This window comes from Paenirhodobacter ferrireducens, from assembly GCF_004022265.1.
In the GTDB taxonomy this organism is placed as follows: domain Bacteria; phylum Pseudomonadota; class Alphaproteobacteria; order Rhodobacterales; family Rhodobacteraceae; genus Rhodobacter; species Rhodobacter ferrireducens.
In genome coordinates this window covers 164,111-208,115 of the sequence record NZ_SAVB01000004.1, presented here as the reverse complement: position 1 = coordinate 208,115, position 44,005 = coordinate 164,111, and the positions used below count along the sequence as shown (strand labels likewise).

45 protein-coding genes (1 of these 45 only partly in view) are annotated in these 44,005 nt (G+C 68.2%); 22 read left to right on the top strand and 23 right to left on the bottom strand.

What is annotated here, in order from left to right; genetic code table 11:
- Positions 1-149 precede the first annotated feature (149 nt).
- Positions 150-2,048 (top strand): polysaccharide biosynthesis protein, encoded by a 1,899-nt coding sequence (locus tag EOW65_RS04815; protein WP_240664501.1) that lies wholly within the window; start codon positions 150-152, stop codon positions 2,046-2,048.
- A gap of 1 nt (position 2,049) precedes the next feature.
- On the opposite strand, the gene truA is transcribed toward EOW65_RS04815, so the two are convergent.
- Complete coding sequence (gene truA, locus EOW65_RS04810; RefSeq protein ID WP_128147857.1) at positions 2,050-2,817, bottom strand: tRNA pseudouridine(38-40) synthase TruA; 768 nt, start codon at positions 2,815-2,817, stop codon at positions 2,050-2,052.
- Between the two features lie 272 nt (positions 2,818-3,089).
- Here truA and EOW65_RS04805 point away from each other — a divergent pair, with 272 nt between their 5' ends.
- A complete protein-coding gene (locus EOW65_RS04805) occupies positions 3,090-4,493 on the top strand; it encodes a YcjX family GTP-binding protein (protein ID WP_240664499.1) in 1,404 nt (467 codons plus the stop codon).
- Positions 4,490-5,503, top strand: coding sequence for a YcjF family protein (locus EOW65_RS04800; protein ID WP_128147855.1), 1,014 nt, complete (start codon positions 4,490-4,492; stop codon positions 5,501-5,503). Before EOW65_RS04805 ends, EOW65_RS04800 begins: the two co-directional genes overlap by 4 nt.
- Positions 5,504-5,569: 66 nt before the next feature.
- Here EOW65_RS04800 and EOW65_RS04795 read toward each other — a convergent pair whose 3' ends face one another.
- The 4 genes from EOW65_RS04795 to ruvC all read right to left on the bottom strand — a co-directional run bounded on the left by EOW65_RS04795 (position 5,570) and on the right by ruvC (position 8,376).
- Positions 5,570-5,977 (bottom strand): group III truncated hemoglobin, encoded by a 408-nt coding sequence (locus EOW65_RS04795; protein WP_128147854.1) that lies wholly within the window; start codon positions 5,975-5,977, stop codon positions 5,570-5,572.
- Between the two features lie 61 nt (positions 5,978-6,038).
- On the bottom strand, positions 6,039-7,085 hold the full coding sequence (gene ruvB, locus EOW65_RS04790; RefSeq protein ID WP_128147853.1) for a Holliday junction branch migration DNA helicase RuvB: 1,047 nt from the start codon (positions 7,083-7,085) through the stop codon (positions 6,039-6,041).
- A gap of 74 nt (positions 7,086-7,159) precedes the next feature.
- The gene (gene ruvA, locus EOW65_RS04785) at positions 7,160-7,828 is read right to left on the bottom strand and encodes a Holliday junction branch migration protein RuvA (RefSeq protein WP_128147852.1); all 669 of its coding nucleotides are present in this window, start codon (positions 7,826-7,828) and stop codon (positions 7,160-7,162) included.
- Entirely contained in the window at positions 7,825-8,376 is a 552-nt protein-coding gene (gene ruvC / locus EOW65_RS04780; RefSeq protein WP_128147851.1) for a crossover junction endodeoxyribonuclease RuvC, read from the bottom strand. The genes ruvA and ruvC overlap by 4 nt, the downstream gene beginning before the upstream one ends.
- 333 nt (positions 8,377-8,709) lie before the next feature.
- Here ruvC and EOW65_RS04775 point away from each other — a divergent pair, with 333 nt between their 5' ends.
- Positions 8,710-8,898, top strand: a complete 189-nt coding sequence (locus EOW65_RS04775; RefSeq protein WP_128147850.1) for a DUF1127 domain-containing protein — start codon at positions 8,710-8,712, stop codon at positions 8,896-8,898.
- A gap of 95 nt (positions 8,899-8,993) precedes the next feature.
- Here EOW65_RS04775 and EOW65_RS04770 read toward each other — a convergent pair whose 3' ends face one another.
- A complete protein-coding gene (locus EOW65_RS04770) occupies positions 8,994-9,341 on the bottom strand; it encodes a hypothetical protein (RefSeq protein ID WP_128147849.1) in 348 nt (115 codons plus the stop codon).
- A 106-nt stretch (positions 9,342-9,447) separates the two neighbouring features.
- The gene (locus tag EOW65_RS04765; protein WP_128147848.1) at positions 9,448-10,317 is read right to left on the bottom strand and encodes a 50S ribosomal protein L11 methyltransferase; all 870 of its coding nucleotides are present in this window, start codon (positions 10,315-10,317) and stop codon (positions 9,448-9,450) included.
- Between the two features lie 283 nt (positions 10,318-10,600).
- Here EOW65_RS04765 and EOW65_RS04760 point away from each other — a divergent pair, with 283 nt between their 5' ends.
- The 3 genes from EOW65_RS04760 to EOW65_RS04750 all read left to right on the top strand — a co-directional run bounded on the left by EOW65_RS04760 (position 10,601) and on the right by EOW65_RS04750 (position 13,657).
- A complete protein-coding gene (locus EOW65_RS04760; protein ID WP_128147847.1) occupies positions 10,601-11,782 on the top strand; it encodes an aspartate aminotransferase family protein in 1,182 nt (393 codons plus the stop codon).
- Between the two features lie 67 nt (positions 11,783-11,849).
- A complete protein-coding gene (argF, locus tag EOW65_RS04755; RefSeq protein ID WP_128147846.1) occupies positions 11,850-12,776 on the top strand; it encodes an ornithine carbamoyltransferase in 927 nt (308 codons plus the stop codon).
- Positions 12,777-12,988: 212 nt separating this feature from the next.
- Complete coding sequence (locus tag EOW65_RS04750) at positions 12,989-13,657, top strand: hypothetical protein (protein ID WP_128147845.1); 669 nt, start codon at positions 12,989-12,991, stop codon at positions 13,655-13,657.
- A 6-nt stretch (positions 13,658-13,663) separates the two neighbouring features.
- Here EOW65_RS04750 and hrpB read toward each other — a convergent pair whose 3' ends face one another.
- Positions 13,664-16,102 (bottom strand): ATP-dependent helicase HrpB, encoded by a 2,439-nt coding sequence (gene hrpB / locus EOW65_RS04745; RefSeq protein ID WP_128147844.1) that lies wholly within the window; start codon positions 16,100-16,102, stop codon positions 13,664-13,666.
- Positions 16,103-16,109: 7 nt separating this feature from the next.
- Positions 16,110-16,865, bottom strand: a complete 756-nt coding sequence (locus EOW65_RS04740) for a DUF3108 domain-containing protein (protein ID WP_128147843.1) — start codon at positions 16,863-16,865, stop codon at positions 16,110-16,112.
- A gap of 123 nt (positions 16,866-16,988) precedes the next feature.
- Between EOW65_RS04740 and meaB the strand changes: the two genes are divergently transcribed.
- A complete protein-coding gene (meaB, locus tag EOW65_RS04735) occupies positions 16,989-18,017 on the top strand; it encodes a methylmalonyl Co-A mutase-associated GTPase MeaB (RefSeq protein WP_128147842.1) in 1,029 nt (342 codons plus the stop codon).
- 68 nt (positions 18,018-18,085) lie between these two features.
- On the opposite strand, the gene EOW65_RS04730 is transcribed toward meaB, so the two are convergent.
- The 4 genes from EOW65_RS04730 to EOW65_RS04715 form a co-directional block, all read right to left on the bottom strand.
- A complete protein-coding gene (locus EOW65_RS04730; protein ID WP_128147841.1) occupies positions 18,086-18,607 on the bottom strand; it encodes a copper chaperone PCu(A)C in 522 nt (173 codons plus the stop codon).
- Between the two features lie 44 nt (positions 18,608-18,651).
- Positions 18,652-19,005: a hypothetical protein gene (locus EOW65_RS04725; protein ID WP_128147840.1), complete on the bottom strand. Its 354-nt coding sequence runs from the start codon at positions 19,003-19,005 to the stop codon at positions 18,652-18,654.
- A gap of 121 nt (positions 19,006-19,126) precedes the next feature.
- The gene (gene rpmB / locus EOW65_RS04720; RefSeq protein ID WP_113899950.1) at positions 19,127-19,414 is read right to left on the bottom strand and encodes a 50S ribosomal protein L28; all 288 of its coding nucleotides are present in this window, start codon (positions 19,412-19,414) and stop codon (positions 19,127-19,129) included.
- A gap of 226 nt (positions 19,415-19,640) precedes the next feature.
- Complete coding sequence (locus tag EOW65_RS04715; RefSeq protein ID WP_128147839.1) at positions 19,641-20,330, bottom strand: NAD-dependent deacylase; 690 nt, start codon at positions 20,328-20,330, stop codon at positions 19,641-19,643.
- A 28-nt stretch (positions 20,331-20,358) separates the two neighbouring features.
- On the opposite strand from EOW65_RS04715, the gene EOW65_RS04710 reads away from it, so the two are divergent.
- Positions 20,359-20,808, top strand: a complete 450-nt coding sequence (locus tag EOW65_RS04710) for a low molecular weight protein-tyrosine-phosphatase (RefSeq protein ID WP_128147838.1) — start codon at positions 20,359-20,361, stop codon at positions 20,806-20,808.
- Here the strand turns inward: EOW65_RS04710 and EOW65_RS04705 are convergent.
- Complete coding sequence (locus EOW65_RS04705; protein ID WP_128147837.1) at positions 20,793-21,089, bottom strand: hypothetical protein; 297 nt, start codon at positions 21,087-21,089, stop codon at positions 20,793-20,795. The genes EOW65_RS04710 and EOW65_RS04705 overlap by 16 nt on opposite strands.
- Before the next feature lie 206 nt (positions 21,090-21,295).
- Positions 21,296-21,484, bottom strand: coding sequence for a heavy-metal-associated domain-containing protein (locus EOW65_RS04700; RefSeq protein WP_121533656.1), 189 nt, complete (start codon positions 21,482-21,484; stop codon positions 21,296-21,298).
- 153 nt (positions 21,485-21,637) lie between these two features.
- On the opposite strand from EOW65_RS04700, the gene EOW65_RS04695 reads away from it, so the two are divergent.
- From EOW65_RS04695 to EOW65_RS04670, 6 genes are all read left to right on the top strand, one after another.
- Positions 21,638-22,345 carry an energy-coupling factor ABC transporter ATP-binding protein gene (locus tag EOW65_RS04695; RefSeq protein WP_240664496.1) on the top strand — a complete coding sequence of 236 codons (708 nt, stop codon included), beginning with the start codon at positions 21,638-21,640 and terminating at the stop codon, positions 22,343-22,345.
- A complete protein-coding gene (locus EOW65_RS04690; protein ID WP_128147835.1) occupies positions 22,339-22,971 on the top strand; it encodes an energy-coupling factor transporter transmembrane component T family protein in 633 nt (210 codons plus the stop codon). Before EOW65_RS04695 ends, EOW65_RS04690 begins: the two co-directional genes overlap by 7 nt.
- 1 nt (position 22,972) lies before the next feature.
- Positions 22,973-23,521, top strand: coding sequence for a biotin transporter BioY (locus EOW65_RS04685; protein WP_128147834.1), 549 nt, complete (start codon positions 22,973-22,975; stop codon positions 23,519-23,521).
- Positions 23,522-23,609: 88 nt separating this feature from the next.
- The gene (lepA, locus tag EOW65_RS04680; protein WP_128147833.1) at positions 23,610-25,409 is read left to right on the top strand and encodes a translation elongation factor 4; all 1,800 of its coding nucleotides are present in this window, start codon (positions 23,610-23,612) and stop codon (positions 25,407-25,409) included.
- 214 nt (positions 25,410-25,623) lie between these two features.
- On the top strand, positions 25,624-26,607 hold the full coding sequence (locus EOW65_RS04675) for a response regulator (protein ID WP_164879991.1): 984 nt from the start codon (positions 25,624-25,626) through the stop codon (positions 26,605-26,607).
- Positions 26,608-26,633: 26 nt separating this feature from the next.
- The gene (locus EOW65_RS04670; protein WP_128147831.1) at positions 26,634-26,993 is read left to right on the top strand and encodes an Hpt domain-containing protein; all 360 of its coding nucleotides are present in this window, start codon (positions 26,634-26,636) and stop codon (positions 26,991-26,993) included.
- A gap of 85 nt (positions 26,994-27,078) precedes the next feature.
- Here EOW65_RS04670 and EOW65_RS04665 read toward each other — a convergent pair whose 3' ends face one another.
- From EOW65_RS04665 to EOW65_RS04645, 5 genes are all read right to left on the bottom strand, one after another.
- The gene (locus EOW65_RS04665; protein ID WP_164879990.1) at positions 27,079-28,518 is read right to left on the bottom strand and encodes a PAS domain-containing sensor histidine kinase; all 1,440 of its coding nucleotides are present in this window, start codon (positions 28,516-28,518) and stop codon (positions 27,079-27,081) included.
- Between the two features lie 306 nt (positions 28,519-28,824).
- Complete coding sequence (locus tag EOW65_RS04660) at positions 28,825-31,674, bottom strand: sensor histidine kinase (RefSeq protein WP_164879989.1); 2,850 nt, start codon at positions 31,672-31,674, stop codon at positions 28,825-28,827.
- 133 nt (positions 31,675-31,807) lie between these two features.
- Positions 31,808-32,932 carry an ABC transporter permease gene (locus EOW65_RS04655; protein ID WP_128147828.1) on the bottom strand — a complete coding sequence of 375 codons (1,125 nt, stop codon included), beginning with the start codon at positions 32,930-32,932 and terminating at the stop codon, positions 31,808-31,810.
- A 4-nt stretch (positions 32,933-32,936) separates the two neighbouring features.
- Entirely contained in the window at positions 32,937-35,645 is a 2,709-nt protein-coding gene (gene rbbA, locus EOW65_RS04650; RefSeq protein WP_128147827.1) for a ribosome-associated ATPase/putative transporter RbbA, read from the bottom strand.
- A gap of 7 nt (positions 35,646-35,652) precedes the next feature.
- On the bottom strand, positions 35,653-36,675 hold the full coding sequence (locus EOW65_RS04645) for an HlyD family secretion protein (RefSeq protein ID WP_128147826.1): 1,023 nt from the start codon (positions 36,673-36,675) through the stop codon (positions 35,653-35,655).
- A gap of 300 nt (positions 36,676-36,975) precedes the next feature.
- On the opposite strand from EOW65_RS04645, the gene EOW65_RS04640 reads away from it, so the two are divergent.
- Positions 36,976-38,061 (top strand): AI-2E family transporter, encoded by a 1,086-nt coding sequence (locus EOW65_RS04640; protein ID WP_128147825.1) that lies wholly within the window; start codon positions 36,976-36,978, stop codon positions 38,059-38,061.
- On the opposite strand, the gene EOW65_RS04635 is transcribed toward EOW65_RS04640, so the two are convergent.
- Both EOW65_RS04635 and EOW65_RS04630 read right to left on the bottom strand, forming a co-directional pair.
- Positions 38,033-38,479: a hypothetical protein gene (locus tag EOW65_RS04635; protein ID WP_128147824.1), complete on the bottom strand. Its 447-nt coding sequence runs from the start codon at positions 38,477-38,479 to the stop codon at positions 38,033-38,035. The two genes, EOW65_RS04640 and EOW65_RS04635, sit on opposite strands and share 29 nt — an antisense overlap.
- 11 nt (positions 38,480-38,490) lie before the next feature.
- On the bottom strand, positions 38,491-38,766 hold the full coding sequence (locus tag EOW65_RS04630; protein ID WP_128147823.1) for a hypothetical protein: 276 nt from the start codon (positions 38,764-38,766) through the stop codon (positions 38,491-38,493).
- Positions 38,767-38,961: 195 nt separating this feature from the next.
- Here EOW65_RS04630 and EOW65_RS04625 point away from each other — a divergent pair, with 195 nt between their 5' ends.
- From EOW65_RS04625 to EOW65_RS04600, 6 genes are all read left to right on the top strand, one after another.
- Positions 38,962-39,426, top strand: a complete 465-nt coding sequence (locus EOW65_RS04625) for an RrF2 family transcriptional regulator (protein ID WP_128147822.1) — start codon at positions 38,962-38,964, stop codon at positions 39,424-39,426.
- Positions 39,427-39,612: 186 nt separating this feature from the next.
- Positions 39,613-40,740, top strand: coding sequence for a sulfate ABC transporter substrate-binding protein (locus tag EOW65_RS04620; RefSeq protein WP_240664494.1), 1,128 nt, complete (start codon positions 39,613-39,615; stop codon positions 40,738-40,740).
- A 7-nt stretch (positions 40,741-40,747) separates the two neighbouring features.
- Positions 40,748-41,578: a sulfate ABC transporter permease subunit CysT gene (gene cysT, locus EOW65_RS04615; protein WP_128147821.1), complete on the top strand. Its 831-nt coding sequence runs from the start codon at positions 40,748-40,750 to the stop codon at positions 41,576-41,578.
- A complete protein-coding gene (cysW, locus tag EOW65_RS04610) occupies positions 41,571-42,455 on the top strand; it encodes a sulfate ABC transporter permease subunit CysW (protein WP_128147820.1) in 885 nt (294 codons plus the stop codon). Before cysT ends, cysW begins: the two co-directional genes overlap by 8 nt.
- A gap of 13 nt (positions 42,456-42,468) precedes the next feature.
- Positions 42,469-43,188, top strand: a complete 720-nt coding sequence (locus EOW65_RS04605; RefSeq protein WP_128147819.1) for a sulfate/molybdate ABC transporter ATP-binding protein — start codon at positions 42,469-42,471, stop codon at positions 43,186-43,188.
- A gap of 10 nt (positions 43,189-43,198) precedes the next feature.
- Positions 43,199-43,657, top strand: coding sequence for an Lrp/AsnC family transcriptional regulator (locus EOW65_RS04600; protein ID WP_128147818.1), 459 nt, complete (start codon positions 43,199-43,201; stop codon positions 43,655-43,657).
- Here the strand turns inward: EOW65_RS04600 and cobS are convergent.
- Positions 43,645-44,005, bottom strand: partial view of an adenosylcobinamide-GDP ribazoletransferase gene (gene cobS / locus EOW65_RS04595; RefSeq protein WP_128147817.1) — the final stretch only. 386 nt of this gene lie beyond the right edge of the window; 361 of the gene's 747 nt are visible here — the last part of the coding sequence; the start codon falls outside the window, past its right edge — the gene reads right to left on this strand; its stop codon occupies positions 43,645-43,647. The genes EOW65_RS04600 and cobS overlap by 13 nt on opposite strands.

Genomic DNA, 44,005 nt, shown 5'->3' with positions numbered 1-44,005 from the left:
GCGGTTGCTGACCGCATGAGGCCGAATGGTGGCGCCCAAGTACACCGAACCTCCGCAACGAACCTGCTTCGGCCAGCCTGCCAAGGGAAACCGTTCCACGCATCAGATTAATTCAGCAACCTGTTAAGAAAATCATCTCTCTAACCCGCGTGCAGAAGGCATTTATCCTTCTCGTGATCGACGTCTGCCTTGTTCCGCTCGCCCTGCTGGCGACGATGGCGCTCAAGGGCACGCGCGCCGAGGTGCTGTTCGACACGCTGCTGCTGCGGCACTGGCTGCTGCTGCCGGTGCTGATGGTCTCGGCGGGGGGGCTCTGCATCGCGCTCGGGATGAACCGGATCAAGCTGAAGGACTATTCGGGCGAGGCCGTCGGCCGCTCGATGCTGATGGCGGCGGCGCTCGGCATCATTTCGGCGATCTTCTCGCAGGCGACCGGCACCGGGATCTCCAGCGGCTTCCATGTCATCTTTGCGCTGGTCTATTTTGCCGCCTATTTCGGCTCGCGGCTGCTCATGGTGTGGCTGCTGACGCAGCTTTACCGCCGGTCGCGGATCTTCACCCGGGTCGCGATCTACGGCGCCGGTCGCACCGGCATGGCGCTTGCGCGCGAGCTGAGGGCGGTCGACGGGCTCGTCGTCTATGCCTTCCTCGACGACAACGCGACGCTGTCGGGGATGAACGTCAACGGGCTGCCGATCTTTTCGGGGGTGCATGCGGCGGCGCTGCGCGACCGCTACAAGATCAACCGGGTGATCCTCGCGATGCCCTCGGTGTCGGTCGACAAGCAGACCTTCATCTCGAAGCGCCTCGACAAGCTCGGGCTCGAGGTGCAGACCCTGCCGGCCTTCTCGCAGTTGCACGGCGGTGACGAGCTGATGAGCCGGTTGCTGCCCGCGGGGCCTGCGGCGCTGCTGATGCGCGACCCGCTGAACGAGGCGCTGGCCACCGGCTGCTCGGCCTATCGTGGCGCGAATGTGATGATCACCGGCGCCGGTGGCTCGATCGGGCTCGAACTCTGTCGCCAGGTGATCGGCTGCCGACCGGCGCGGCTGGTGCTGTTCGAGCTGTCCGAGATCGCGCTCTACAACGCCGAGGCGGAGATGCGGGTGCTGGCCGAGGCGCTTGGTGTCGAGATCGTCGCAGTGCTCGGCTCGGTATGCGACGGCATCCACGTCTCCCAGGTGATCGAGCGCAACGCGATCGCCGTGGTGCTGCATGCCGCGGCCTACAAGCACGTGCCGCTGGTCGAGATGAATCCGCGTGTCGGTCTGGCGAACAACACGCTCGGCACCGCGGTGCTGGCGAAGGCCGCGCGCGACGCCGGGGTGAAGCGCTTCGTGCTCGTCTCCTCCGACAAGGCGGTGCGGCCGGGCAACCTGATGGGCGCCTCGAAACGCTTCGCCGAGCTGGTGATCCAGGATCTGGCGGCGCGGGCGCCGAAGACGATCTTCTCGATCGTGCGCTTTGGCAATGTGCTCGGCTCCTCGGGCTCGGTGATCCCGTTGTTTCAGGAACAGATCGCCCGCGGCGGCCCGGTGACGCTCACCGACGAGCGGGTGACGCGCTATTTCATGACGATCCAGGAGGCCTCACGCCTCGTGCTGCTCGCGGGTTCCTTTGCCGAGGGCGGTGAGGTTTACGTGCTCGACATGGGCAAGCCGCAGCGCATCGGCGATCTGGCGCGGCGGATGATCGCGGCCTCGGGCTATACCGTGCGCGATGCCGAGACCCCGCATGGCGATATCGAGATCGTGGTCACCGGCCTGCGCCCGGGCGAGAAGCTGCACGAGGAGCTGATGGTGCGCAAGGGCGCCCAGGCCACGGCGCATCCGAAGATCATCCGGGTGCGCGAGGATCACCTGTCCGAGCTGGAAACCGCGGCGGCCCTGCGGGATCTGCGCGACGCGGTCGAGCATGGCAGCGATGCCGAGGTGATTTCGGTCGTGGCGCGGGCGGTGCGCGAATACAATCCGCAGAGCCTGCCGAAATCGGCGCTGCAATGCCGCATCGTCGAGGCGCAGCACGCCGCCGACGTGCCGGCCGAATGACTCAGCCGAACGGCTCCTGCGGATAGCTTACCCCGTTCAGGTAGAGCCCCTGCGGCGGGCAAACCGGCCCGCAGGCAGCGCGGTCACAGGCCTCGAGCGCCGTGCGCACCTGATCGGGCGCCCAGAAGCTGGCGCCGACCCGCTCGAGCGTGCCGACGATCGAGCGCACCTGATTGTGCAGGAAGCTGCGCGCGCGCAGATGAAAGCGGATCTCGCGGCCCGCGGGATAGTCGATCTCCTCGATCCGGATCTCGTCGAGCGTCTTCACCGGGCTTGCCGCCTGACACAGCGAGGAGCGGAAGGTGGTGAAGTCGTGCCGACCGAGCAGATGCGCCGCCCCCGCCCGCATCGCCGCGACATCGAGCGGGTTCTGCACCTGCCAGACGAGGCCGCGGTCATGCACCACCGGCGCGCGGCGGGCGACGAGACGGAAGAGATAGCGCCGCTCGAGCGCCGAGAAGCGGGCGTGGAAATCGTCGGCGACCCGCGCACAGGCGCTGATCGCCACCGGCGCGGGCTTCAGATGGAAGTTCAGCGCCTCGGACAGGCGGAACGGGTCCCAGTCCTTGGCGAGATCCGCATGCGCGACCTGCGCCGTCGCATGCACGCCCGCATCGGTGCGGCCCGCCGCGGCGATGGTGTGGGGCCCGGGCTCGAGCCGCGCCAGCGCCGCCTCGACCGCGCCTTGCACCGAGGGCTGGTCCGCCTGTCGCTGCCAGCCCGCGAAGGGGCCACCGTCATATTCGATCCTGAACGCATATCTGGGCATGCCCCGGCGATAGCCTGCCGCCGGCCCGCGCGCAATCCCCGAGCGAGCAGGGGCCCCGAGCGGGGCAGGGGGCGCTGCCCCCTCGGCCTCGCGGCCTCACCCCCGAGGTATTTCCGGCAAGGAGAAAGCAGGGGACGACCCGCTTCCAATTGCTTCAAATATCCCGGAGGTGAATGTGCCGCAGGCGCAGAGGGGGCAGCGCCCCCGCCTTTCCCCCTGTGAAACCGGCGGGCAGTTGCCTATCTAGGGAAGGCAAGACACGAGGCAGCGCTTTGGGCATTTCCGACATCGCCGACACGCTCACCCGCCAGGTCGAGGGGCTGGGCGCCACCGTCTCCGAGGCGCTGTTCGAGCCGGTGATCCGGCTGGGCGTCACCGGCCTGTCGCGGGCGGGCAAGACGGTGTTCATCACCTCGCTCGTCGCGAACCTGCTCGATCGCGGCCGGATGCCGGCGCTGACCGGGGGCGGCAACATCCGCGCGGCCTTCCTGCAGCCGCAGCCCGACGATACCGTGCCGCGCTTCGACTACGAGCGCCACCTTGCCGCGCTGACCGGTCCCGCGCCGCACTGGCCCGAGGGCACGCGTGCCGTCTCCGAGCTGCGGCTGAGCTTTCGCGTGGCGCCGACGGGGCTTCTGGGCGGGTTGCGGGGGCTGCGCACCGTGCATCTCGACATCGTCGACTATCCGGGCGAGTGGCTGCTGGATCTCGGTCTGCTCGACCGCAGCTTCGCGCAATGGTCCGAAGCGGTGTTGGCGCGTCTGCCCGGGCGTCCCGAAAGCGCGCCCTTCCTTGCCGCGCTCGCGTCGGCCGATCTTGCCGCGCCCTTCACCGAACCTGCGGCGCAGGCGCTGGCCGCGCCCTTCACCGCGCATCTGCAAGCCGCGCGCGCGGCGGGCTTTTCCGACTGTTCACCAGGCCGCTTCCTGCTGCCCGGTGAAATGGCGGGCTCGCCCGCGCTCACCTTCGCGCCGCTGCCGCCGGGCGAGTATCCCCGCGGCTCGCTTGGCCGCGAGATGGCGCGCCGCTTCGAGGCCTACAAGGACAAGGTGGTCAAACCCTTCTTCCGCGAGCATTTCGCCCGCATCGACCGGCAGGTAGTGCTGGTCGACGTGCTCGGCGCGATCCATGCCGGGCCCGCCGCGCTCGAGGATCTGCGGGCGGCGATGGCGGGGATCTTGGTCGCCTTCCGCCCGGGCAAGGCAGGGGTGCTGGCCTCGCTCCTTGGCGCGCGGCGGATCGAGCGCATTCTCTTTGCCGCGACCAAGGCCGATCACCTGCACCATTCGCAGCACGCCCGGCTGACCGCGATCACCGGCGCGCTTCTGCGCGAGGCGAAGGATCGCGCCGATTTCGCCGGTGCGCAGACGCTCGCGCTGTCGCTTGCCAGCCTGCGCACCACCACCGAGGACGTGATCCGCCACGAGGGCGAGGAACTGCCGGCGCTGCGCGGCCGGCTGGCCGACGGCCGCTCGGTCGCGCTCTTCCCGGGCGATCTGCCGGCCGATCCGGCACAGCTTCTGGCGCCCGCGCGCGAGGGCGCGACGCGCTGGCTCGATGCCGATTACACGCTGATGGACTTCGTCCCCGCCCCCGTCACCCTGCGCCCGGGCGAGGGGCCGCCGCATATCCGCCTCGACCGCGCCGCCGAATTCCTGATCGGAGACAAGCTGTGAAGAAACCCCTGCTGATCGAGATCGAGGAGGCCGCGCCCTCGCCGGCCGAGGCGCCGCCGGTCACCGATCTGGGCGACGTCCCCCCGCCCGAAGGCCGCGCGATGCAGATCGCGGCGCGCATCGCCGCGCGCCCGCCCTCGAAACTCGGCCGCTTCTTCTGGCGCGCTGCCGGGGCGCTTGTGACCTTCCTCGCCACGGTCGCGGCCTGGCGCTTCGTCGAGGGGCTGTTCGCGTCGAACCCGGTGCTCGGCTGGATCGCCACCGTGCTGTTTGCCGCCTTCGTGCTGGCGGCATTGCTGATCGCGGTGCGCGAGCTTGCGGCCTTCGCCCGGCTCGGCCGGCTCGACCGGGTGCATCGCGAGGTGCTCGAGGCGGCGCAGGCCGATGACCTCGGGCGGGCGCGCAAGGTCGTCACCCATGTCTCGGGGCTTTACGCGGCGCGCGCCGAGATGGACTGGCCGCGCCGGACGCTGGCCGAGCGCGGGCCAGAGCAGCTTGATACCGATACGCTGCTGCGGCTCGCCGAAACCGAGCTGATGGCGCCGCTTGATGCCGCCGCGCGGCTCGAGGTCGAGGCGGCGGCGCGCATGGTGGCGACGGTGACGGCGGTGGTGCCGCTGGCGCTCGCCGATGTCTTTGCCGCGCTCACCGCGAACCTGCGGATGATCCGCCGCGTCGCCGAGATCTATGGCGGCCGCGCCGGCACATTGGGGGCGATGCGGCTTGCGCGCACGGTGATGACCCATCTCGTCGCGACCGGCGCGGTCGCTGCGGGCGACGACCTGATCGAGACGGTGACCGGCGGGCATCTCTTCGCGAAACTCTCGCGCCGCTTCGGCGAGGGGGTGGTGAACGGCGCGCTCACCGCCCGTGTCGGTGTGGCGGCGATCGAGGTGTGCCGGCCGATGCCGTTTCGCGCCCTGCCAAAACCGCGGGTGACGAACCTGACCCGGCGCGCGTTGACCGGGCTCTTCGGTCGCGACAAGGCGCCCGAAGACCCAGCCCCCTGACGCTGTTCCGCCCCCGGGCTTTTTCCTGGCAAAAATACTCGAAACCTGCCTGCGGGGCCGGGGGCATCAGCGCAGGTTCGGCACCGCGCCCGGGGCGCGCCCCACATCCTCGACCCCCTGACGCAGGCCGAGCCCGATGCGATGGGTCAGCGCCGACCAGCCCGCCGCCGTCTCGGGCGCAAGGCTTTGCTTCAGCACCGCGTCGAAGGTGCCGAGCCAGTCGGGGAAGTGCCCGGGCGCGACGTTGCCGGCGCGGCGATGCGCCATCATCGGGCTGCCCTCGTAGCCGGGCGCATGCAAGATCGCCCCTTTCCAGAACCGCGCGATCTTCGCCTCATGCGCGGGCCAGTCGGTGACATGGGCGGCAAAGATCGGGGCAAGCTCGGGATGGGCGCGCACGCGCAGGTAGAAGCGCTGCACGACGAGGTCGATCTCGGCCTCGGTGATCTCGAAACGCGGCGGAATGGCGGTCATGCGGGTCTCCTTCCCGCCCGAGCTAGGGCACGGGGGCGGGCGCGTCCAGCGACAGGATGTCTCAGCGGTCCTCGAACAGCTCGCCCTGCGGCGGCGGCACGGTACCCGGAACAGGCGGTGCGTCCAGGCCAAGGTGGCGCCAGGCCCGTTGGCCGAGCATCCGCCCGCGCGGCGTGCGCTGCACCAGCCCCTGCTGCAGCAGGTAGGGCTCGATCACTTCCTCGATCGCGTCGCGGCTTTCCGACAGCGCCGCGGACAGCGTCTCCACGCCCACCGGGCCGCCGCCGTAATGCTCGGCCATCAGCATCATGTAGCGCCGGTCAGCGCCATCGAGGCCGAGATGGTCGACGCCGAGCCGGGTGAGCGCGCGGTCGGCGATGGCGCGGGTGAGCCGGCCGTCGCCCTCGACCAGCGCGAAATCGACGACCCGGCGCAGCAGGCGGCCGGCGATGCGCGGTGTGCCGCGGGCGCGCTTGGCGATCTCGCGGGTGCCGTCCGGGTCGGCCGGAATGCCCAGAAGCCGTGCGCCGCGCGCGACGATCAGGTCAAGCTCGTCCTCGGTGTAGAACTGCAGCCGTGTCGGGATGCCGAAGCGGTCGCGCAAGGGCGTCGTCAGTAGGCCGAGACGGGTCGTGGCGCCGACGAGGGTGAAGGGCTGCAGCTCGATCCGCACGGTGCGCGCGGCCGGGCCCTCGCCGATCACCAGATCGAGCTCGAAATCCTCCATCGCCGGATAGAGGACTTCCTCGACCGCCGGGTTCATCCGGTGGATCTCATCGATGAAGAGCACGTCGTTGCGCTCGAGATTGGTCAGGATCGCGGCCAGATCGCCCGCCTTCGCCAGCACCGGGCCCGAGGTCATCTTGAAATTGACGCCAAGCTCGCGCGCCATGATCTGCGCCAGCGTGGTCTTGCCAAGGCCGGGCGGGCCGTGGAACAGCGTGTGGTCCATCGCCTGACCGCGCATCTTCGCGCTTTCGATGAAGACGCGCAGGTTCGCCCGGGCCTCGGCCTGGCCCACGAACTCCTCGAGCGCCTGCGGCCGCAGCGCGCGGTCGGCATCCTCGGGCAGGCGGTCGGGGCGAAGGGTGGGGTCGGGCTCGGTCATCGGTCAGGGCCTTTGTGGCGAGGGCGGGGGCGCTGCCCCCGCGCCCCCGAGGTATTTTCGGCAAGATGAAGGGATCAGTCCTTCGGCGCAAGCAGGCGCAGCGCGGCGCGGATCAGTTTCGCGGTGTCGGTGGCCTCGGGGTTTTCCGCGGCCTGGGCAACGGCACTGGCCGCCTCGGACGGGTTGTAGCCGAGGTTGGTGAGGGCCGAGAGCGCCTCGGCGGTGAAGTTCACCTTCGGCGTCGCGGCGGGGGCGGGGCGGGTGCGGGGTTTCGGTGCCGCCTCGATCACCTCGTCGGAGGGGGCGGTGTCGACGGTCAGCGTGCCGCCCATGGCCATCACCGTGGGCGCCTTGTCCTTCAGCTCCATCACCACGCGCTGTGCAAGCTTCGGCCCGACGCCGGGGGCGGCCTTGATCGCCGACGCGTCGCCAAGCGCAAGCGCGCGGCCCACACCCTCGGGGCCGAGCGTGCCGAGAATGGCGAGCGAGGCCTTGGCGCCGATCCCCTGCACCGAGGTCAGCAGCCGGTGCCACTCCTTCTCGAGCAGCGTCGGGAAGCCGAAGAGCTGCAGCAGATCCTCGCGCACCAGAAGGTCGGTATAAAGCGCGCAGGCCTCGCCCACCGGCGGCAGGCTCGAGGCGGTGCGGGCCGAGACATGGACGATATAGCCCACGCCGCGCACGTCGATCAGCACGTGATCCATGGCGCGGTGCAGGATGGTGCCAGCGATGCGGCCGATCATTGCACCGCCCTCCGGATCCGGGCCTGACCGGCGGTGATCTCGATCGCGTCGCGGCCAAGCTGGGCGGCATTGGCGCGATGTGCCGATTGCAGGTGATGGGCGTGGCAGATCGCGATCGCCAGCGCATCGGCGGCGTCGGGCCCCTCGAAAGTGACGCCGGGCAGCTGATGGCGCACCATGTGCTGCACCTGGACCTTGTCGGCATGGCCGACGCCGACCACCGCCTTCTTGATCGCATTGGGGGCGTATTCGCCGACCGGAATGCCGGCCTGTGCCGGCACCAGCAACGCGATGCCGCGCGCCTGGCCGAGCTTCAGGGTCGCCACGGCATCCTTGTTGACGAAGGTCTGTTCGACCGCCGCCGCCTCGGGGGCGAAGCGGGCGACGACCTCGGTCAGGCCGGCGTGCAGGGTGACGAGACGCAGCGCAAGCTCTTCCCCGGCCGAGTGGATGATTCCGTTGCCGAGGTGGCGCAGGCGCGAGCCCTCCATCTCGATCACGCCCCAGCCGAGGTTTCGCAACCCCGGATCGATTCCGATCACCCGCATCCTGCTCGCCCTTCGCTGTGGCATTTTTTCAACGACTAGCACGAAAAGTGAACATCGCAAACAGGAAAGCCCCCGGGTCGGTTTGTGCGCGCCGGCGGAAAAAGCGGGCGGAATGCCCGATCCTCGCCTTTGCTGCACTGCAGAATGACCGATTTCTCCGACGTTCTGGCAGGTGCCGGCGCGCCGCTGTTTCGCCCCGCCACGGCATGCAGAAAACGCATGGCGGGACTGCCTGTGCCGCTGTTGTTTTTGCAAATGGCCCCCTCTATGTGCGTCCTCACAAGGGCATCGCCCACGAATTACGCAGTTTGAAAAAAACCAAGGAAACCCGAAATGTCCGCTATCGACACCAACCGTGTGCTCGGCCGCGCTGGCCGCACCGGCACCTTCTCGAAGCTCGTCGACGCCGTCATCGCCTGGAACGACGCGCGCGTGACTCGCAACGAACTGGCCAAGCTGAGCGACCGCGAGCTGACCGACATCGGCCTGACCCGCTACGACGCCGAGCACATGGGGCTCTGACGTGAGCGCCGCAATCGGAAGGGCCGCGCAGGCGTGACGCCGCGCGGCCCTTTCCGTTTTTGCCGACCCTGCCGGGCCGGCGCCCTCCCCCGAAATCAGTAGATCAGCCCGTGCAGCAGGTCTCCGATTCCCCGCGTGACGGGATCGGCATGCAGCACCCAGGCCCCGACCTGCTCCGGCAGCGTGCCCCGGGCCAGAGCCCCGACGCGGGCGTCATAGGTCTCGGCGCCGAGCTGCGCGAAGATCGCCCCCTTGAAGAGCAATGCGCCAACGAAGAACAGCGCGATCGCCTTGAATGGGATTGCCCGTCGCGCCCGCGGCCGCATCGAGTCGAAATAGGACCGCCCGAGCGCGCCCGTCGCCTCGAAGGCGCCGCCGGCCGCGTGGATCCGGTCGATCCGGGCCAGCCGCTTCTCGAAACTCTTCAGGCCATGGTCGCTCATCGTCGCCCCCCGGTCCACTCACCACGTCATCCGAATGACATGCCTAACAAGGCATTAACGGATTATGGCGCAAATGTGGCTGGGGTGCGACTGAACAATTGCGGCATTATTTCCGGCGCATCACCAATGTCGTCCAGTCGCCGTATTCGTTGCGCGAAACGAGGGTAAATCCTTGGGCTTCGTAGGCGGCGATCACCTCGTCGGCCTGTGCGTGCAGGATGCCCGACAGGATCACGTGCCCTGATTCGGCGCAGAACCGCCCCATGTCGGGGGCGAGCGAGATCAGCGGCGCCTTCAGGATATTGGCGAAGATCAGGTCGAAGGGCGCGGCCGCCTCGATCTGCGGATGGGCGAAACCCGCGGCCTCGAGGCAGATCACCCGGCCCGCAAGCCCGTTCGCCACGACATTCGCCGCCGCCGTCTCGACCGCCACCGGGTCGATGTCGGAGGCCAGCACCGTCTCGGGCCAGAGCTTCGCGGCCGCCATCGCCAGCACCGCGGTGCCGCAGCCGATGTCGGCGACGTTCTTCGCCCGCAGCCCCGCCCGTTCGAGCCGGTCGAGCGCGCTCAGACAGCCAAGCGTGGTGCCGTGATGGCCGGTGCCGAAGGCCATCGCCGCCTCGATCAGCAGCGGCACGGCATCGGCGGGCACCTTGTCGGCGTCGTGGCTGCCATAGACGAAGAAGCGGCCCGCGACGACCGGGGCAAGCTCGCGTTTCACATGCGCGACCCAATCGGTCTCGGGCAGTTCCGAGACCACGAAATGCGTCGCCCCATGCGCGGCGGCGAGCAGGTCGAGCACCACGCCATTGGGGGCGGACAGGAAATAGGATCCGACCTCCCAGCGGTCCGAGCCATCCTCGATCTCGAAGACGCCGACACCATAGGGCGCGGGATCGAGCTCTTCGATGTGTTCGGCCAGCGCCTCGGCGGCGTCGCGATCGTCGAGGGTGCAAAAGGCGGTGAAGGTCGGCATGGCGGCTCCTTTCGGGTTGTGTCCGCAATGGCGCGAAGCGCGCCACAGGTCAAGCCGGCGCGCATTTCCTTTGACAGAAGGGGGGGCGCGCGCTATCGGGCGGACATGATCGCACGGACCACCCATATCGCTCGTCCCCGACGTCGCCGCGCCAGCGCCTGACGTCCGATCACCCGTGGCCCATCGCCACATTTCCCTGCAAACCCGCCGAAATCCGGCCAAAGCCGTTGACAGCCCTCCGGGTGTCGGGCACGCCTTTGGCCTTCCTTTCTGGAGACTGACGATGATTTCTTCCGTCCTGCCCACCTATAATCGCGCGCCCCTCGCCTTCGTGAAGGGCGCGGGCTCCTGGCTCGAGACGGCGGACGGCACCCGATACCTCGACCTTGGCGCCGGGATCGCGGTGAACGCCCTCGGCCATGCCGCCCCGGTCCTTGTCGAGGCGCTGACGGAACAGGCGCACAAGGTCTGGCACGTGTCGAACCTCTACCAGATCCCCGAGCAGCAGAAGCTTGCCGATGCGCTGGTCGAGAAGACCTTCGCCGACACCGTGTTCTTCACCAACTCGGGCACCGAGGCCTGCGAACTCGCGGTGAAGATGGCGCGCAAGTACTGGTATGAGAAGGGCGCGCCCGAGCGGGTCGAGATCATCACCTTCCGCGGCGCCTTCCATGGCCGGTCCTCGGCGGCAATCGCCGCGGCGGGCTCGGAGAAGATGGTGAAGGGCTTCGGTCCGGTGCTGCCGGGCTTCGTCCATGTCGACTGGCTCGACCTCGAGGCGGTGAAGGCGGCGGTGTCGGAAAAGACCTGCGCGATCATGCTGGAACCGGTGCAGGGCGAGGGCGGCATCCGGCCCGCGCCCGATGCCTTCCTGACGGCGCTCAAGCAGATCTCGGACGAGACTGGCACGCTTCTGATCTTCGACGAGGTGCAATGCGGCATGGGGCGCACCGGACGGCTCTTTGCGCATGAATGGTCGGGTGTCACGCCCGACATCATGATGGTGGCGAAGGGCATCGGCGGCGGCTTCCCGCTCGGCGCGGTGCTCGCGACCGAGGCGGCTGCGGCGGGCATGACCGCGGGCACCCATGGCTCGACCTATGGCGGCAACCCGCTCGGCTGTGCGGTCGGCGCGAAGGTGATGGAGATCGTGGCCGAGCCCGAATTCCTCGCTGCGGTGAACGCCAAGGGCGGCTTCCTGCGCCAGCGCCTCGAGGGGCTCGTGGCCGCGCATCCCGAGATCTTCGAGGAAGTGCGTGGCGTCGGCCTGATGCTCGGACTGAAATGCCGCCTCGCGCCCGGCGAGCTGGTGGCGGCGGGCTATGCCGAACGTCTGCTGACCGTCGCCGCGGCCGACAACGTGCTGCGCATCCTGCCGGCGCTGACGATCACCGAGGAGGAGATGGCCGAGGCGGTTTCCCGCCTCGATGCCGCCGCCACCGCTCTCGAGACTCACCTGGCCTGATTTCCCGGCCGAAAGACTCCGCAGGTCCGGGGGATGCGCCCCCGGCCGCTGCCAGAAAGACGAACCGATGACCAACTTCCTTGACATCCACACCACCGACGCCACCGAACTGCGCAAGATCATCGACTCTGCCCGCGCGATGAAGGACGCCCGCGCCGGCCGCCCGAAGGGCGCGCCCGACGACGAGCAGCCGTTGGCGGGCTGCATGGTCGCGCTGATCTTCGAGAAACCCTCGACCCGCACCCGCGTCAGCTTCGACGTCGGCGTGCGCCAGATGGGCGGGCAGACGATGGTGCTCTCGGGCAAGGAGATGCAGCTCGGCCATGGCGAGACCATCGCCGACACCGCGCGGGTGCTGAGCCGTTATGTCGACATGATCATGATCCGCACCTTCGAGGAGGCGACGCTGCTCGAGATGGCGGAATACGCCTCGGTGCCGGTCATCAACGGGCTGACGAACCGCACCCACCCGTGTCAGATCATGGCCGACATCGTGACCTACGAAGAACACCGCGGCCCGATCGCCGGGCGCAAGGTGGTGTGGTCAGGCGACGGCAACAACGTTTGCGCCTCCTTCCTGCAGGCGGCGGGGCAGTTCGGCTTCGACCTCACCTTCACCGGGCCGCAGACCCTCGACCCCGAGCGCGAATGGATCGACTTCGCCCGCGCGAAAGGGGTGAAGGTCGAGATCGAGCGCGACCCGGCGAAGGCGGTCGAGGGCGCGGATCTGATCGTCACCGACACCTGGGTCTCGATGCACGATCCGGAATCGGCAAAGGAGCGGCGGCACAACCAGCTGCGCCCCTACCAGGTGAACGAGGCGCTGATGGCGAAGGCGAAGCCCGACGCGCTGTTCATGCATTGCCTGCCCGCGCATCGCAACGACGAGGCGACGAGTGCGGTGATGGACGGGCCGCATTCAGTGATCTTCGACGAGGCGGAAAACCGGCTGCACGCACAGAAGGCGGTGATGCGCTGGTGCCTCGGGAAATGACGTGATCGGGCGTTGCCCGCGATTGCCAGCCTGCGTCCGCTATGATTTTCTTTCTGCCGGGCGCAGTGTCGCGCCGGGTCAGAATGGTTTAGTTAAAGATGTCAGAGTTTTCAGTGAATGGTGCCCCCGCAGGCGGGACGACTGCTGCCGAGATGGCCGGGATGCGCCAAGGTAAGCCTCTTCCTGCTGCGACGCGCTATGGCCGCGGAGCCATGAACTTGACCGACCTTGCAGACCGCTTCGGTTCGGACAAGGGGGCGAGCAAGCACCGCTATGCCGAGCTCTATCAGATGCTGTTCCTGCCGCACCGCGGGCGGAAGCTCAATTTCCTGGAAATGGGCCTGCAGATCGGCGGACCCGAGCACGGCAACAGCGCCGACCGGCAGACCACGGATGCGCCGTCGGTGCGGATGTGGCTGGAGTATTTCCCGAAGGCGCGGATCTTTGGCCTCGACGTGTCGGATTTCAGCTGGTTCCAGGACCCGCGCTTCACCTTCCTGCGCTGCAACATGGATGAGCGCGAGAATATCCGGGCCGCGGCCGAGGTGCTGCCCGAACTCGATATCATCATCGACGATGCCTCGCACGCTTCGCACCATCAGCAGTTCGCCTTCCTTGAACTCTTTCCCAAGCTTGCCTCGGGCGGGCTCTACATCATCGAGGATTTGCGCTGGCAGCCCGCGACCTACGAGCGCCCCGGTATCACCCGAACCGGCGACCTGTTTCGGATCTATTCAGAGAGCGGTGTCTTCCGGCACAGCGATCCGGCGATGGCCGCGGAATTCTCGGCGCTGCGGGCCGACATCTCGGGCTGTTTCGTGTTTCAGGCGCATTACAACAAGAGCCTGCGCGATCAGGTCGCGGTGATCCACAAGCGCTGAGCCGGCTCAGGTGCCGCGCGGCTTCGCTCGCGTCGTCGGGTCCGCTTCGCGCGGGTTCTCGGGCCAGGGGTGGCGCGGGTAACGGCCGCGCATCTCCTTGCGCACCTCGGCATAGGAGCCGTCCCAGAAGCCGGGCAGGTCCATCGTCACCTGGATCGGCTTCGACCCGGGGCTGAGCAGCGAGATCCGCAGCAGGTGGCGTTTCGGCCCCACCGTCGGGTGCACGGTCACGCCATACATCTCGGGCAGCTTCACCTCGATCGAGGGGGTCTCGCCCGCATAGTCGATCGGCACGCGCCGGCCGAGCGGGGTCTCGAAATGGCTGGGCGCGAGGCGGTCGAGCTCGGCCATCTGCTCCCAGCTCAGCTGGGCGCGCAGCGCCTCGGTCAGGTCGAGCGCGCGCAGCTCGGCCTCGGTCCGCTTGCCGCGCAGGAAGGGCAGCAGCGCCTCGCCCGCCAGAAGTGCGCCGTCCGAGAGGTCGGGCAGGGCGGCGCCATCGGCGCGCAGGATCTCGACCCGGGCGCGGAATCGCGCGGCGGCCGGGGTGAGCGTCAGGCCGATCTGGCGCAGCCCGTCGAGCGCGCCGCGGGCGAGGGCCTCGGGCGGGGCCTCGGGCCAGTGCCGGTCTTCGAGGACAAGGGCGCCGAAGCGCTCCTGCCGGCGTGCCACCACGCGGCCCTCGCGCTTCGACCATTCGCAGACATCGTGCCAGCCGATCTGACCGGCATAGAGCCGGCGCAGGCCCGCCTCGCTCAGCGCCACGCCCTGACGCACGCGGGCCTCGCGCGGGTCGCCGTCAAGATCGGTCGCGACGATCAGCCGGTGCGCGCCAAGCGGATCGCCGGCCTCCACCACCGCGCCCTTGCCGCCCGAGAGCACATAGCGTTGGGCATCGCCCTTGCGGCGCAGCCCGATCCGGTCGGGATAGGCAAGCGCCGCGGCTTCGGCCGCGGGCAGCGCGGTGGGCGCCGGCGCGACCAGCCGGGCAAGGCGCTTCGCCTCTTGCCGGACCCGTTCGACCGTGCCGCGATGGACGGGCCACGGGTGTTCGGCCTCGAACCGGCCGGGGTTGGCGATGGCGGCAAGGCGCAGGCTCAGATCGGCCGGCGCGCCGCGCAGCGGGTCGCGCTCCTCGAGCAGCGCGGCGAGCGTCGCTGCCTCGGGCCCGGCCGTCACCAGCATATGGGCAAGCCGCGGGTGCAGCGGCAGCGCGGCAAGCGCCCGGCCATGGGCGGTGATCCGCGTGCCCTCGAGTGCGCCGAGGCCTTGCAGGAGTGCGCGCGCTTCCGCGAGCGCGGGGGCGGGCGGCGGCGTCAGGAAAGCGAGATCGGAGCCGTCCGAGCCCCATTGCGCGAGCTCGAGCGCGAGGCCGGCGAGATCGGCCACCGCGATCTCGGGCGGGGCAAAGGCCGCGAGCGCGCCCTCTTCGCCCTTCGTCCAGAGCCGGTAGCAGGTGCCCTCGGCGACGCGGCCGGCACGACCGCGGCGTTGCTCGGCCTCGGCGCGGCTGACCCGCTCGGTGACCAGCCGGGCCATGCCAGAGGCCGGATCGAAGCGCAGCCGCCGGGCGCGGCCGGCATCGACGACGACGCGGATGTCCTCGATGGTGAGCGAGGTCTCGGCGATCGCGGTGGCCAGCACCACCTTGCGGCCCTGCGCGACGGGCGCGATGGCGGCGCGCTGAGCGGCGAAGTCCATCGCGCCGAAGAGCGGGCGGATCGCCACCTCGGCGGGCAGGCGGCCCTTCAGCAGCGCCTCGGTGCGGCGGATCTCGCCCTCGCCCGGCAGGAAGACAAGGACGCCGCCGCTGCTCGCGGCGACCGCCTCGGTGACCAGCCCCGCCACCGCCGCCTCGAGCCGCATCCCCGCGGCGACGGGGCGGCCGAGCCAGCGGGTTTCGACCGGGAAGGCGCGACCTTCGGATACGATCACCGGCGCGTCGTCGAGAAGGGCCGCCACGGGCCCCGCGTCGAGCGTCGCCGACATCACCACGATCGCCAGATCCGGGCGCAGCGCCCCCCGTGCCTCCCAGGCGAGTGCAAGGCCGAGATCGGCGTTCAGCGAGCGTTCGTGGAACTCGTCGAAGATCAGGCAGCCGATGCCCGACAGCTCGGGGTCGGATTGCAGCATCCGGGTGAGGATGCCCTCGGTCACCACCTCGATCCGGGTGGCCTTCGACACCTTCGCCTCGCCACGGATGCGGTAGCCGACGCGCGCGCCCACGGGCTCGCCGAGCGTCTCGGCCATGCGCTCGGCCGCGGCGCGGGCGGCCAGGCGGCGCGGTTCCAGCATCACGATCCGGTCCTCGACATGGTCGAGAAGCGCCAGCGGCACCCGCGTGGTCTTGCCCGCGCCGGGCGGCGCCATCAACACCACGCGCCCCGTGCGCGCGAGCGCCGAGGTGAGGTCCGGCAGAACCGCGTCTATGGGCAGTTGGTCTCTCACCCGGCCCTTATCGCCGTTTCAGCCGGCCAGTGCCATAGATCGTATCGGTGTTGATCTCGACCACCTGCAGGCGCTTGCCGTCCGGGGTGGGGGCGTAGATCAGGGTGAAGGGGAAGCGGCTCTTCTCCTTCATATCCTTGGCCGAGAAGCCCTCGAGCCGGCGATACTCGCCCGAGCAGGTGACGCCGTCGCCACCCGCCTGCGGGGCGTTCAGGCTGACCTGGCTGCGCCGTGCGCCGTCATACATGGTCACGTTCAGCTTGCAGGCCTCGTCGCGGTCGACGTCGCGCAGCACGGCATAAAGCGCGGTGAGCGGGTCGACGGTGCCGCCCTGTTTCGCCGGGGCGACATCGGTCTTGCGCGGCTTGCGCGGCGGGTTGCGGCTGACCGAGACCGGTGTGCCGTTCTGGTAGACGATCACGTGTTCCGATTCGTCGCCCGGCCGGTTCGCCGTCTCGTCAAAGCGCTGCGGGGTGAAGCGGTCCGCCGTGCGGCTGCCGCTGACCGAGGCGTCGTAGCGGATCTTGCGCAGGAAACCGAGCAGCCCGGTGGTCTCGAGTGTGCCGTTCGCGCCGTAATTGGCTCCCTCGATCTTGCCATTGATGCTGAGCCGGCCCGCCGGGATGCCACGCAGCGAGACGTCGAAGACGATGCGGTCGGTCTGATCGGCCTGCAGCGGCGCGGCGAGACACAGCGTCGCAGCCAGTGCGCCCGCGAGCGGCAGGGAGGCGCGGCGCAGGGGGTTCGGAAACGCGCGGGTCATGGCTCTCCTCGGAAACTCGGCCTTCGCACTGGACATACACTGCCCGATGGGGGCAGAAAACCGAAACCGTTTCACGATCCGCTGAGGGATCGTGCCTCCCGCCCCGTCAGCGAAGGCCCGCCGATGACCGATCCGATTTCCGCCGTCTCCGTTTCTGATCCTGCCGTCTCCGATCCCCTCGTCGCCGACCTGGTGCCGCGCATCCTGGCGGGCGAGCGGCGGGCGCTCGCGCGGGCGATCACGCTGGTGGAATCGGGGCGGGCGGATCACCGTGCGCAGGCCGCGGCGCTGCTCGAGGCGCTTGCGGGCGCCGGCCGGCAGGCGCTGCGGATCGGGCTGTCGGGCACCCCCGGCGTCGGCAAGTCGACCTTCATCGAGGCCTTCGGGCTGATGCTGACCGGACAGGGGCTGAAGGTCGCGGTGCTGGCGGTCGACCCGTCCTCGGCGCGCTCGGGCGGCTCGATCCTTGGCGACAAGACGCGGATGGAGCGGCTGTCGCGCGATCCGATGGCCTTCATCCGGCCCTCGCCGAGCCAGGCGCAGCTCGGTGGCGTGGCGCGGCGCACCCGCGAGGCGGTGGCCCTGTGCGAGGCGGCGGGATTCGACGTGGTGCTGATCGAGACCGTGGGGGTGGGCCAGTCCGAGACCCTGGTGGCCGAGATGACCGACCTCTTCATCCTGCTCATGGCGCCCGCGGGCGGCGACGAGTTGCAGGGGGTGAAGCGCGGCATCATGGAGATGGCCGACATGATCCTGGTGAACAAGGCCGATGGCGATCTGAAGCCCGCGGCGATGCGCACGGTCAGCGATTACGCCGGGGCGCTGCGGCTGTTGCGCAAGCGGTCGCAAGACCCCGAGGGCTTCCCGAAGGCGCTGCCGGTCTCGGCGCTCGAGGAGCAGGGGCTGAAATCGGCCTGGGACGAGATGTCGACGCTGGCCGCCTGGCGCCGCGAGCACGGCCATTTCGACCGCCGTCGCGCGGCGCAGGCGCGGCACTGGTTCGAAAGCGAGGTGCGCGAGGGGCTTCTGGCGCGGCTGCACCGCGACCCCGTGATCCGCGCGAAGATGGACGCGCTCGGCGCCGCCGTGGCCCGTGGCGAGGCCGCACCGGCGGCGGCGGCGGCCGAGATGCTGGCTGCCCTCGGCGCCTGAGGAAAAACCGCGGAAATGGAAAACGCCGCCCCTCGGGGCGGCGTTTCGCTGTGCCGGGGTGGGCGGGCTCAGTTCGACATGTTCATGCCGGGCATGGCGCCATGGTCCATGCCGTTCATGTTCATCTGGCCGGCGGCGGGGGCGGAGGCGGCCGGCACGCGCTTCAGATCGACCGGAATGTCGACCGGCACCTCGCCCGCCTTCTCGAAGGTCAGCACCACATGCACGGTGTCGCCGTCGTTCAGCGGCTGCTTCAGTCCGAGGAACATCACGTGGTCGGAGCCGCGCTGCAGGACGTGTTCGCCATGGGCCGGCACCGGGAAGCCTTCCTTCACCTCGACCATCTTCATCACGCCATTGGCGTCGGCGATATGGGTGTGCAGCTCGACCCGCTCGGCGATGTCGGAGGCCACGCCGACCAGCCGGTCGTCGCTGGCGCCGGCGTTCTCGATCGTCATGAAGGCGGCGCCGGATTTCGACATTGCCGTCGAGGCGATGGCATAGGGGTCCTTGATCGTGATGTCACCGGCAAGGGCGGGCACAGCCAGGAAGACCGCCGCGGCGGTCGCAAGAAGAGAAGTGCGGAACATGAAAAGTCCTCGGTCTGTCCAGAAACGTTCGGAATGCGAAGGGATCAGATGAAAGCCGGCGGATCGCGCGCCCGCGGCTGGGGCACCGAGCTGCCCCGCAGCGGCGCGGGGGCAGACGCCTCGATCCGCTCCACCCGTCCTTCGGGACGCGTGAGGACCGGGGGGGGCGTGTCGAGCGCGGCCATCATGCCAAGCACCATGTCCGGGCACAGGTGGACGGGGCCCGTGGGGTGACCCTCGTCGTCCACCGTGACCGTGGTGATGCCGTAGCCGGTGCAGATCACGATCTCGCCGGCAACCCGCGCCTGCCCCCGGGCGACGGCCATGGTCAGGCTCGTCACCGCGAGGATCGTCGCCATCACGGCGATGAAGAGGGGGCGCAGGGATCGCACGGACATAAGACCAGCATATCCGCGCGCCCGGGCCCGCGCCAGAGGCCGTTGCACGTCATCATGCCGCAGGCAAAACGGAAAAGGCCTCGCCGAAGCGAGGCCTTTCGATTCGTCGGGGCATCCCGGATCAGGCGGCGGCCTGAGCCTTCAGGATCGCCTTCTTGATCTTCAGCGCGGTGCCCGACAGCTCGGCATCGGCCGCCTTCATCAGGAAGGCGTCGAGCCCGCCGCGGTGGTCCACGGTGCGCAGGCCGGCGGCCGAGATGCGCAGCTTGAACGACTGGCCCAGCACGTCCGAGATCAGGGTGACTTCGTTCAGGTTCGGCAGAAACCGGCGACGCGTCTTGTTGTTCGCGTGGCTGATATTGTTGCCCGACATCGGGCCCTTGCCGGTCAGTTCGCAGACGCGCGACATGGCATCAATCCTTCGTTTCCTCGGGGCGCGTGTCCGCCCTGTTCATACCAAGCGGACACCGCAAAGGCGGCGCCCGGAAATCTGTTTGCGGGGCATAAGGGCAAAGCCCCCCCGCGTCAAGCGATTCATCGCACCGCGCCCCTGCCTGCCCGCGCCCTTTCTCCTTGCCCGAAATACCTCGGGGTGAATTCGGCGCAGCCGAAGAGGGGCGGCGCCCCTCGCGACCTCAGGCCAGCATCCCTGCGACCCAGTCCGGCACCACCTGTGTCGCCGGCCCGTGCCGTGCCGCATCGAAGAACCGCGTGCCCATCGAGGGCTCGAGGTTCAGCTCGAGCGTCTCGACCCCGGCATGCCGCGCATCGGCGACGAATCCTGCTGCCGGATAGACATTGCCTGAGGTGCCGATCGAGACGAAGAGATCGGCCGCCCGCAACGCGCTCCAGATTTCCTCCATCCGGTAGGGCATCTCGCCGAACCAGACGATGTCGGGCCGGGCTGCATGCGCCGCGCAGGCGGGGCAGGGGTCGGTGACCCGCATCACTGCGGGCGCGGGCCAGCGATGGCCGCAGGCCGCGCACAGCGCCCCGGTCAACGTGCCGTGCATGTGGATCAGCGCGCGCGTGCCCGCCCGTTCGTGCAGGTCGTCGACGTTTTGCGTCACCACCAGCACCTCGTGCCGGCCATCGGCCTCGAGTGCCGCCAGCGCGCGATGCGCGGCATTGGGCCGGGCCGCAGCCGCCGCCGCGCGGCGCTCGTTGTAGAAGCGCAGCACCAGCTCGGGGTCGCGGGCAAAGCCCTCGGGCGTCGCCACATCCTCGACCCGGTGATCCTCCCACAACCCGTCCGCGGCGCGGAAGGTGCGGATGCCGCTTTCGGCCGAGATCCCGGCGCCGGTGAGAAACACGATTCTGGCCATCCGCCCGCTCCTCGGTTAGCAACGCGTCATGCGTATCCTGTTTCTCTGCCTTGGCAACATCTGCCGCTCTCCCGCCGCCGAAGGCGTGGTGCGCCGGCTCGCACAGGAGGCGGGCCTTGTGCTCGATCTCGACAGTGCCGGCACCGGCGACTGGCATGCGGGCGAGCCGCCCTATGGCCCGATGCAGGCGGCGGCGCGGGCGCGCGGCTATGATCTGGCCGCGCTGCGCGCCCGGCAACTGGTGCGCGCCGATTTCGACCGCTTCGACCTGATCCTGGCGATGGACCGGCAGAACCTGCGCGATGCTGCGCGTCTGGCCCCCACCGGCACCCGGGCGCGGCTTGAGCTGTTCCTGAATGGCGAAACGGGCACCGAAGAGGTGCCTGATCCCTATTATACCCGCGATTTCGACGGCTGCCTCGACATCATCGAGGCGGGGGCAAGCGCTCTGCTCGCCCGGCTTCAGCCGCCGCAGTAGGATTCGGCGGTCGCGGCGAAATTCTTGTAGCGGGCCCAGAAGTCGTTGTCCGAGGCGCTGTCCGACATCCGCACCTGCTGCGCCTTGTCGGGGTCCTTGAAGAAGGCCGCCGCGCGGCGCTGGTCAGCGGTGCCAAGCGTCATGTCGGCGACCTGCTGGATGCAGCCGCACAGCGCGCGGTTGTTGGCGCGCCCGGCCTTCATGCAGGCGCTGTCGATCGGGCCGGCACCGGCCGCACCGGCGACCATCATGCAGGCCGCCACAAGGAGGGATTTCTTCATCTGCTGCTGCCTCATTCCTGCGGGTGGGGCCGTTGCCCGAGTCCCGTCGATTAGCAGCCGATCCTACCCGATCACGCAAGGTTTCACAATGAAACAGGCGAAAAATCGCCGATGCGGAATTTTGCCGGGAACCGCGATCGCAGCCGTTGCGGGCCGGGCCGTCGCCGGCCCAACCGCTTGAGTCTGCCGAGGCCGGTCATGCCGTCTCAGGCGATGACCTCGGCCTCGTAGCCCGCGGCCTTCAGCGCGGCGAGTACGGTCGATTCGGGCAGGCCGTTCACCTCGACCTCGCGGTCCTCGAGGCTGACGATGGCCTTGCCGCCGACCTCGGTGATGGCGGATTCGACGGCGGCCTTGCAGTGACCGCAGGTCATGTTCGGGACGGAAAGGATCATCTGTGCCTCCTGATCTTCTGCGCTACAGATTCTCCCGCGCCGGCGCCGCGTCAATGCCCCGCGTGATGAATTTCTTGCGCGCCGGCGCTGCGGCGCGGGTTTCGTTTGACCCGCGACCGACAAGCGGGCAAACCACCGCGACCGGAGGGCATGATGGACGGCAGCATCGAGATCGAGACCCTGACGCTGGAGCGCGAGGGCACCCGCATCTTCGACGGGCTGAGCCTGCGCATCGGCGAGCGGCGCGTGGGCGTCGTCGGCCGCAACGGCTCGGGGAAAAGCACGCTTCTGCGCGCGGTGGCCGGGCTGATCGCGCCGCAGGCGGGGCGGCTGCGGGTCGCGGGCGTCGATGTGGCGCGCGACCGGGCTGGGGCGCTCTCGGCCGTCGGCATCCTGTTCCAGAACCCCGACCACCAGATCATCTTCCCGACGGTGATCGAGGAGTTGGCCTTCGGGCTCGAGCAGCAGGGCCATCCGCGTGGCGTGGCGCGCGAGCGTGCCCGTGCCATGCTCGCCCGGTTCGGCCATGCCGACTGGGAGGAGCGGCTGTGCCACACCCTGTCGCAGGGCCAGCGCCAGCTGGTCTGCCTGATGGCGGTGCTGGCGATGGAGCCGCGCTGGATCCTCTTCGACGAGCCGTTCAACAGCCTCGACATCCCCGCCGCGCTGCGGATCGAGGCGCGGATCGCGGCGCTTGCGCAGAACGTGATGCTGATCACCCACGATCCGGCCCGCGTCGCGGGCTATGACCGGGTGATCTGGATCGAGGCCGGGCGCGTCGCTGCCGACGGCCCGCCCGATGCAGTGCTGCCCGCCTATGTCGCGGCGATGCAGGCCGCCGCGCAGGACGAGCCATGCTGAGCCTTGCGCTGCCGGGCACGAGCTGGGCGCACCGGCTGCCGGTCGGGCTGAAATTCGGCGCGCTTGCAGCGGCGATGCTGGGGCTGACCTGGCTCACCGCCCCGCTGCCGCTTGCCGCGGCGCTGGCGGCGACCGCAGGGCTTTATCTCAGCCTTGGCCGCCGCGCGGTGGCCGAGGGCGCCCGCGCGCTGCGCCCGGTGCTGTGGATCGTCGCCTTCATCGCCGCCTGGCAGGTCTGGGAAGGGGTGCCGATGCTCGGCCTCGTCCTTGGCCTGCGGATCTGCACCATGGTGGCGCTGGCGAATTTCGTCACGCTGGTCACGCCGCTGCCGGACCTCATCGCGCTGATCGAGCGGCTGGCGCGGCCGCTCGCCCGCTTCGGCCTCTCGCCGCGGCTGCCGGCGCTGGCCATCGCGCTGGTGCTGCGCTTCATCCCGGTGCTGCGCGGGCGGATGGAGCTTCTGGCGCTGTCCTGGCGGGCGCGCTCGCGCCGCCGGCCGGGGCCGCGGCTGATCGCGCCGCTGGCGCTCTCGCTTCTCGACGATTCGGATCATCTGGCCGATGCGCTGCGTGCGCGTGGCGGGCTTGCCCCGCGCCCGGCCACCCCACCCCAAGGGAGAGACTGACATGGAACGCAATTTCACCCTCGTCGTGCTGTTCGCCGCGCTGATCGCGGTGCTCGGCCTCGTGCCGCCGATCCCGCTCGCCTCCGGCGTGCCGGTCTCGGCACAATCGCTCGGCGTGATGCTGGCGGGCGCGGTGCTCGGCCCGATGCGCGGCGCGCTTGCCGTGCTGGTGGTCGAGATCATCGTCGCGCTCGGCCTGCCGGTGCTCGCCGGCGGGCGCGGCGGGCTGGGCGTCTTCGCCGGGCCGACCGTCGGCTTCCTCATCGGCTGGCTGCCCGCGGCTTTCGTCACCGGGCTGATCGTCGAGAAACTGCACGGGCTGCATGTCGGCATCGCTGCCGGTCTTGGTGCGGCGCTTGGTGGCATCGTGGTGCTTTATGCCTGCGGCACGCTCGGGCTGATGGCGGTTCTGGGCAAGGGGCCGCTCGAGGCGCTGATGCTGTCGCTGCCCTTCGTGCCGGGAGACCTGATCAAGGCCGCGATCGCCGGCTGGCTGACTGCCACCATCGCCCGCTACCGCCCCGGCGCGCTGCTCTCGCGCCCGCGCTGAACCGGACCGCAAACCCCTTGCGCAAACCGGCCGGGAAGGGCGCTCAATCCCTCTTCCCGGCCCTTGTTTTTACAGCTATACGCGCGCCATGACCCAGCTCGATCACATCCGCAACTTCTCCATCGTGGCGCATATCGACCACGGCAAATCCACGCTCGCCGACCGGCTCATCCAGATGACCGGGACGGTGGCCGAGCGCGACATGAAGGCGCAGCTGCTCGACAGCATGGATATCGAGCGCGAACGCGGCATCACCATCAAGGCGAACACCGTCCGCATCGAATACCCGGCGAAGGATGGCGAGACCTACGTCCTGAACCTGATCGACACCCCCGGCCACGTCGACTTCGCCTATGAGGTCAGCCGCTCGATGCGCGCCGTCGAGGGCTCGCTCCTCGTCGTCGACGCCTCGCAGGGCGTCGAGGCGCAGACCCTCGCCAACGTCTATCAGGCGATCGACGCGGGCCACGAGATCGTGCCGGTGCTGAACAAGATCGACCTGCCGGCGGCCGATCCGGATGCGGTCAAGGCGAATATCGAGGACGTGATCGGGATCGACGCCTCGGACGCGATCCCGATCTCGGCGAAGACCGGGCTCGGCATTCCCGAGGTGCTCGAGGCGATCGTGCACCGGCTGCCCGCGCCGAAGGGTGACCGCGACGCGCCGCTCAAGGCGATGCTGGTCGACAGCTGGTACGACCCCTATCTCGGCGTCGTCGTGATGATCCGCGTCATGGATGGGGTGATCCGCAAGGGCGACCGCATCAAGATGATGCAGACCGGCGCCGTCTACGGCATCGACAAGCTCGCCGTGCTGAAGCCGCAGATGGTCGATTTCCCGGAACTGGGCCCGGGCGAGATCGGCGTCTTCACCGCCTCGATCAAGCAGGTGCGCGACACCCGTGTGGGCGACACCATCACCCATGAGAAGAAACCCTGCGCGACGCCGCTGCCGGGCTTCAAGCCGGCGCAGCCGGTGGTGTTCTGCGGCCTGTTCCCGGTCGATGCGAACGACTTCGAGGCGCTGCGCGACGCGATCGAGAAACTCGCGCTGAACGACGCCTCGTTCAGCTACGAGATGGAGACCTCGGCGGCGCTCGGCTTCGGCTTCCGTTGCGGCTTCCTTGGTCTTTTGCACCTCGAAGTGGTGCGCGACCGGCTGGAGCGCGAATATGACCTCGATCTGATCACCACCGCGCCGAGCGTGGTGTTCAAGATCTACATGAAGGACGGCGAGGTGCGCGACCTGCACAACCCCGCCGACATGCCCGATCTGACCTATGTCGACCATATCGAGGAGCCGCGGATCAAGGCGACGATCATGGTGCCCGACGAGTATCTGGGCGACGTGCTCAAGCTGTGCCAGGACCGCCGCGGTATCCAGCTCGATCTGACCTATGCCGGCTCGCGCGCGATGGTGGTCTATGACCTGCCGCTCGCCGAGGTGGTGTTCGACTTCTACGACCGGCTGAAATCGGTGACGAAGGGCTATGCCTCCTTCGACTACCAGCTCAGCGAATACCGCGAGGATTTCCTCGTGAAGATGTCGATTCTGGTGAACGACGAGCCGGTGGATGCGCTCTCGATCATGGTGCACCGCGACCGCGCCGAGGCCCGGGGCCGGGCGATGGTGGAGAAGCTGAAAGAGCTGATCCCGCGGCACATGTTCAAGATCCCGATCCAGGCGGCGATCGGTGGCCGGGTCGTGGCGCGCGAGACGCTCAGTGCGATGCGCAAGGACGTGACGGCGAAATGCTATGGCGGCGACGCCACCCGGAAGAAGAAGCTTCTGGAAAAGCAGAAGGCCGGCAAGAAGAAGATGCGGCAGTTCGGCAAGGTCGAGATTCCGCAATCGGCCTTCATCTCGGCGCTGAAGATGGACGATTGAGCCGGTCCGCGCTCCGGCGCCCGCAGTGCGGCGCCGGGGCGCGGTGGCTGCCGTCGCGGTAACGGCGCCCCGGGATGGTTTCCCAAAAATTGCCTTAAATGCGCCTGAATTAACCCTGACGTTCGTCTCATGGTTGTTTGCAACAGGGAAGGCGGTCCTTCAGGGTGTGTAGCCCATGGCCGTGTTCCCGTCCTGCAGAAGCGGAGACGAAACGATGGCACTGCTTGTGGTCGACGACGACCCGATCATCCTGCGGCTGATGGAAGGGGTCCTGTCCTCTCTCGGTTACGCTGATGTGCAATATGCGATGAGCGGCGAGGAAGCGTTGCAGAAGATCGGCCGTGGCGGTGATCTGTTCAGCACCTTCCTGCTCGACATCAAGATGCCGGGGATGGACGGGATCGAGCTCGTCCGCCATATCCGCGCCAATCCGCTGCACCGGCGCACGCCGATCCTGATGCTGACCTCGGTCACCGAGAAGCCGTTCATCGACGCAGCCTTTGCCACCGGCGCCACCGATTACATCACCAAGCCGATCGAAGTGCAGGAACTCGGCGCGCGGCTGCGGGTGGCGCAGGTGCTCTATTCCGAGCAGCAGCGCGCCTCCGATTCGGTGAAGGCGGCGCAGGCGCTGCGCTCCGAGATCGACAGCCTGCAACAGGGCCAGGCCGTGCCCTTCGAACTGGCTGATCCGATCACGCTTTACGATGTGCCGCGGGTCATCAACGCGCTTGCCATGGAAAACTATCTGCACCGGCTCAGCCGTCTGCGCCGCTTCATGGTGGCGGCGGTCGGCTTCCAGATCCGCCGGGTGGAAAGCCTCTATTCGATGAGCAGCCCGTCCGAGTTTCGCGGCATCCTGACCGACGTCGCCGAGGCGGTGTTCGAGAACCTGCGCCATCTCGAGGTGATGATCACCTATTACGGTAACGGCAGCTTTGTCGCGATCGTGCCGCGGGTGAACGACATCGAGCGCGAGGATCTCGAGGTGGCGCTGGGCATGACGCTGGCGGAATTCGGCCTGACGATCGATTGCGGGCTGCCGATGAACGTCTCGGTCTCGGTCGGCGATCAGGTCCATACCTCGATGTTCGACACGAGCCCGAAGGACCTGATTGCGAAGACGATCTCGCAGGCCTACGCTCAGACCCGGACGCGGTCGGGCGCGCTGCAGCAGTTCCGCGGTCTGTTCAACTGAGGCTCCCTGCCGCAAAGGCGACGCTCATGCCTGCTCCTTCCTTCTCCGGACCGATGCCGGCCCAGCTGGCGAAGGCGCTGGCCGATGCACGGGAGCAGTTCATCCGGCGCCTCGTGCCGCAGATCGTCGAGATCGAACGGCTGCAGGCGGCGCTTGACGAGCCCGGTCAGCTCGCCGGGGCGATCGGCAGGCTGGCGGCCATCATTCACAAGATCAGCGGCGTTGCCGCGACCGTCGGCTTTCCCGATCTTGGTGCGCAGGCGGCGGCGCTCGACCTGCAGCTGCAGCGCCTGCTGCGCACGCCGCGGCCGAGGGTGCCGACCGGGTTGTCGGCCATGCTCGAGCGGCTGATGGATCTGATGGAAGACGCGGCCTTCGACGGCTGATTCCCTTATCCCGCCCCCAGACGAAGGCCGCCTGCACTCGGTGCCGGCGGCCTTCGTCTGGGGTGCGCCCCGGCGGGGCGGAGGATCAGAGCGACGGCAGCGCTACCCGGAAGGTGGTGCCCTTGCCGGTCTCGGTTGAGAAGCTGATTTCGCCGTCGAGCTTCTCCACAATGGTTTTCACGATGCTCAGCCCAAGCCCCGATCCCGACACGCGCGAGCGGTTCGGCGCCTCGGACTTGGTGAAGCGGCTGAACAGCTTGTCGCGCAGCTGCAGCGGGATGCCGGGGCCGTGGTCGCGCACGTAGATCACGCCGCAGCCTGCCTCGCGGCTGGCCCAGATCTCGATCGTGCCGCCCGGTGCGGTGACCTTGGCGGCATTCGACAGCAGGTTCGACAGGACCTGTGCCAGGCGCACGGGTTCGGCCAGGACGAAGACCCCCGGCGTGGTGCCGCCGTCGATGAAGCTGACGCCCAGATGCGCGCCATAGCCGCGGTGCGCCTCGATCGCGTTGCGCACCAGCGCACTCAGATCGACCGGCTCGCTCTCGATTTCGAAGCTGTCCTGGCCGATCTCTTCCATGTCGAGGATGTCGCGGATCAGGCCGAGCATGCGCTCGCTGTTGTTCGCAGCGATGGTGACGAGCGAGTTTGCCTGCTCGGAAAGCGCACCGACGGCCCCGGCCTTCAGCAGCTCGAGCGCGCCCTTGATGCTGGTCAGCGGCGTGCGCAGCTCGTGGGTGATGACCGCAAGCAACTCCTTGCGGTCGCGCTCGGCTTTGGCCTGCAGCGAGATGTCGCGCAGCAGCAGCAGGATGCGATGGTGCCCGGTTTCGGTGGTGATTGCATAGGCCTGGGCCTCGCAGGTGCGCGCGCCGTGGTCCGACTGGAACAGGGCCGAGCCTTTGCCGTCGCTTTCGACCATGCGGAAGAGATCGTCGATCACCTGCTTTTCGGCATGGTAATCGGTGTCGGCCATGGTGCGCGTGCCGATCTCGCCCAGGCACCAGCCCTGCTCGTGCAGCGCGAAGTCGTTCATGAAGCACAGGTATTGCGTGGCCGGGTCGACGACATAGACGGCCTCGCGCATCTTGTTGAAGGCCGAGGCAATCATGTGCTCCATCTGGGTCAGCCGGGCGCCGGTCAGTTCGAGGTGCAGCGCCACGTTGCGCCGGCTCCGGCCGTCGGGGTCGAGCACCGGGACGATGACACAGCGGGTGCCGAGCAGGTGGCCGTTGGCGGCCCTGACCTGCGGCGCCCCCGACCAGATCCGGCCCTGACCGGTGGTCTCGCGGATCTCGGCGCACAGCACCCCGCCCTCGTCCGCATAGAGGCGCTCGGCGATCATGCCGAGCAGCTCCTCGCGGCGGTAGCCGGTGGCGTGCAGGAATTTCTCGCTGACCTCGCGGATCCGGCCATCCGGGCCGGAGACGATGACCATGGCATTGCCGTCCATCACCTGCCGCGCGCCTGCGTCCCCGGTCGGATCCGGCGGAGCGATGCCGGCGTCCGCCGTCGCTTTGGTCATCCCCTGTAGCGACGCAAGCGCCGTGCGCGAAAAAGCCCCAGGCGCAGCCGGGACGGCAAGTCGAACAGACTGTTCCATCGTCAACAAAACCCCATCAATGATCAGCCCCTGAACGCCGTGCCGTCGGATGCCGAACCTCGTTGCAGCCCGATTCTACCGACCGGAGACCCCGGGGGGACACCGCTTCTTCGTGGTTAACATCAGGTGTCGCACCGAATTGGTCCGGGACTATGGATAGAAAAGGTCGAAATCGTGGCACGGTGCCGCCGTTTCGACGCGGATCGCCTCCGGGGCTTGCCGGCGGGGTCAGGCGTCCTTCCAGGCGGGCAGGGCGAAGATCAGGGTGCTGCCCTCGCCGAGCCGGCTTTCGGCGCGGATCCAGCCGCCCTGCAGCCGCGTCAGGTCCTTGCAGATCGCCAGACCAAGGCCCACGCCCTGGTTGCGGCGCGTGGTGCCAGTGCCCTCGTTGACCTGGGCGAAACGGTCGAAGATGATCGAGAGCTTGTCGTGGGAAATGCCGATGCCGGTATCCTCGACCCGGAACACCACCATGTCGCCCTGGCGCTCGTTGCGCACGGTGATCGAGCCGTGATCGGTGAACTTCAGCGCGTTGCCGAGCAGGTTGGTCAGGATCTGGCGGAAGCGCATTTCGTCGGCGGCGATCGGCAGGTCAGCCATCTCGCAGCGCAGTTCGAGGTGCTTCTCGGCGGCCATCGACTGCATCTGGTCGAGGACAGATTGCGTCACCCGCAGGCTGTCCACGCGCGTGGTCTCGATGCGCATCGTGTTCGCCTCGATCCGGGCGAGGTCGAGCATGTCGTCGATCAGCGTCTGCAGCTGCACCCCGGCATTGCGGATCCGGTCGGAGAAGGAGCGGATGTCGGTGCGATAGGCGTCGAACAGCCGCCGCAGCGAGGGGTTGTCCTGCGCCTCGAGCAGCTTGTGCAAGGTGACGTAGGAGGGCAGGCGGTCCGAGTTGTAGATGAAGCTGTTGAAGCCGGTGACCACGGTCAGCGGTGTGCGCAGTTCATGGCTGATGATGTTCAGGAACTGGGTCTTGGCCTCGTCGGCCTGTTCGGCGCGGCGCAGCGCGGCATAGAACTGCGTCACGTCCGCCGCGGTACCGATGTAGCCGCGGAAACTGCCGTCCTTGGCGAAGACCGGCTTACCGCTGGTGCGGATCCAGGATTCGCGGTCGGGATGGAAACGATAGCTGTAGACCACGTCCTTGAACGGCTCGTGGCGCTCCATCGTCTGGCGCAGGGCGATCAGGTTCTCCGCCTCGGGGCTGCCGTCCGGCTCGACCAGAAGCTCGACGCGGGAACAGCCGATGAAATCGGCGGGATCACGTCCCATCGCGCGGCGGAAGCCTTCCGAAAGATAGGTGAACTGCAGGTGTTCGTCCTGCTCCCAGAACCATTCGGTGCTGATGTCGGCCACGTCGCGGAAGCGGCTCTCGGCGGCATCGCGCTCGGCCAGCGCCGCGCGCAGCTCGGTATTCGAGGTCTCGATCTGGCGCTGATGGCGGCGCAGGTCGGTCAGCTCGATGCGGAACATCACCAGCCCGTTCTCCGACGTCCGGCGGGTGTAATAGCGGAACCACAGATCGCCGTCATAGCAGACCTCGAGCTCGGAGGTCTCGGCGTGCAGGTTGTCGAGGATCTCGTGCGGGCTGGTGGCCGGGCGGCCGCCGATCAGCATCTCCTTCGAGATCGCGGCGCGGCGCTCGACCAGCTCGGCCAGATTGCGGCCTTCCTTCAGCGCGCGCTGCATGCCGGGCAGCATGTTGCCGGCGACGCGGTTGAACATGATCAGCCGGTCTTCGGCATCGAACAGCCAGAAGCCCACCGGCAGCGCGTCGATCGCGTCGAACAGGCGCTGTTCGGCCAGCTGCGCGCGCTGGCGGCTGTGCAGCAGCTCGGTGATGTCGTTCAGCACCGCGACGCGGCCGCCGGTGGGCGTTTCCTGCTCGAGGATCTGCAGCCAGTGGCCGTTGCTGAGCTCGAGCTCGAACCGGCTCGCCTTGTGGTCGCCACGGGCGAGGTGCTTGCTAAGCCAGGCCTCCTCGTGGCCGGTGGCATCGGGGTAGAGGCCGTGGCGCAGCCCTTCGCGCAGGATACTCTCGAAGGTCGCGCCCTTGACAACGGCGTCGCTCGCCGGGCCGTGGATCTCGCGGTAGCGCTCGTTGCAGATCTGCAGCCGGTCATTGCGGTCGAAGAGCACGAAGCCCGACTGCAGCACATTCACCGCCGCACGCAGCTGCGCCGCGCTGCGCCAGTTCGCGGCCCGCAGCCGGTTCAGGTACCACGCCATCGCCAGGGTGACGATCATTGCGATGCCGGTCAGCATCCGGTTGCGTTCGGTCTGGGCGGGGACGGCGTCCCAGCCGGCCGCCGGCACGAGGGCGATGGTCCAGATCGAGGAGGGCAGGCGGAGCTGCTGGACTGCCGGATTGCGGGCGAAGACCGCGTTGTCGCCATAGATGGTGCGTTCGTCGCCGAGCATGTTGTGGGCGCGGATGGTGATCTGGTAGTCTTTGCTGAAGTCGTTGAGGCCAAGCTCGCCCAGGAAGGTGTCCTTGTTGAACACGATCGAAGCGACGGCCCAGAACTGGCCGGTGTCGCCATCATCCCCGAGCAGGAAGACCGGCTCGCGCAGGATGAAGCCGGTGTAGCCCTGCAACAGCGAGATCGGGCCGTCGAGGGCAGACTTGCCGGTCCGGGCGATGCGGTCGAGCACGGCGCTCTGGCGCGGAACGTCGCGCAGGTCGCGCCCGATCAGGCTGAGGTTCTCTTCTTCGGGGTAAACATGGGTGATGAACTTGTCGCGCACCAGCGCCATGTTGACGACGGAGGGGTCCTCGAGCTGGATGCCGGACGAGAGCCGCGCGAATTCCTGCTCCGAGATGTTCGGGCGCAGCGCCACTGCCGCCGCGATGCCGCGCGCGAACAGCTCCTTGCGGTTTACCGCCTCGTGGATGCGCTCGGTGATCTGGGTCTGCGCGGTATAAAGGCCGGCCATCTGCTGGTCCTGCGCCGCAAGCCGCGAGAACCGTTCGAGGTTGTAGGACAGCGACACGAATGCGAGCATGATGGCGACATAGGTCGCCAACTCGATCATCAGGTTGATTCGTCTGATGCGGTTCTTGTCGGGCATCATTCTTTTCTTTTTCGCGCTCGCCGTCGCCGACAGTATCCGCTGACTGTCACACAATTATTCCGGCGGCGCCAGAGTGGACTACACGCTATGCGCGAGTTCTGTCCTTCCTGCAACAGGTTGGCCGATCGGATCAATTTGCCAGCACCCGGCGGAAACGGGCGAGCGCCACGGCCAGTGCCATTGCCGCCATTGCCGCCATCGCCGCGATCTCCCAGGCGACCAGGGCAAGACCCGCGCCGCGGTAGAGAACCGACTGGGTGAAGGCGACGAAATGCGGCGCGGGGCTGATCAGCTGCATCAGCACGCGCAGCCAGCCGGGCATCGATTCCATCGGCGTCATGCCGCCCGAGAGCAGGATCATCACGATGATCACCGGGATGATGAGCAGGCCGAACTGCCCCATCGTATGGGTGAAGGTCGACAGCAGAAGCCCGATCGAGGCGACGGCGATGACATAGATCGCGGTGCCCGCGATGAAGAGCGGCAGCACGCCTTGCGCCAGCGGCACCCCGATCAGCCACTGGATGACCACCAGCAGGCTGAAGACGGAGGCCCCGAGAATCACGGCGCCATTCGCGAGAATCTTCGAGAAGACGATCTCATGCGGGCGCACCGGCATCACCAGGACATGCTCGATCGTGCCATGTTCGCGCTCGCGGATCAGCGAGGCGCCGGCGAGGATCAGTGTGAGGATGGTGACCGAGTTCATCAGCTGCATCACCGAGGTGAACCATTTCGAGGTCAGGTTCGGGTTGAAGCGGTTGCGGAACACCACGTCGACGAGTGAGGCGGCAGAGCCGTTCGGGGTGAAGAAGGTGGAAAGCTCGCCCGCCAGCAGCTCCTGCATGAAGGCGGCGCCATTGCCGGCATGGGCCACCGCGGTCGCATCCACGTCGATCGAGAGCGTCGCCGCGTGGCCGGACAGCAGGTCGCTTTCGAACTTCGGCGGGAAGGAGACGACGAGGATGTAATCGCCGTATTTCAGCGCCTGTTCCGCCTGCGCCGGGGTCAGGCTTACCGGATGCTTGAACAGCGGCGGCTGGATCGCATCGGTGAGCCGGTGCGACAATGTGCTCTGGTCCTCGTCGACAACGGCAACGGCGAGGTCGTTGATCTCGGTCGAGATCGCGTCGGCCACCATGTAGGTGGCCACGGTGAAGACGTAGAAGATCAGCACCAGCATCACCGTGTCACGCCGGATTGCGCGCAGTTCCTTGCCGGTCAGGCGCAGGGTGTTGAGCAGGCTTCGCCACATCGGCTCAGGCCTCCTGCTTGCGCAGCGCAAAGACCGCGGCGACGATGTAGAAAAGGGCGAAGCCGGCGATTGCCAGGGTGTTGACGCCGATATCGGCCCAGCCGAAGCCCTTCAGGAAGGTGCCCATCGACACCGTCTGATACCAGGCGCCGGGGAAGGCGAGGCCAAGGGCATGGCCGCTCGGCTGCAGCGAGGAGATCGGCACGATCAGCCCGGAGAAGTTCACTGTCGGGATGATGGTGATCACCGCGACGGCAAACACCGCCGAGACCTGGGTCTTGGTGAAGGACGAGATCAGCTGGCCGATCCCGGTGGTGGCGATCACGTAAAGCAGCGTCACCGCCGCCAGCGCGACGAGCGAGCCGGTGAAGGGGGGCCGGAACAGCACCATGCCGAGCGCGAAGAGCATCCAGAAATTGAGGGTCGCGATCACGATGTAGGGGATCTGCTTGCCGAGCAGGAACTCGATCTTGCGGATCGGGGTGGAGCGGAAATTGGCGATGGTGCCGGTTTCGACCTCGCGCACGACACCGATCGCCGACATCACCGCCGGGATCATGATCAGGATCAGCATCACCACCGAGGGCATGATCGCATTGGTGCTCTTGAACGCCTGATTGAACAGATAGCGCGTCTCGATCGAAACGCCCGTGCTGTCGGCGCTGCCGTTCTCGCGCGCATAGACTTCGGAGAAATAGGTCAGCAGGCCAAGGGCATAGCCTCGCGCGGTCTCGGCGCGAAAGGGCATCGAGCCATCAATCCAGAGCGAGACCTCGGGCACCTTGCCCTGATGCAGCTCGCGCCCGAAGCCATTCGGGATCTCGAGCGCGACGGTCAGCTCGCCCTTGCCCATGCGGGCGGTCATGTCGCCGGTGCCGGTTAGCGGCATCTCCTCGCTGAACTGCCGGATCGCGCTGAACTGTTCGGTCAGGCGCCGGCTTTCCGGGGTCTGGTCCTGATCGAGCACGGCAAAGGACAGGTCGTCGACATCGAAGGAGATGCCGTAGCCCACGGTGATCAGCAAGATCACCGGCCCCATCAGCGCGAAGAACAGGCGGATCGGGTCGCGCACCAGCTCGAGCGTTTCGCGCCAGGTGTAGGCCCACAGCCGGGTCAGCGATTGCCGAAGCGGGCTGCGCGGGCTGCGGGCGCCGTCGAAATCGGTGTTGCCCGCCGCGGGCTCGGGGCCGAGCGCATCCTGAAGATAGCCGATGAAGGCGGCCTCGAGGGTCTGTGCGCCCCGCTCGGCAACCAGATCGGCCGGCCGTCCGACCGCCAGCACTTTGCCCGCATGCATCAGCGAGATCCGGTCGCAGCGCGCCGCCTCGTTCATGAAATGGGTCGAGATGAAGATCGTCACGCCCTTGTCGCGGCTGAGCGAGATCAGCTTGCGCCAGAACGCGTCGCGCGCCACCGGGTCGACGCCCGAGGTCGGCTCGTCGAGGATCAGGATCCGCGGTTCGTGGATCGTGGCCACGGCCAGCTGCAACCGCTGGCGGATGCCGAGCGGCAGGCTCTCGGGCATCTCGCGGGCGATCTCGTCCAGCTCGAACTCGGCCAGCACCTCGTTCACCCGCGCCGCGCGTCGCTCGGGCGCCACGCCGTAGAGTTTCGCGTGCAGCTCGAGGTTCTGCCGCACCGTGAGCTCGGTATAAAGCGAGAAGCTTTGCGACATGTAGCCGATGCGCAGCCGCGCCTGCATGTCGGAATTCTTCAGCTCCTCGCCGAACAGCCGGGTCTCGCCCTCGGTGGGGTCGAGGAGCCCGGTCATCATCTTCATCGTCGTCGTCTTGCCGCAGCCGTTCGAGCCGAGGAAGCCGAAGATCTCGCCCTCGGGAATCTCGAAGCTGACGTCGTCGACCGCGGTGAAGGCGCCGAAGCGCTTGGTCAGGTGCCGCGCCTCGATCGCCGGCGCCTTGTCTGCGCTGACGACGCGGGGGCGCAGCTCGACCGGCTTGTGGCCGGCGCGCTCGTCCTCGGGCAGGAGGCGGATGAAGGCCTCCTCGAGTGTCTCCGCCCCGGCCTGCGCACGCAGCTCTGCCGGCGTGCCTTGGGCGATCACCTTGCCGTCGTCCATCGCGGCGAGCCAGTCGAAGCGCTCGGCCTCCTCCATGTAGGCGGTGGCGACGATCACGCTCATCCCGGGCATGCGGGCGCGGATGCTGTCGATCAGTTCCCAGAACTGCTGCCGCGACAGCGGGTCGACGCCGGTCGTCGGTTCGTCGAGGATCAGCAGATCGGGGTCGTGGATCAGCGCGCAGCACAGGCTCAGCTTCTGCTTCATGCCGCCCGACAGCTTGCCCGCCGGCCGGTCGGGAAAGGGCGCAAGTCCCGTCGCCTCGAGCAGCATCTTGATGCGGGCGGCACGTTCCTCCGCCTTCTGGCCAAAGAGCCGGCCGAAGAAGTCGAGGTTCTCCCGCACGCTCAGCGTCGGGTAGAGGTTGCGGCCAAGGCCCTGCGGCATGTAGGCGATGCGCGGCGCGGCACGCCGGCGCGCGGCGGTCCTGGCCATGTCCCCACCCAGCACCGTGACCGTGCCCGACTGCAGCTTGCGCACCCCCGAGACAAGGGCAAGCAGGCTCGACTTGCCGACACCATCGGGGCCGATCAGCCCGGCCATGCAGCCCGCAGGGATCTTCAGCGTCACGTCGGCAAGCGCGGCGGTCGATCCGTAGCGGTGGCTGACGCCCTCGAGTTCCGCGGCAAAGCTCATGACCGGCCTATTGCGGCAGTTTGACTTGAAGGTTCGCCGGCCATTCGGCATCGGGGCGGGTGCGGACATAGCCGATGCCGCGCACGCCGACCTTCACCTGATCCTCGAACTTCTCGAGCAGCTCCTTCGGGATCGTCAGCTTGACGCGGAACACCAGCTGTTCGCGCTCTTCCTGCGTCTCGACGCTCTTTGGCGTGAACTGCGCCTCGGGCGCGATGAAGGTGATCTTCGCCGGCACCACATATTGCGGGATCGGGTCGAGGATCATCCGCGCCTCGTCATTCGAGGCGAGCGTGCCGACCACCGTCGCCGGCAGATAGAGGTTCATGTAGACGTCGGTCAGATCGAGCAGCGTCGCCACCGGCGTGCCCGCGGCGATCACCTCGCCCGGCTCGTGCAGCCGGTATTCGACCCGCCCGCGCAGCGGCGCGCGCACCGTCAGATCGTCGAGCGCCACCTTGACCTGCTCGACGCTCGCCTCGGCCGCAGCGATCAGCGCGTCCCCGTTCGAGACCTGCGCCTGCGCCGCGGCAAGCGCCGCCTTCGCGGTTTCAAGCGCGTTCGTCACGTCATCCAGCACGCTTTGCGCGGCGTGGCCCTCGGCATGCAGGGTGACGGTGCGGTCATAGGTGGTCTGCGCCACGGAAAGCGCACTTTGCGCCTGCGTCACTGCGGCCTGCGCCTGCTCCTTCGCCGCCTTCGCCTGCAGCACCGAGGCTTCGGCGGCCAAGAGCTGCGCCTGATAGGAACGGTCGTCGATCTTCGCGATCACCTCGCCCGCCTCGACGATCTGGCCCTCGTGCACGTCAACCTCGGTGATCCGCCCGGCGTATTTCGGCGCGACGTCGACGCTTTGCGCCTCGATCCGGCCGTTCGAGCTGGCGATTGCGGTCTCGGCCTCGCGCAGGCCGAGTCTGACCAGCAGATCGTCGAAGAAACCACCGGCTGCGGCGGCAGTGGGCAGCGTGGCGCCGAGGCAGGTGCAGACAAGAAGGGCCCGAGTCAGCGACACCTGTTTTGTACGGATCATGCGCGATCTCCTTCCGGAACGGTTCCCGCGCCGGCGCGTCGGGACGCGGGGTCGGCAGGGAGGGGCCGGCGTTGCGGTTGCGCGCAGGCTGACGCGAAAGCCCCGCTCTGTCAACGCGGCCATGCGCTGTCTTCGACTGTTTCGTCGGAGCAAAATCCGATATTTTTCAATTTATTGACAAGATGTTTACGGCCCGGCGGAAACCGTGGCGGCAATCCGCGTGTTCTCGGCCGGCGCGCTGCGATATGCTGCCGCTGTCGGGGCCCGCTCCCCGTCGTGACCCTTGCGGAGCTCCGCCCGATGTTCAGATCCCCTTCGCCGAATGCCAGCTTCTTCGCCCTGGTCGTGCTGGTCTCCGTCGCCTTCATCTGGCTCGTGCTGCCCTGGTATGGTTCGGTGCTCTGGGCGGTGATCCTGGCGCTGTTGTTCCGGCCGCTGCAGGTCAGGCTCGAGCGCCGCTTTGGCGGTCGCCGGTCGCTGGCCGCCTTTGTCAGCGTGCTTGCCTGCATCTGTATCGTGGTGATCCCGGGGGTGCTGATCCTTGCGGCGCTGGCGCGCGAGGCCTCGGCACTCACCGCCTCGATCAGCAGCCGCGAATTCGATCCCGCGGCGTTGCTCGACCAGGTCCGCGCGGCGCTGCCCGCCGGGGCACGGCACGTGCTCTCGTCGCTGAACCTGGGCGATTTCGGCGACATGCAGTCGGGCATCACCAGTTTTCTCGAAAACGTCAGCCAGACCATCGCCACCCGCGCCTTCACCATCACCCAGGGGACGGCGCAACTCTTCGTCAGTTTTGGTGTGATGCTCTATCTGCTGTTCTTCCTGTTCCGTGACGGGCCGGCGCTGGCCGCCACGATCCGCCGCGCCAGCCCGCTCAGCGACCATCACACCGGCAAGCTGATCGAGGAATTCGAGGCAGTGATGCGCGCGACGGTGAAGGGCAACATCATCATCGCGGTGATCCAGGGCACGATCGGCGGGCTTGCCTTTGCCGCGCTCGGCATCCGCGCGGCACTGCTGTGGGGGGTGCTGATGGCGCTGCTGTCGCTGGTGCCGGCGGTGGGGGCAAGCCTCGTGTGGCTGCCGGTGTCGCTGTACCTGCTGATCTCGGGCGAGGTGCTGCGCGGCGTGGCGCTGATGCTGGTGGGCATGCTGGTGATCAGCCTGATCGACAACTTCCTGCGCCCGCCGCTGGTCGGCAAAAGCACCCGGCTGCCCGATTATCTCGTGCTGCTGTCGACGGTGGGCGGGCTGACGCTCGTCGGCGTGAACGGCTTCGTCATCGGCCCGCTGATCGCGGCGCTCTTCGTCGCGGTCTGGTCGCTGTACATGCAAGACCGCAGTTCGGACGGCGGGCTTACTCCGCCGCCTTCTTCCGGGCCATGATCCGGCGCAGCATGCCAAGCAGGCTGAGCCCGATCGAGATCGAGCTGCCAAGTGATTCGATTCGTCCCTCGACGCCGGCGACGGTGCCCTGGGTCTCGGCGAGGGCTCGGGCGCGGGCGATCTCCTCCATCTCGGTCAGTGCCGTCATCTCGGCCGAGCCGGGTTCGCTCAGCGCGAAAAGCAGCAGGCCGACGGCAAGCACCAGGTAGCCGCCCGCCAGCACGCCGGTTGCGCCGAGCTCGCCCAGCGGCGCCAGCAGCGCGAGGTAGAGCGTCCGGGTGGCAAAACTCGCCGCGACGATCAGCGCGGCGACGGCGAGCATGCCCGCGAGCGCGCGGCGGATCATCTGCTTCAGCAGCAGCCGGCGCCGCATCAGCGCGACACGGGCGTAGAACTTGGTCGATTCGAATCCGGTCATGCTTTTCCCTTTCAGCGCAGCTGGCGCCCGATCACCACGCCAAGCGCCAGCCCGACACCAAGCGCGGCCAAAGCCGTCAGCTTCGGAAACTTCTCGATTTCATCTGACATGTCATCAAGCGTGGCGCCGATGGTTTCCATCAGCCCCTCCAGCTGTGCGCTGTCGGCTGCCGCGGCCTCGGCCGTGTCCTGCACCGGCTCGGCCATCTTGCGCGCCCGCCCGGTCTGCGAGGTGACATGGGCGTCAAATTCCGCGCGAAGCTGGGTGATTTCGTCCTTCAGGCTCATCTTCCGCTCCCTTTCCGGTTTCGGGGCTCTGGTCCGATCAAGCGCCGGAAATGCGCGTTCGGCAAGCCCTTGCGGCAATTGCCGGCGCGGCAAGAAGCGGGTGTGGCGGGGCAGGGGCGCTCGCGCAGGGCGGGAAAACCCGACCCGAGCGGTCGGTTTTGTTGCGGGGGCGCCGGGGCTGCGGTATCAAGGCACATGATCACGCAGAAGATGAAATATGCGCTGAAGGCGCTGATGGTGCTGGGCGACGAGAAGGCCGCCGAGGGCAAGGCGCTGCGCATCGAGGAGATCGCGACGCGCTCCGGTGCACCGAAGCGCTTTCTCGAGCACATCCTGCTCGAGCTGCGCAACGCCGGCTATATCGCCTCGACCCGTGGCCGGTCGGGCGGTTATGCGCTGATCAAGGAACCGGCGCAGGTGCCGATCTCGGATCTGTTGCGGATGATCGACGGGCCGATCGCGCCCTTGCCCTGCCTGTCGCGCAAGGCCTACCAGCGCTGCGACGACTGTTCCGACGAGGAAAGCTGCCGGATCCGCCGCGTCTTCGCCGAGCTCTACTGGTCCTATCTCGTGCTGATCGAATCGCTCACGCTCGAGGACATGCTGCATGCCACGCCGATGGCACAGAAGATCCTTGCGCAGCCGTTGCCGCCGGGCTGATCCGGCATCTTCCTGAACTGACGTGAAACTCCGGGCCGCACTGCGGCCCGTTGCCACATCCTGCGCCGGGGAATCATTTTCCAAAATCTCGATGAAATAAGGCGAGTTTTTTCCGTTGCAAATAACGACAATCTCTGTCGTGATAAACGTGAAGGGGCAAGGTGCCCTGCACGACAGGAGGGAAGCATGTTCAGAACGATCCAGTTCGCCGGCCGCCTCAGCGCACAGGGCCAGCTCGTCGAGGCGCATCCCGACGGGCGCGTCACCATCACCACCGGCCGCGAGATCCTCACCGGATTTCCGGTGAACCTGGTGCGGGCGGCGCGCACCACGGTGACGGCGCTGACGCTGGCGCTTGCGGCCCTTGCCGTGGCACCGCAGCCGACGCAGGCCGCCGAGACGCTGCTCAACGTCAGCTACGATCCGACCCGTGAATTCTACCGCGATTACGACAAGCTGTTCGCCGACTGGTGGGGCGCGCAGGGCCATGAGGCGGCGAAGATCGAGGTCTCGCACGGCGGTTCCGGCTCGCAGGCCCGGGCGGTGATCGACGGGCTCGACGCGCAGGTCGTGACCCTCGCGCTTGCCTCCGACATCGACAAGATCGCCGCCGCCGGCAAGCTGCCGGCCGACTGGCAGGGGCGTCTGCCGCACAATTCCTCGCCCTATACCTCGACCATCGTCTTCCTGGTGCGCGAGGGCAATCCGAAGGGCATCCACGACTGGGGCGACCTGGTGAAGGAGGGCGTCGAGGTCATCACCCCGAACCCGAAGACCTCGGGCGGGGCGCGCTGGAACTACCTCGCCGCCTGGGCCTGGGCCGAGAAGAACGGGCAGGACCCGAAGGCCTTCGTCGGTGATCTCTTCCGCCATGTTCCGGTGCTCGATACCGGCGCGCGCGGGGCGACCACGACCTTCGCGCAGCGCGGCATCGGTGACGTGCTGCTCGCCTGGGAGAACGAGGCCTGGCTGGCAGAGAAGCAGCTTGGCGCCGATGCCTTCGACATCGTCGTGCCCTCGGTCTCGATCCTCGCCGAGCCGCCGGTCGCGGTGGTCGACGCCAACATCAAGACCGACGCGCAGCGCGCGCTGGCCGATGCCTATCTCGAGCATCTCTACAGCCCCGAGGCGCAGGCGCTTGCGCTCAAGCATTTCTATCGTGCCTGGGATGCCTCGAAGGCCGCGCCCGAGGATGCCGCGCGCTTCGCCCCGCTGCAGCTGGTGACGATCGAGGATTTCGGCGGCTGGGCCAAGGCGCAGCCCGAGCACTTCGGCGACGGCGGCACCTTCGACCAGATCTATACCGCGAAGTGAGGTCGCCATGCGCATCGTCGCGAAATCCCCGATGCCCGGCTTCGCGCTCAGCGCGGGGCTGGTGCTCAGCCTGCTGAGCCTGATCGTGCTTCTGCCCATCGGCGCGCTGCTCGTGCGCGGCGCGGGGATGGGGCTCGGCGATCTCGCGGCGGCGATCTCGGGCGAGCGGGTGCGCTCGGCGCTCCTGCTCTCCTTCCGTTCGGCGCTGATCGCCGCGGCCTTCAACCTCGTCTTCGGCGTCGTCGTGGCCTGGGTGCTGGTGCGTTACCGCTTCCCCGGCCGGCGCCTGATCGACGCCGCGATCGACCTGCCTTTCGCGCTGCCGACGGCGGTCGCGGGCATCGCGCTCACTGCGCTTTACGCGCCGAACGGCGTCTTCGGCCAGATCGCGGCCGGGGCCGGGCTGCGCATCGCCTATGCGCCCCCGGGCATTCTGGTGGCGCTGGTTTTCGTCGGTCTGCCCTTCGTCGTGCGCACTGTGCAGCCGGTGATCGCCGAGATCGACCGTGAGGTCGAGGAGGCCTCGGCGACGCTTGGCGCCTCGCGGCTGACGACGCTGCGGCGGGTGGTGGCGCCGGTGCTGATGCCGGCCGCGCTCACCGGCTTTGCCCTCGCGCTGGCCCGCGGCGTGGGCGAATACGGCTCGGTGATCTTCATTGCCGGCAACCTGCCGATGAAGACCGAGATCGCGCCGCTTCTGATCGTCATCCGGCTCGAGGAATTCGACATCGACGGCGCCGCCGCGATCGGCATCGCCATGCTCGGCATCTCCTTCGCCATGCTTCTGCTCATCAATGCGGTCCAGGTCTGGAGCCGCCGGAGGATCGGTTATGTTTGACGCCGCCCATCTTGCCCCGCCCCGTCCCGCCCGCCGCTTCCGCGCCGCGACCGAGGAGCCCGCAGCCCTGCGCCGCGGCCTGATCGGCCTGGTCTTCGTGCTGCTGGCGGTGCTGCTCTTCGCCCCGCTCGTCACCGTCTTCGGCGAGGCGCTGTCACAGGGCGCGGGCGCCGCCCTGACCGCGCTGGCCGAGCCCGAGGCACATGCCGCGATCCGGCTGACGCTGCTGGTCACGGCGCTGTCGGTGCCGCTGACCGCCGTCTTCGGCCTGGCTGCCGGCTGGGCGATCGCGCGCTTCGACTTTCCCGGCAAGGCGGTGCTCATCACGCTCATCGACCTGCCGTTCTCGGTCTCGCCGGTGGTGGCGGGGCTCTGCCTCGTGCTGCTCTTCGGCGCGAATACAACGCTTGGCGACTGGCTCGTGGGGCAGGGGATGCCGGTCGTCTTCGCGCTGCCGGGGATCGTGCTGGCCACCGTCTTCGTCACCTTCCCCTTCGTCGCACGCGAGATCCTGCCGGTGATGGTCGAGCAGGGCCGCGCCGAGGAAGAAGCCGCGCTGACGCTGGGCGCCTCGGGCTGGCGGATGTTCTTCACCGTGACCTTGCCGAACATCCGCTGGGCACTGCTTTACGGCGTGCTTCTGGCCACCGCCCGCGCCATGGGCGAGTTCGGCGCCGTCGCGGTGGTGTCCGGCAAGATCCGCGGCGTCACCGCGACCGTGCCGATCGCGATCGAGATGCTCTACAACGAATACCTCACCGTTGCCGCCTTCTCGCTTGCCGCACTGCTCGCGAGCCTCGCGCTGGTGACCCTTGCCCTCAAGACCGCGCTCGAATGGCGTCATGCCGATGCACTTTCCGCCAACCGCCGTGCCTGAAAGGAGCCCTGCCATGCATATCGAGATCGACGAGATCGCGAAGACCTTCGGCCGCACCGCCGCGCTGCAGCCGGTGTCGCTGTCGATCCCCTCGGGGGCGCTGGTGGCGCTGCTCGGCCCCTCGGGCTCGGGCAAGACGACGCTGCTGCGCATCCTCGGCGGGCTCGAGTTTCCCGAATCCGGCCGCGTGCTGTTCGACGGCCATGACGCGACCGGCCTGACGGTGCAGGAGCGCCGCGCCGGCTTCGTGTTCCAGAACTACGCGCTCTTTCGCCACATGACGGTGTTCGAGAACATCGCCTATGGTCTGAAGGCCCGGCCGCGCGCCTTGCGGCCGGAAAAGGAGGAGATCGCCCGACGCGTGACGAAACTGCTCGAGCTGATCCGCCTGCCCGAGATCGGCGGGCGCTATCCGGCGCAGCTGTCGGGCGGGCAGCGGCAGCGCGTGGCGCTTGCCCGCGCACTGGCGATCGAGCCGCGGATGCTGTTGCTGGACGAACCCTTCGGCGCACTCGATGCCAAGGTCCGCAAGGAGCTGCGCCATGGCCTGCGCGAGATCCACGACACCACCGGACTGACCACGATCTTCGTCACCCACGATCAGGAGGAGGCGATGGAGCTGGCCGATCTGGTGGTGGTGATGTCGATGGGCCGGATCGAGCAGGTGGGCCGCCCGGCCGATCTGCGCGCGCGTCCTGCCTCGGCCTTCGTGCGCGAGTTCCTGACCGCCTGAGGAGGGGCAGATGGACGCCATCGACCGGCGCATCCTGAGCGAGCTGCAAGGCGATGCCTCGCTGCCGATCGCCGAGCTTGCCGATCGCGTCGGCCTGTCGCAAAGTCCGTGCTGGCGGCGGGTGCACAAGCTCGAAGAGGCCGGTGTCATCGCCGGCCGCACGATCCGGGTGGCGCCCGAGGCGCTCGGCCTCGGGCTCACCGTCTATGTCGAGGTGATCGCGCTCGACCACACGCCGGCGTGGCGCGCGGCCTTTCTGGCGGCGCTCGAGCCGATCCCCGAGGTAATGGAGGTGCTGCGCCTTGGCGGCGCGGCGGACTACCTGCTGCGCGTCGTCACCGTCGACATGGCAAGCTATGACGCGCTTTACCGGCGCCTGACCGAGGCGGTGCCGATGCGCGCCGTCACCTCGCGCTTCGTGATGGAGCGGCTGCTGAGCCGGCCGAGCCTGCCGCCTCAGCCGAGCTGAGCGACCAGCGCCATAAGAAGCGCGATCTCGGCCGCCTGCTCGCCGGTGCCCAGAACGTCGCCGCTCTGCCCGCCGATCTTCGCGCGGGCAAGCAGGCCGACGCCGAGCGTGGCCAGCGCAGCGGCCAGCAGGGCCAGCGCGGTGCCGGGGATCAGCGCCAGAACCGCAAGCCCGATCAGCAGCGCCGTCCCCACCGCTTCGCCCGGTACGCCGCGGGCCAGGTGGCCCATGCCTTCGGCGCGCGCGGGCGGCAGCGCCGCCATCAGCGCCACCGGCGCCACCCGCGCGGCACAGGCCATGACGATCAGCGCCGCGATCCCGTGCTCTGCCGCGGTCAGCGCCGCCAGC

Coding starts and splice junctions, on each gene's coding strand:
- truA (WP_128147857.1), bottom strand. CDS start 2,817: ATGCCCAGATATGCGTTCAGGATCGAATATGACGGTGGCCCCTTCGCG.
- EOW65_RS04795 (WP_128147854.1), bottom strand. CDS start 5,977: ATGACCGCCATTCCGCCGCGTTTCGAGATCACCGAGGCCGAGATCGAC.
- ruvB (WP_128147853.1), bottom strand. CDS start 7,085: ATGACCGAGCCCGACCCCACCCTTCGCCCCGACCGCCTGCCCGAGGAT.
- ruvA (WP_128147852.1), bottom strand. CDS start 7,828: ATGATCGGCCGCATCGCTGGCACCATCCTGCACCGCGCCATGGATCAC.
- ruvC (WP_128147851.1), bottom strand. CDS start 8,376: ATGCGGGTGATCGGAATCGATCCGGGGTTGCGAAACCTCGGCTGGGGC.
- EOW65_RS04775 (WP_128147850.1), top strand. CDS start 8,710: ATGTCCGCTATCGACACCAACCGTGTGCTCGGCCGCGCTGGCCGCACC.
- EOW65_RS04770 (WP_128147849.1), bottom strand. CDS start 9,341: ATGAGCGACCATGGCCTGAAGAGTTTCGAGAAGCGGCTGGCCCGGATC.
- EOW65_RS04765 (WP_128147848.1), bottom strand. CDS start 10,317: ATGCCGACCTTCACCGCCTTTTGCACCCTCGACGATCGCGACGCCGCC.
- EOW65_RS04760 (WP_128147847.1), top strand. CDS start 10,601: ATGATTTCTTCCGTCCTGCCCACCTATAATCGCGCGCCCCTCGCCTTC.
- argF (WP_128147846.1), top strand. CDS start 11,850: ATGACCAACTTCCTTGACATCCACACCACCGACGCCACCGAACTGCGC.
- EOW65_RS04750 (WP_128147845.1), top strand. CDS start 12,989: ATGAACTTGACCGACCTTGCAGACCGCTTCGGTTCGGACAAGGGGGCG.
- EOW65_RS04740 (WP_128147843.1), bottom strand. CDS start 16,865: ATGACCCGCGCGTTTCCGAACCCCCTGCGCCGCGCCTCCCTGCCGCTC.
- meaB (WP_128147842.1), top strand. CDS start 16,989: ATGACCGATCCGATTTCCGCCGTCTCCGTTTCTGATCCTGCCGTCTCC.
- EOW65_RS04730 (WP_128147841.1), bottom strand. CDS start 18,607: ATGTTCCGCACTTCTCTTCTTGCGACCGCCGCGGCGGTCTTCCTGGCT.
- EOW65_RS04725 (WP_128147840.1), bottom strand. CDS start 19,005: ATGTCCGTGCGATCCCTGCGCCCCCTCTTCATCGCCGTGATGGCGACG.
- rpmB (WP_113899950.1), bottom strand. CDS start 19,414: ATGTCGCGCGTCTGCGAACTGACCGGCAAGGGCCCGATGTCGGGCAAC.
- EOW65_RS04715 (WP_128147839.1), bottom strand. CDS start 20,330: ATGGCCAGAATCGTGTTTCTCACCGGCGCCGGGATCTCGGCCGAAAGC.
- EOW65_RS04710 (WP_128147838.1), top strand. CDS start 20,359: ATGCGTATCCTGTTTCTCTGCCTTGGCAACATCTGCCGCTCTCCCGCC.
- EOW65_RS04705 (WP_128147837.1), bottom strand. CDS start 21,089: ATGAAGAAATCCCTCCTTGTGGCGGCCTGCATGATGGTCGCCGGTGCG.
- EOW65_RS04700 (WP_121533656.1), bottom strand. CDS start 21,484: ATGATCCTTTCCGTCCCGAACATGACCTGCGGTCACTGCAAGGCCGCC.
- EOW65_RS04695 (WP_240664496.1), top strand. CDS start 21,638: ATGGACGGCAGCATCGAGATCGAGACCCTGACGCTGGAGCGCGAGGGC.
- EOW65_RS04690 (WP_128147835.1), top strand. CDS start 22,339: ATGCTGAGCCTTGCGCTGCCGGGCACGAGCTGGGCGCACCGGCTGCCG.
- EOW65_RS04685 (WP_128147834.1), top strand. CDS start 22,973: ATGGAACGCAATTTCACCCTCGTCGTGCTGTTCGCCGCGCTGATCGCG.
- lepA (WP_128147833.1), top strand. CDS start 23,610: ATGACCCAGCTCGATCACATCCGCAACTTCTCCATCGTGGCGCATATC.
- EOW65_RS04675 (WP_164879991.1), top strand. CDS start 25,624: ATGGCACTGCTTGTGGTCGACGACGACCCGATCATCCTGCGGCTGATG.
- EOW65_RS04670 (WP_128147831.1), top strand. CDS start 26,634: ATGCCTGCTCCTTCCTTCTCCGGACCGATGCCGGCCCAGCTGGCGAAG.
- EOW65_RS04665 (WP_164879990.1), bottom strand. CDS start 28,518: ATGACCAAAGCGACGGCGGACGCCGGCATCGCTCCGCCGGATCCGACC.
- EOW65_RS04660 (WP_164879989.1), bottom strand. CDS start 31,674: ATGCCCGACAAGAACCGCATCAGACGAATCAACCTGATGATCGAGTTG.
- EOW65_RS04655 (WP_128147828.1), bottom strand. CDS start 32,932: ATGTGGCGAAGCCTGCTCAACACCCTGCGCCTGACCGGCAAGGAACTG.
- rbbA (WP_128147827.1), bottom strand. CDS start 35,645: ATGAGCTTTGCCGCGGAACTCGAGGGCGTCAGCCACCGCTACGGATCG.
- EOW65_RS04645 (WP_128147826.1), bottom strand. CDS start 36,675: ATGATCCGTACAAAACAGGTGTCGCTGACTCGGGCCCTTCTTGTCTGC.
- EOW65_RS04640 (WP_128147825.1), top strand. CDS start 36,976: ATGTTCAGATCCCCTTCGCCGAATGCCAGCTTCTTCGCCCTGGTCGTG.
- EOW65_RS04635 (WP_128147824.1), bottom strand. CDS start 38,479: ATGACCGGATTCGAATCGACCAAGTTCTACGCCCGTGTCGCGCTGATG.
- EOW65_RS04630 (WP_128147823.1), bottom strand. CDS start 38,766: ATGAGCCTGAAGGACGAAATCACCCAGCTTCGCGCGGAATTTGACGCC.
- EOW65_RS04625 (WP_128147822.1), top strand. CDS start 38,962: ATGATCACGCAGAAGATGAAATATGCGCTGAAGGCGCTGATGGTGCTG.
- EOW65_RS04620 (WP_240664494.1), top strand. CDS start 39,613: ATGTTCAGAACGATCCAGTTCGCCGGCCGCCTCAGCGCACAGGGCCAG.
- cysT (WP_128147821.1), top strand. CDS start 40,748: ATGCGCATCGTCGCGAAATCCCCGATGCCCGGCTTCGCGCTCAGCGCG.
- cysW (WP_128147820.1), top strand. CDS start 41,571: ATGTTTGACGCCGCCCATCTTGCCCCGCCCCGTCCCGCCCGCCGCTTC.
- EOW65_RS04605 (WP_128147819.1), top strand. CDS start 42,469: ATGCATATCGAGATCGACGAGATCGCGAAGACCTTCGGCCGCACCGCC.
- EOW65_RS04600 (WP_128147818.1), top strand. CDS start 43,199: ATGGACGCCATCGACCGGCGCATCCTGAGCGAGCTGCAAGGCGATGCC.